The following is a 43,862-nucleotide window of genomic DNA, read 5'->3' as shown; positions in this document are numbered from 1 at the left end:
CAATAGACTATAAAAACGAAATCAAAGATTTTAGAAGTAAGATTATTCTTGTTTATACTTAGAGCGATTATTCACAATCTATGGGTTGCAATGCAATGGAAACAAAATACGAATTATAAACCATGAATTTAAAAGAATTCGTTATCAAAATTAATGAATTAATTCGAATGCACATATATACAAATAAACCAATAGATAATACTCAGTTGTGCATACCTAATGCATATTCGGAGATACTGAAGTTTAGAGGTCTATTGGTTCCCCTATTTTTGGGATTATTACTTCAACGCCTAAACCTTCCGCTAATCTTTTGAATTCGTTAGGGTTTACCTCTATTATTGGGAATGTGTTGTAGTGCATTGGAATAACAACCTCTGGATAGAGTAACTCAATAGCCACCAATGCCTCTTTTATGTCCATTGTGTATCTTCCACCAATAGGCAATAAAGCAACACTTGGCGAATAAATCTCCCCAATCAACTCCATATCACTAAATACTCCAGTATCTCCTGCATGGTAAACCCTATCATTTACAATGAATCCTCCTGCAACGCCACCGCTAATGTTAGGGGCGATATCTGAGGAATGCTCTGCCTTAACCATGGTTAGTTTTGCATTGTTTATAACAATGGTGCCTCCAATGTTCATACCTTCTGCACAAACCCCCAAATCTTGTAGATAAACACTAATCTCATGGTTTGCCACAACAGGAACATTGTATTCTTTTGAAAGTTTTTCTGCATTACCTAAGTGGTCAGCATGCCCATGAGTTACTGCTATTACATCAACCCCCTCCATTATTTCATCAAATGGAATATCACATAGAGGATTTGGAACAAATGGGTCTATAAGGACGTTATCTACTTTAAAGCAGGCATGTCCGTACCATGTTATCATACAACCACCCCAAATTAAATCAACTTTATTTTAATTTATATCCTTATGGTATATATAGTTGTTTGCGAAATTCTTTGCAGTTATCCATACCTTAAATGGAGTTTACAGTATTTAACACAAAAGTATATAAAAATGTGGTTAATTTGCGGTGATGTTATGGAATTTGTAATCTATGCAAAAGGACATGAAAACATAAGAGGTTTGCACAAAACAACATTGGAAATTACAAAAGAAATGCATTTAACTCCAAAGGGAGATTGCATTATTGGGGTTTCAGCAGACAAATCCATGCAAGATTTTCCAGAGGAATTTAAAGAAAAAATAAGGAAGAGTAAAAAGATTATTGTTGAAATTGAAGTTGAAGGCATTAAAGATGTTGTTATTGGGAGGGGGGATGAGAGGTTAATCCTAAACCATCCAACCGATATTGTTATTAGGAAGAGCGATTTCATTTGTCCAAGGACTTTGATGATTAAGGCAGATAAAGGAGCAAAGGATATTAATAGAGAAATAATAGAGAAATTAAAAAATGGGGCTAATTTAACTTTTAGAATAATTGTTGAGTAGTTTATTAGTCGTTTACGTTATAAGTGGCTAAAAACTCCAATGAAATTAAAAGGGTAAATAGGCTTATTTGAAATTTTACGTATGATTTGTTGCTCTTTAAAAAATTTGTTGTGGTTAAATACTTGACATAAATTCCACAAAAAACATATTGCGAAAATCTTAAAAATTATTAATCCCTAAAAATGAAAACTGAATTAAACAAAAAAGGTGAAAGTTATGATTAAAGTGGGAGTTTTAGGAGCAACAGGGATGGTTGGGCAAAGATTTATCCAAATGCTCTCAAACCATCCAATGTTCGAATTGGAGGTTTTAGCAGCATCCCCAAGAAGTGCAGGGAAAAAGTATAAAGATGCAGCATACTGGTATCAAAGTGAGCCAATTCCAGAAGATATTGGAGAGATGGTTGTTGTTCCAACAGACCCAAAACACGAGGCATTTAAGGATGTTGATGTTGTATTCTCAGCATTGCCAGCAGATTTAGCAAGAGAACTTGAACCAGCATTTGCAAAAGAAGGGAAGTTGGTATTCTCAAACGCATCAGCAATGAGAATGGAGAAGGATGTTCCATTAATAGTTCCTGAGGTTAATGAGGAGCACTTTAAGTTGATAGAAATTCAAAGAGAGAATAGAAAATGGGATGGGGCAATTGTAACAAATCCAAACTGTTCAACAATTTGCTTAGTTATAACATTAAAACCAATATTGGATAAATTCGGCATTGAGGCGGTTAATGTAACAACACTACAAGCAGTAAGTGGGGCAGGTTACGATGGAGTTCCATCAATGGCTATAATTGACAACGTAATCCCATACATTAAAAATGAAGAAGAGAAAATGCAAACAGAAAGTTTAAAAATATTGGGAGAGTTTGATGGAAGTGAAGTTAAAAACGCAAACTTCAAAGTAGGGGCATCATGCAACAGAATTTGTGTAATTGATGGACACATTGAGAGCATATTTGTAAAAACAAAAGAACCTGCTGAGCCAGAGGACATAAAAGAAGCAATGGATAAATTTGACCCATTGAAGGATTTGGATTTACCAACCTACGCAAAACCAATTGTTGTTAAAGAAGAACCAGATAGACCTCAACCAAGATTGGATAGAAATGAAGGAAATGGTATGTCCATTGTTGTTGGTAGAATAAGAAAAGACCCAATATTTGATGTTAAATACACTGCATTAGAACACAACACAATAAGAGGAGCAGCAGGAGCAAGTGTTCTAAATGCAGAGTTGTTTGTTAAGAAATATCTTTAAATTTAAATCTTATTTGGAGTATACAATTCCCTCAACAAACTTTTCATAAGTTTTTGTGATTTTAACCTTTACTGTTTTTCCTATAAAATTTGCTCCATTTTTTACAACAACCATTGGTCCCCCATTGACCATATATCCAACAGCATCTTTCTTATTTTTAAAATGCCTTTCTGATACAATAACATCCACTTTTTTACTCAAATATTTCTTTTTAACATATTTATTTATCTCTCTTGCTTTTTCCTTTATTAACATAGATGATTTGTCCATTATGGGATTAAAGTTCTCAAACGCACTCATTGGAAGAGGTTTAAATTTATATACCGTAATTTTATCGATATGGTTTTTTATCTTATCCATAAAGTTTATTGTATTCATTGCAGTTTCCATATTTTGCCCAGGTAGTCCATAGATGAAATAAACTTGGGGTCTTAAGCTGTATTTTCTTGCTATTTTAACAGCCTTTAGAACATCTTCTGGAAGCGATGGTCTCCCCAACAATTTTGAATGAACTTCATCTCCTGTTTCACATCCGATATAAAGTGGTGTGTTTGGAAGGTACTTGGAGATGATTTTTGCCACTTTTTCATCAAATAAATTTGCCTTAACATTTTCCAAACTAACACTTGCATTATATTTGATTTTTAAATCATATAAATTTGATAAAAGTTCTTCTATTGCTTCATAATTTGGATGTGGTTCTTTTGGATTGATTAAAATATCATCTCCCCGAAACTTTAAAAAAGTTTCATCAAAATGATAGGATGCCTCGCTTTGCTCGGCATTCTCTCTTATTAACATGTTTCCTCTTTTATAATCCAAAAAATCAGGAGCACTTAGAACAACCCTTTTAACGCCCCTCTTAAACAAATCCTCAATCTCAAACAAGATATCCTCTAAATCCCTACTCCTTGCATAACCAAATACTGAAGGGACTGAACAAAAACCACAACCTGGATTTATGTTTAATGGGCATCTTGTAGTCCCATTTTCACATAGATTACATTTTTTATTGTCGCATAACAATAGGGCTCTTTTAAAATTACTACACCCCCTCACAACCTCAACATAAACCCTACCTGAAAAATAGTTTGGATAATCCTCTATCTCAGTTGAAGGGGTTATTAGTTTCATATCTTTAATAATTCCCCTCAGTGGATTTATTATTAGTTCTTCTTTATAATAATCATAGTATGTTGTTCCCTCAACATTCTCAGCATTGAAATCCTTTTTTATTAGTTCCCTTATGGTAATCTCTCCCTCTCCAACGATGGAAATATCACCCTCAATCTCTTCCAAGATATAGAGATTATTTGCTATTGGTCCCCCAATAATGATTTTTTGGTCTTCGTTCCTTTTCCTGTTTATTTTATCAACTAAATTTTTAATTCCTTTAAAATCAACCGTCATACCACTGATAAAAAGTAAGTCGTAGTTTTTTATATCTTCCACTTTAAAATATTCCAATGGAGCAATCTTTGCATCAATTCCCTCGTTTTTTAAAATTCCCTTAACAGTTCTTGGACCACATCCTATAACATCTCTTGTCAATAATTTTTTTCCATCAACTGTTGCCAAACAATCTATAATTAAAGCCTTCATAATCAAAACCTTTATCCCATTTCACAAAACTTAAATATTAGTTGTTCTAAAATTTTTTTATTCTTTTCTTCTAATGATGATAAAATTTTAATTTAAATGATATATCTGTGCTTTTTTGTCATTTTAATTTTTTCTATTACAAACGCTCTATATAGTGATAACATGAAAAATATAAAAAATGTTGCAGTAATTTTTCCAAATAAATTTAAAGGCGGTATTTCTTGTCTTGCTATGCATATTCTTTACCATCATTTAAATAAATATAGAGATATTGATTGCAAGATGTTTTTCATTGAAAATTATCAAGAAATTAAGAACTATGATTCAATAATAATTACACTCCAATATGAAAACGATTATTTTAATGTTGTAAAAATAATAAAAGACCTAAAAGCAAAAAATCCAAATGCAATCTTCATTGGCGGAGGACCGTGTGCAATAAGCAATCCATTCCCATTAAGTAAGTTTTTTGATGCATTTGTTGTTGGGGAGATAGAGGGAACTGAGGTAATGTATAACCTAATAACCAGAAATTTCGATTGGATAAAAGAAGGTGTTCACTTCCCAAATAGAGAAGGTAAAATAAAACGCATATATCCAAAAAAATTGACGATAGAGGATTATCCAATAAATCAAATAACTCATGAAAGTGGGGCTTATGGAAAGGCATTTTTATTGGAAATAGGAAGGGGATGTCCAAGGAGATGTAAATTCTGCATGGCGAGGAGCATTTACCACCCTCCAAGGTTTAGAAAACTTGACGATTTGATTTATTTGGTAGATAAAGGTTTGAAATACACAAAAGTTAATAAAGTTGCGTTAATAGCCCCTTCTGTTGGGGATTATAAACATATCCTTGATTTATGCCAATATTTAAATGAGAAGGAAGTCCAAATATCCCCATCCTCATTAAGAGCAGACACTATAACAGATGAACTATTAAGTTTGTTGAAATTAAAAACACTGACAATTGCTCCAGAGGCAGGGAGCGAGAGGTTAAGGGAAGTGATCAAAAAAGACATTACTGAAGAAGATATTTTAAATGCTGTAGAATTGGCAAAAGAACATGGTATAGACAAGATTAAATTATATTTCATGGTTGGGATTGTTGATGAGGGAAAGGAAGATATTGAGGAGATTATAAAACTCACAAAAAGAATAAAAGAAAACATAAGAAAGGTTGAGATTAGCATAAATCCAATGATTCCAAAACCGAGAACGCCTTTTGAAAGAGAAAGTTTTGATTTAACTGCAAAAAATAAGATAAAATACATAGAGAAGAATCTCAAAAAAATTGGCGTAGGTGTTGAAAGTGAAAATTTCAATTCAATGATATGTCAATGCATACTTTGCAGAGGAGGAGAAGAGTTGGGCAACATATTGGAGAATTCAGAAAAACCCATAAGATTAATTAAAAATATAAAAAATCTTGGTTTATTGGATGAATATTTAGGTAGGATTGAAGGAGAATTGCCCTGGGATAGAATTGAACTTTAACTTATGATTTTCCATTCTTCTCTAAAACAAATCCAAAGAAACTTAAAAACCCAATGCCAATTAAAATAATCACCTGATTTAGATAGTCGCCCTTAAGTAAGTTATATTTATCCACAAATATAAGAAATCCAACTCCAAGAAACAAAAAATAAACAAGAAATCCTCGTAAGTCAATTTCCCCATGTAGTGATACAAATAACTTACCTAAAATCAAAGTCATAAACAAATACTCATTTAAATAACTCAGTAAAAATAAAAGTGCCAAAATTATGTCGGATTTTTTATAAGTAACTTCATCTTTTAAAACATCTCCTAAAACAACGATACTTGGAATAGCAACAAAAAATAAAACCCTCCAACTTTCGTAGATAGAACAAAAATTAACAAAATATCCAATAGACAATAGATAAAGCAAATACAAAATCAAAGATAGATTATATTTTTTCAAAATTTTCAAGATAAGAACAAATATGACAAAAAATCCATAATAAAAGTTCACAAATAAACTACCAACAATAAAGGCAATTATGGATGAGACTCTCATTTTCCCCCCCTCTTAAATGCAAGTTCTACTAAATCGTTGGGACCTAAATCTACAGTGGGGCATAATATATTTAATTTTTTAACAATTACCTCCCTTTCGATAAACCTATCATAAATTTTTGGGATGTTATCTTCATTTAAATACTTCTCTCCTAAGAATAGCAATGGATTTAAAGAGATGATGTAGGTATTAATTCCTCTCTTCTTCATAAACTCTACAAAAACAATAATATCTCCAAACCTTAAACCAACATCAGTTATTAGTATGACCTCCCCCCCTTCAATAAGTTTTGGGATATGGCTTAGAACCCCACTTTTTTCTTTATAAATTCTTAAGTTTGGAATTCCGTCCAATCCCTTCAAAAACTCTTCAAGATACTTTTTTCCGGAATCTAAACTTAAGTTTTCATATACTTTCTTAACCCCCAAATCGTCAAAAATAACTATCTTGTAATTTTTATTTTTTGTATTTAAAAAACCGATTAGGTAATAAACTAAAAGAGATAGGTAGTCAGTTTTTGATTTTCTAAATGCATTACTAACATCAACTAAAACATGGACATTCCCTTCTTTCTCCCTCAAAAAATCCCTGACAATTAAATATCCAAATTTTGCAGTTCTCTTCCAATCAACATGCTTATAATCATCTCCTGGAAAATATTCCCTCAACTCACCAAACTCTAAACTCTCATAACCAATTTTTAATGCAGTTAATATTTCTTTACCAATCTTAATATTTCTACTTCTTTTAATGGAATTTTTTAAACTTTCTATTGATGGATAAACATCTAAAACAACTTTTTCCTCAACTTCAACATCTTTAAAAAATATCCTATTCACATCAAAAACAGTAAATATAAAGTTTTCAATTTCAAATCTTCCCTTCTTTTTTGGAATTAATCTTACTTTATATCTTTTTTCTTCATTTTTATCGATAAATAATTCCTCAACATACCATTTAAAATTATTTCCCCATTCTTTGATTTTTAATTTTAAGGGAATCTTTGAATTATTTTTTATTTTGAATATTAAATCAACACCCTCCCCCTCATTAACCTCAAATTTTTTATTTAATAATTCTATGGTAACATCTGCATTGAAAGAAACCTTTATTGACAAAAGGTAAATTAAGATACCAATCCCAATAAGTGGTGGGATGATATTTATAAACAAGTACCCCTGTGCAAACAGTAGAATTGCAGTAACAACTAACAAATCCTCCCTATCCATCATATCCCTTATCTTTATTTTGGAACCTCTACTTTCCTCAATATATCTTCAACAACATCCTTTTCAGTTATATTATCCAGTTCATACGTCCCTTTAACCTTGATTCTGTGAATTAGAACATACTTGGCAAGAAACTTGACATCATCAGGAATAACATAACTCCTTCCATTTAGATAAGCGAGTGCCTTCGATGCATAGAGTAGATACTCAGAAGCCCTTGGAGATGCTCCAAATTCTAATCTTTCATCGTTTCTCGTTGCTCTTACGATGTTACAAATGTATCTTAAAATTTTATCTCCAATTTTAATATCCTTTACCGATATCATAGCATATTTTAAATCAACTGGAGAAATAATATTACTTGTTTCATGAAACCTTCCCTCATGCTTTCTAAGTAAAATATCAAGTTCTTCATCCTCCTTTGGATAATCAATACGAATTTTAAACATAAATCTATCCTTCTCTGCCTCAGGTAGTTCATAAACCCCTTCAAACTCAATAGGGTTTTTTGTTGCTATAATCATAAACGGTTCTTCAAGTTTAAAGGTCTTTCCTTCAATAGTTACAGCATTTTCTTGCATTGCCTCCAATAGGGCAGATTGGGTTTTTGGTGGAGTTCTGTTTATCTCATCAGCCAAGATAATGTTTGCAAATATAGGGCCTTTTTTGAACTCAAATTCGCCTGTTTTTTGATTAAAATAATAAAAACCAGTGATATCAGAGGGCATCATATCTGGTGTTAATTGTATCCTCGAAAATTTTAATCCAAAGATATTTGCAAAGTTCTTTGCAATAGTGGTTTTTCCAATACCTGGAGTTCCTTCCAATAAAACGTGCCCCCCAGATAGTAAAGCAATAGTTAACAACTTTATAGGGATCTCATTTCCAACTATGCATTTTTTCATTTCATCCATTATTTTGTTTAAAAATTCACAACCATCCATGATACTTCCCCCCAAGTTTGTGAAATTTGTTAATAAGTTAAACTATTATTAACATCCTAACGCAAATCGTTATAATTTTTTCCTTCTTTTATTTTAGAGATTACTCTATTTAATTCATTTATGTCAATATTGTTTTCTTCTGCAATTTTCTCTAAGGATGTTTTTCTTTTAAATTTAATGATTCTTGAAAAGTCTATGTTATTTATTATAAAAATTCCTATCACAATTAAAGAAAATATTATAAATTTTGTGTTGTTGGATAAGTTACTTTGCACATAAACAACACCAATATCATATGGACTAAATTTGGAATGGTGAACTTCGTCAATATAATAAACATACCCATCCAAATTATTTAAAAATACATCCCAAAAATTTTTGTTGTAGGTTTCCATTGCATTTATAAACACATCTGGGTCTGAGATAATCACAACTTTCCCATTGGCATATTTAACTTTTTTCATTAAAATCTTTTTTGATATAGAACTGGTTCTTATCTCCCCATTATTCGATGATATATAAGACGGGATGTTGAATGTTATCTTCCCATCAAAATCCTCAATCCTATACGTCTCAATAAGGGAATAGTTTTTGTAATAAAACAGATCTTCTGCCCTTCTTTTTGAGATTTTTGGGGAGATGTTTAATCCCTCTAAGATATCATTCCCATATCCAAAGTCATCTGCAATAATCACAGTACCTCCATTTTCCAAAAAAGTTTTAATCTTTTCAACATCCTTAGAAGAGTAATGTATATCTGGAGATATGATAAATAAAACCCCATTTTTTATATTATAAGAATCGTAAGGAGATATTAGTGGAACTACTTCCCCCCTATCATGTATCATCTTTGCAAATTTAGAGCATCCGTTCCAATCTGTATTGAATATACTATACGGACAGAAACTCTTTATTACTGGAAGGGTAGAAGGTAGAGAAAGTAACAAAATCCCCAAAATACCAAATGTTACGTATTTTAAGTATTTAGCCATTGATTTCCCCCAAGATTTTTTTGATTAATTGGAGATATTTGTCAACTACATCTTTATCTATTTCAAAGCCCCCATAAACATGCATCTCATGTATCTTTGTTATGAATCTTAAGTCGTTATAGATGTTTAGGTTTTTATTTTTTATTATCTCCAAGAGTTCCCTTGGTGTTAGGTTTTTTGGAAGAGAATAGTGTTTAATCAAACTATCGAATAATATTTTATATGCCTCCCCAATGTCGTTCGGAATGTTTTTTCTATCAACTTCTTCTTTGACTTCAATCTTTGGACTTTCCACATATTCAGTTTCGTCCTCCTTTCTCTTTGTAAATTTGTATGTGTAGATACTAATCAAACCAAGAGCAATTGCAATAACAATATATATTAAAAATCCCCTCTTCTCAACGTTAATCTTTAAGATATTTGATTTAGATCCCTCATAAATATTACTTCCCTGGTAAATAGCATATATCTCATAAGTTCCAGACGAGTTAAATGATAAATTTGTTTTAAATCTTCCATTTGTGTATATTTTTTTGTATGTTTGGTTATTAACAATTACATCAATTCCAACTACATCACTAACTCCAAAAATCTCCCCAATTAGATTTATGGTTTCATGTGGAGATACGTTGCATTTATCGGTATAGATTACAATCTTTGTTGGATATTTGGTAAATTCTATGCTTATGACTTTCTTTGATGGAAGGTGGTAGGTATCCCCGTTATAAAAAATATTTCCATTTATTTTACAACTCTTATTTGAGAAGATATTGTAAGTGAATGAACTGTTATTTAATGGAATTGAATTATTCAGAATATGAACTGTTCCATTGATAGGGTTGCCGTAATAATCAACCACATAACCATTTATTGTGATGTTGTTGTTAACATAACCCTTATAAACATTTTTATCAGTAAAAATATAGGTTGGAATTTTTGATACGTTGGCGTATATTGTATTGGATTTATTGCCATTTTGAGTGGCATATATCTCATAAATTCCCTCTTTATCAAATGAATATCCCATTGAAAAGGCATGGTCTTTTACAAATAAACTATAGGAAATATTATTTATATGTACTACAACCATTCCATTCTCCCCTACCCCATAAATAGAAACATTTTCAAATATTATTGGATTTGGATTTGAAATGTAAATTCTCAATTTATTGGGGGTTTTTTCCAACAATTTACTGATTGATATGTTAAGTGCTGATACATTATACTTAGAAAATTTAAGTTTGTAGAGTTTTATCATCTCCCTAACATTTGAGGTATCAAATTTTAATGTTTCATTGCCTTTCTTTAAGTAAGTTATGTTGTCTATTTCATTCAAAATACATTCCATTGATAATAAAGTTTTATTTATTCCTACAAATGTTGCCTTTGCATCTATTAAACTTTCAGTTGTATTTTCATTTAAGTCATCGTATAACCTTTTATTCAAATTACTCAAATAAACCAGTTCCTTCGAAAACTTATAAAAAGGAGGTATAACATATTCTACTGAACTTGATATGTTGTGGTTTTTATACAATATCGTTTCATTTCTTAACAAATCCAACTCATTAAAAACCAATACTGAATCATCCAAATAACTCTCATTGTCATAAATCATCCTTTCAAAGATGCTTGAAAAAGAGTTAAGTGTATTGGTAAAGTAGTCATATGTGTATTGGTCATCCCTATCTACGTTGTTTGGATTTATCCCCAACGCAAACACATTTCCCACTAAAAGCATTAAAAATACAAACGCCAAAACCCTCAACCTATCACCAAAAGACATTTTTGAGGTGATATTATAAACTTAACATATAAAAACTTATTTGTAGGGGTAGTTTTAATAATATTAGGTCTCCTCTCCTTATACTTGGGCATCATGTATGAGGGGGTTAGTTATATAAATCTTGGACTGGCAGGAATATTTATTGGATTTGTTATCATTGCCTTTATTCCTCCAAAAGTTATTGACTTAGATGTTTATATAAAGACCATTATCTCTTACCAATCATCTTTAAACAATATGGTCAAGGCATTAAATTTGGAAGGAAATCCTGTCTTTATCCCATCCTATGAAGACCTACCAAATGGAGGAATTTTCATTCCAAAATATAAGAATTTTTCAATAAATCTTGGAATGTTTGATGAGGAAACATTCTTAGTAAATGGTGGGGGGATATTGATAACCCCTCCAATTGGATATAGATTTATAGAGGACTTTGAAGATTATTCGGATATAAAATTAAAAGAGACAGATTTGGGGCTTGCAATCTCTGTTGCATCCTCTGTTTTAAAGATCTTTGGGTTGGTTGAAGGTATTGATTTTGAAGAAAAAAATGAATCTATTAAAATAATCGTTGAAAACTTAAAAGTGCAGTACAATGGATACAAAATACCCTGTCCAATAATATCCTCTATAGTGTATCTTGTTTCTTTATCGTTGAATCAGTTAATTTACATTGAAAATATTAAAAAAGAAGAAAATTACATTGAGATAAATTTAAAAAAACTTGGAAGTGTTGATGAACATTTGTGGTGAAATGATGAGGGTTGAGGATTATATAATATCTTTTCTATCAATATGGGCTATTTTAAGTGCTCTACTATCTCCCTCAGTTGATATCTTCCTCACCCTTCTTTTAATTGGTTCTTTGATTTGCCTGGAGGTTGGTGATTTTTTTATAAATAAGAAGTCAAAGGAAATCTTAAAGTCCATTGTATATATTTTGATAATAATCTTTGCGTTTATAGTTGTTAAGAAAGTTTATGAGATATTGGTGAAATGATGAAGAGGCATTGGGATTTGATGTTAATCATATTATTATCTTTACTTTTAATTGCCATAATTTACATTTCTCCAGAGAATTCATTGAGGAAAGTAATTGGAATAGGATTCATTTTATTCTTTCCAGGATATGCATTTATAAACTTCCTATTTCCAAAGAAAAAAGAACTTGATACCTTAGAAAGATTAGCATTAAGTTTTGGTTTATCTATTGCTATAACACCATTAATTGGATTAGTTTTAAATTACACACCATATGGGATTAGATTAACTCCAATATTAATTAGTTTGGGAGCATTTAATATAGTATTCTCAACTCTTGCAATTTATAGGAGAGAAAATGTTAAAGAACCATATATTCCAAAAATAGATATCGAAAAATTAAAGGAAGAACTTGAATGGGATAAAATAAGTAAATTGGATAAAATTTTAACAGTTGTATTGGTTATAGCAATAATCTCCTCATTTGCAACCCTTATCTACATAATCACCCATCCAAAACAATCTGAATACTTCACCGAATTTTATATCCTTGGGAAGAGTGGGAAAGCCTATGACTACCCAACAAAACTTTTTGTTGGTGAAAATGGAACGGTAATTATTGGAATAGTTAATCATGAAGGAAGGGAAGTTAATTACTTCGTTGAGATATGGCTTGTTAATTTAACCTACAATACAACAACAAATCAAACAACAATCCACAATATGTATTTAATGGATAAATTTAATATCTCCCTACTACCAAAACCAATAGTTGTTGAGGGTAATTGGACACCACAATGGGAGAAAAATTACACCTTTACAATAGATAAACCCGGAAAATGGCAACTTTGGTTTTTACTATTCAAAGATAAAGAACCCAAACTACCAAAACCAGCAAATAACGACTATGCAAAAACAAATGCAACTCAAAGGATTTTAGATGCAATAGATGGAAAAATATTAAGTTTAAAATTAAATGTTGATGTTGGGGAAATTTAAGAATTTCTGCAAATTATTTTTACATTTTATATTATAGAACCACAAATATCATGGTGATTTTTATGATAAATGTAAATCTTGGAATCTTTGGGCATATAGACCATGGTAAAACATCACTCGCTAAGCAACTAACTGAAATTGCCTCAACATCAGCACTGGATAAGCCTCCAGAATCAAAGAGAAGAGGAATAACCATAGACATTGGATTCTCATCATTCACATTAGAAAATTATAGAATTACATTAGTTGATGCTCCTGGGCATGCGGATTTAATAAAGGCGGTTGTTGGGGCAGCGGATATTATCGATTTGGCTTTACTTGTTGTTGATGCAAGAGAGGGACCAAAAACCCAAACAGGAGAACATCTTTTAATCTTAGATTTATTTAACATTCCAACCATTGTTGTGATGAATAAGATTGATATTGCATCAGAGGAAGATATAAAAAATACCGAAACGTTTATGAGGGCTATTTTAAACTCCACAAACAATTTAAAAAATGCAAAGATTGTCAAAATTTCTGCAAAAGAAGGTATTGGAATTGATGGGTTAAAGAGAACGCTTAAGGAAACATTAGACAGTATGAAAATTAACAGGGATATTGATAATTACTTTAAAATGCCAATAGACCATGCATTTTCAATAAAAGGTGTAGGGACAGTTGTCACTGGAACTATACACAAAGGAAAAATATCTGTTGGAGATGAGATGAGAATCTTCCCAATAAATGTTGATGTTAAGGTTAAAGGTATTCAGTGTTTTAAAAAGGATGTAAATGAATCTTATGCAGGAGATAGGGCGGGGATAGCGTTGCAGGGTGTTGAACCAAGGCAAATTTTTAGGGGATGTGTTTTAACTTCAAAAGATACAAAATTGGAAGTTGTGGATAAAATCGTTGCAAAGGTGAAAATCTCTGACATCTTCAAATACAACTTAACTCCAAAGATGAAGGTGCATTTAAACGTTGGAATGATGGTTGTTCCAGCAACTGTTGTTCCTTTCCAAAAGATGGACTTTGAAGGAAAAGAAGTTAATATAATATTAAATGAAGTAAAGAAAGGGGATGAATGCTATTGTGCATTTGAGTTGGAAGAGAAGGTTGTTGCTGAAATTGGAGATAGGGTTTTAATAACGCGACTTGATCTTCCTCCAACTACATTAAGGATTTGTGGACATGGAAATGTTGCTGAGTTTAAAGGAATTGAAGAATTGAATATAAAGAAGATAGTCACCAGAGAAGGTAAAGTTGTGGCAAAAAAAGACAAACTATTCGTTGAGGGTTTGGCATCCTCAAAAACCTCTGCGGAGAAACTTATTGGAGAGGTTGTTTATGTTCCTTCAAAGGATATAAGAGGGATTATAAAAGGTACTTTTGGAACTAAGGGACATTTGGTTGTGGAATTTGATGGAAATGTGGAGAAGGGAGATGTGGTTATTTTAAGAAGGTTGAGAAATTGGGGATGAGTTAAATTGTAGTTGCTATATTCGTTCTGCAATTAAACAACAAATCTCACATTAAAATATGTGTTATACGCTCATCTTCACTTACAATTACATATACAAATAATAATCGCAATATATAATTTTATGAGCGTCGAAGTATATAAGTTATTCATACCAAAGGATGAGGAGTGTATTGCAATTATAAGGGAGATTAGATGGAGTGATAGATATACTTGCCCATATTGTGGTTCGAAAGATGTTGTAAAGATACAGATGTAATTCGTGTAAAAGACACTTTAACGACCTAACTGGAACTATATTCGCTAAAAGGCGAATACCTTTAGGAGAGATGTTTTACATAATTAAAAATCTCAAGAATTCATCGATTAATCAAATATCCGAGGAGTTAGGAAGAGATTATAGGACAGTTCATTCGTTTGCAAAAGAAGTTATGAAATCGTCTGAAAAAGACAACATTTTAAAAAAATTACTGGAAACGAATTGGAGATAGATGAATTTTACATTAACTCTGGAGATAAAGGCATTAAAAAGAATAAAAAACGAAGAAGGCAAAATTAAATAATATTTTTTAAATTGGGTGTGAAAAATGGATATGCTAAATCTTGCTAAAAAAATTGTTGATAATATTGATAAAGGTGTTAAACCCTTAATTGGATGGGAAAAGTCTGATGAGGTTATTAAAATTGGGGCAGACGGAACTCCAACAAAACGAATTGATTTAATTGCGGAGAATATTGCTTCAAATACAATAGAAAAATATTGTGGTGCAGTATTAATAAGTGAAGAAATTGGAATTAACGTTATTGGAAAGGACTTGGAATATATTATTATTTTAGACCCGATAGATGGGACGTATAATGCATTAAAAGATATTCCTATTTATTCAACATCTGTGGCAATAGGAAGGATAAATGAAGATTTAAAAAAGGAATTAAATAATATGCAAAAGGAAGAAATAGCAAAATCTATAAAAAACCAAACAATCAATGATTTGGAAGTTGGGGTTGTTAAAAATCTTTACACTGGGGATTTATACTATGCGAAAAAAGGGGAAGGGGCATATTTATTAAAAAATGGGGAAAAGAAGGAGAAAAAAATAATCGTTTCACCTACAAGCAACTTAAAGGATGCATCTATAGGACTTTTTGTCTATGGGTTGTCAAATAACATATTGGATTTTATAAAGGATAAAAAGGTTAGGAGGATTAGGTTATTTGGTTCAATTGCTTTGGAGATGTGCTATGTTGCAAGAGGGGCATTAGATGCATTTATAAATATAAATGAAAACACTCGATTGTGCGATATTGCCGGGGGGTATGTTATAGTTAAAGAGGCTGGGGGGGAAATAACTGATAAGAATGGAAAAGAACTTAATTTAAGATTGGATGTGAATGAAAGAACATCCTTAATTTGCTCAAATAAATTAATCCACAAAAAATTAGTAGGTATCTTTGGAAACAAGTGGGCAATAAAACCAACAAAATTTGCCATAATAACAAGGAGGGACAAAGAAAGGGCTATTGACTTAGGCGTTGAAATTGTAAACTACTTAAATTCTAAAGGAATAAAATGTACCGTAGAACCTCATTTAAAGAAAAAATTGGTAGATATTGATGTTGAAGAAATAAATTCCAAAGATTTCAAATCTTTATCCTCAATTTCACATGTGGTGTCTATTGGTGGGGACGGAACAGTTTTGAGGACGTTAAAGTTGATAGATGGTAATGAAATCCCATTAATAAGTATAAACATGGGTATGGTTGGATTTTTAACAGAGTTTAATGAGGAGGAAGTATTTAAAGTTATAGATGATGTTGTAAAAGGGGAGTATGAAATCGAAAAACGAACAAGATTGAGTGGAAAAATCAAATTTAAGAATGGAAAAGAATCTAAAATATCCGATGCTTTAAATGAAGTAGTTTTAATCACTAAAAATCCTGCAAAGATGTTACATTTTGAAGTTTTTGTAAATGGAAATTTTGTGGAGGATGTTAGAGCAGATGGGATAATAATATCAACCCCAACAGGATCAACTGCCTATTCTTTAAGTGCTGGAGGTCCTATTATAGAGCCGTTGGTGGATGGATTTGTTATCGTTCCAATATGCCCGTTTAAGTTATCATCAAGACCTATTGTTGTTAATGGAAATTCTGAGATTAGGATAAGATTAATTTCATCTGGAAAACCTGCACTGGTTGTAGTGGATGGTGATGTTGAATCTAAGATAGATTTTGGGGATGAGGTTATATTAAAAAAATCCGATTCTTATGCATATTTTGTTAAAGGAGGTAACTTCTACAATAAATTAAAAAAACTATATCGTTAAATAGTATGGTTATTTGAATAAGTTATAAAAATCCACAAATGGGCACAATTGGTTTTGTTTCTTTTTGTTTGCTAAAAATATGAAAAATTATTTTTACTTATATGTAATCTAAACAGAAAAATTTATATAAGATTAATGTAAATAATTAATTTGAATTGTAAGTAGATAATATTAGTATGTTGCTTTTTATTAATGAGCACTTTGTAGGATTTTTAATTTTGGATCTTTAGCGAGATTCTGTTTTGTTCTGACTATTTTATTCAAAAGCCGGAATACAATTTTAACCTAAAATAGTATCGTTTCGTAATTTCCTTAGTAATTGTAACAATCTTTGAGGTTTTGGTTTATAATTTAGCACTATAGAGCAAAAATAGGAAATTTTTTTATTTTCCGATATTCTTAAGAAATAATGGATTTTGATGATTTAGGAGAGAATATGTTGAGTTTGTATAGTTAGAAAGAATATTGTAGTTTTTTACATTTTAGATCATTTTGAGAGTTGACAGGAGGTGGGAATTTATGGCAAATTTATATAGAGAAACATTAAATGAACTTTGGGACACAAATAAAGAAGTTTATGAGATATTGAGAAATAGCGATAGTGTAGAAACTGCAAGGGAGAAACTATACAACTACCTAATTGACCTTGAAAAAAGAATATACTATGGGGATATAGATGTACATCCATTGGAAAGAATAAATATGAAAGAATGCATAAGGGTATTTAAAAACATATTGGCTCCAAAAAATGAAGAGTTGAGTGGTTTTAGTGCTTTGAGATTGTTGTGGTTACTTGCAAATGAAAGGTTTTCAGAAATTGATGTTGAGGTAAGTGTGGGTTTCATAGAGGAATTCAAGCATTTATTTAAAGGAATAATTGGCAACTCTGGAATATACGATGGTAAAGAAGAACCAATATTCTTAAAGTTGAAAGGTAGGGAGGCGGCAATTGTAAGGTCAGATGAACTTGATAAACTTGCAGAGTATGCAAAGAAGTTTATGGATAGATATCCATCTGGGTTGTTGGAGGGGGTAAAGAAAAGGAGGGAAGAAAATAAAAAGAGAATATTGGAATACTTTGGAGGGGATGAAGAAGATTGGAATGATTGGAAGTGGCATCTCAAACATATTATAAAAGATAGCAAAACTCTTAGTGATTTAATAGATTTAACTGAGGAAGAGATAAAAGCCATAGACCTTGCAGTAAAAAATCATATACCATTTGGAATAACCCCATACTATGTCTCATTGATGGACAAAGATGCAAGTAGGGAATACGATCATGCTGTTAGGGCTCAAGTAATTCCTCCATTGGATTATGTTGAGAAGATGATAAAGGCAAGGAGCAATAGGGAGAAATTGGACTTTATGGGGGAAAATGATACTTCACCAATTGACTTGATAACAAGAAGGTATCCGATGATTGCAATAATAAAACCATACAATACATGTGCTCAAATTTGTGTCTATTGTCAAAGAAATTGGGAAATAAAAGAGGTTCTTTCGAAAGATGCTCTTGCTCCAAAGAATAAACTTGAAGAGGCAATAGATTGGTTTAGAAAACATGAATCAATAAAAGAGGTTCTTATAACTGGTGGAGATCCATTTATCCTTAATGATAAATTTTTGGATAAAATATTGTCAGAATTTGCAGAGATGAAGCATATTGATAGGATAAGGTTTGGAACAAGAATACCTGTTGTATTACCACAGAGGATAACTGACAACCTTGCAGATATCATTGAACAATATCACGAGGCGGGTAGGAGGGAAGTTGTTATCTCAACACACGTTGAGCATGTTTATGAGGTAACTGAGGATTTAGCAAATGCTATCCAAAAAATAAGGAAGAGAGGAATTTGTGTATATAACCAAGAGGTATTCACAATAGAAAATAGTAGGAGATTTGAAACCGTTGCATTGAGGAAGTTGTTGAGACTCATTGGAATAGAGCCATACTATACCTTCAACACAAAAGGAAAAGAAGAAACAAGAAGATACAGAGTTCCAATAGCAAGGTTGTTGCAGGAGCAAAAAGAAGAGGCAAGATTGGTTCCTGGTGTAGAGAGGATAGATAAACCAATATTCAATGTGCCAAGGTTAGGAAAGGTTAATTTAAATGCATGGCAAGATCATGAGGTAATAATGATAACACCAGATGGTAGGAGGGTTTATGAGTTCCACCCATGGGAAAAGAACATATCACTCGCAAATACCTACATCTATACAGACGTACCAATTTATGACTACCTAAAAGAGTTGGAGAGAAGGGGAGAAAACTTGGAGGATTATAAAACAATATGGTATTACTTCTAATTTAAACTGCATGTCCTTTCAAGTTGTTGAGTAGATTACCTACAAACTATTTAAAATAAACCTTCGTTAGTTTTAAATATTTTATATTTAATAGGTTTTCAACAATATTTTCTATAAATTTAGACGAATTTTAATATCGTTTTTAAGGAGAGATGTTTATGCTTTATGTTGTTGGTATAGGTCCTGGAGGAGAAGGATATTTTACAAAAAAGGCGGAAGAGATTTTAAAGAATATCGATTTAATAGTTTGCTATAAAGGATATAAAAAATTTGTAGAGAGGTTTAACAAGCCAATATACACAACCGGAATGAAGAAAGAAATTGATAGGGTAGATTATGCACTAAAAGAAAGTAAAGATAAAGATGTTGCTTTAGTTTCAAGTGGTGATGCCACAATTTACGGTTTGGCGTCTCTTGCCTATGAGTTAAATGAAAAGAAAAATTATAATATTAAAATAGAGGTAATTCCTGGCATAACCTCTGCAAGTTCATGTTCTGCAATCTTAGGATCTCCACTCAATCATGACTTTGTTGTTTTGAGTTTGAGTGATTTGTTAACCCCATTGGATATTATTTTAAAGAGGGTTAAATGTGCTTTGGATGGGGATTTTGTAATTACAATCTACAACCCAATGAGTAAATCAAGAAAAGAACCATTTTTAAAAGCCATGGAAATTGTTAAGGAACATGCGGAAAAGAACAACATAAACTATGTTGTTGGAATTGTTAAAAATGCGAGTAGGGAGAATGAGGAATATAAAATAACAACAATCAACGAACTGATTGATAATTTAGAAAAATATGTGGAATTTATCGATATGAACACAACTTTAATAATTGGAAATTCAAACACAAAAGTAATAGATGGAAAGATGGTAACCCCAAGGGGATATTTAAATAAGTATAAAGTGGAATAAATTATAATGTAATTGCAATTTGGTGAAAAAATGGAACTACAGGAAATTAGGAAGGAACTCAATGATTATTTCTTAGAAAGAAGGGAAGAAATAGATATTGCCTTAACTGCATTAATTGCGAATGAACACTGTATATTCTTAGGAAATCCTGGAGTTGCTAAATCCCAACTGATTAGAGCGATAGCATCCCACATAAATGCAAATTACTTTGAAAAACTTATAACGAGATTCTCTACAGAGGATGAACTCTTTGGACCTTTAAGTATTAAAGAACTCAAAGAAAATGATAGATTCGTTAGAAAAACAGAGAACTATCTACCAAATGCTGAAATTGCATTCTTAGATGAGATTTTTAAAGCAAATAGCAGCATATTAAACGCTTTACTATCAATAATGAATGAGAGAATTTACCACAACGGAGATGTTATCCAAAGAGTGCCTTTGATAAGTTTGTTTGGTGCATCCAATGAACTGCCAGAGGAGAATGAGTTGTTGGCATTTTATGATAGGTTTTTGTTTAGGAAAAAGGTAGATAGGATAAAATCTATGCTAAACCTTGAAAAATTAATTGATTTGGATGAGGACTACAAACCAAAAACAACGATGGATATAGAAGAGATAAAAAAGTTGAGAGAAAAGATAGAGAAGGTTGATATATCCAACATAAAGAAATATCTAATAGACATTAAAATGACATTGGAAAATGAGGGTATATATATTTCTGATAGGAGATTTAGGAAGTCTGTTAAAGCAGTTAAAGCATTTGCTTTTTTAAACGGAAAGGATAAGGCAGATGAAAATGATTTAGATATTTTAAGGCATATATATTGGGATGAGCCGGATGAGTTTTATAAGGTATCGATAACCATCTTCAAAATCTCAAATCACTTCTCTGGCTTTGCTATGGAGCAGAGGGAAATTTTAAATAGCCTGATGAATGAGTTGAAGAAGATAGACAAAGATAGGATACCACTTGGAGGTATTGAATACAGAAAGGTTCTTGAAATTTTTGGGAAGATAAACAGCATAGCCATGACCTTAAAGGATGTTAAGAGAAAAGCGGAAGAGAGCGGAAAACCATCTGAATTTGTTGATGAAGTTTTAAGAGAAGCAGAGGGCTTAAAGAAATACGTTGGGGAGTTATTGAAAAACCAATAAACTTTTTTAAATTATTATCCTATCTTCACCAGAGTATATGTTGAATCTACTTCCCCTTGCAAATCCAATTAATGTTATGTTGTTTTTTCTTGCTAATTTAACACCTTTGTCTGTTGGAGGAGATTTCGTTATTACAATTGGAATCTTTGCATTTACGATTTTTTTTACCATTGCGTAAGGTTGCCTTCCACTTGATGCCAATATGCAATTCCCTAAGTTTATGTTGTTTAAGATGGCATAACCAACAACTTTATCCACTGCATTGTGCCTTCCTATATCTTCACTAAATGCCATAACTCCTCCAGATGTGTTGAAAAGTGCTGCCCAATGAACTCCGCCAGTTAATTTCCAAACTTCTGATAGGGTATGCATAGTTTTTATTATTTTTAGTATTGTATCTACGTTTATTTTAATTTGTATATCTTTTTCAATATTATTTTTAATTTCCCTACTTTCCACATAAATTTTATTTTCATCCAAATGAACATTGATAACACTGTTTTTAGAAATGTAACCTTCACATATTGCATGACCAATGCCCAACTCTTCTATCTGGTTTGGAGATGTTACCAATTCTTCTACAAATTTATTGTTAATATAAAGTTCATAGACCTCCTCAACACATAAATAATCCTCAATTAAAGTAAGTTGTCCTTCCCATTTGTATGCATTTACTTTAGTTATCATAATATCCCTCAAAATATAATAAAAAGTAAAAATTACCCCTTAACTTTTAAATCGATTTCCTCCTTTAACTCCCATGTCCTACAGAATGAACAAACTTCTCCAGATGATGGCATTCCACAGATCTTGCACTCCATTAATGGAATATCTTCAATTTCTTTTTCAAACAAATGCCTATTTTTCAAATATCCTATAACGAATCTGTATTTTGTCCCTGGACGAGTTTCTTCTATTTTGTTAAGCATTTCCTTATATTCTAAGGTTATTGCTTTTTTTGCAAATGGGCATTTTTCAGAGAAAACTTCAAGACCTACAACTTCTGCATAGGATGAAATCTCTTCCTCAGTCAATTCATACAAAGGCTTTACTTTCTTTGGCAGTTTTCCTTTTTGTGGTAAAATTGGACCCTGTCTTGCCAAATACCCAGTACTCCAATTCATAACGTTGTTGAGTATAAAACTTGCTTCATCATCCAAGTTATGCCCTGTAACAATAACGTTGAATCCATTATCGCATGCAAACTTACTAACTATGTATCTTTTGGCAGTTCCACAAATTGAGCATTTTGGCTTTCTACTTTTAACTTCTGGGATACCTTTTCCTGTAAGTTCTTTTAAATCAACTATATGACATCTTACCCCAATATATGAGGTTTGTTTTTTAACGCATTCCAATGACTTCTTTGAGAATTCTCCAATACCTAAATTAATGTGGAGACATTCAACGTTATAACCCAATTTTTTTAATACATAAGTTACAACAGCACCATCTTTTCCACCAGAAATGGCAATTAGCACTTTATCTTCCGGTTTAATCATCTCGTATTTTTTGATGGTTTTTTTAACTCTTTTCTCAAAATATTCTATGAAATGCTCCTTACACAGAGCCATTTTTGGATATTTTATCGTTATATATACCTCTCCTTTGCATATTTTGCATTTCATAATACCTCAACTCTCAAATTTTTGGATTGGTTAATTTTGATTTCAATTTTATGTAACACTGTTAAGTATTTGTTGTATATGGTCCTTATTTTTAATTTTATTTATTCCGAATGTATTCAAATGTATATTTTTAAACACGTTTGAATACATTAGAACGCCTCCTGAGATACCTATCTGCAATAAAGATAAATAATTATCTTAAATTTCAATTTAGTTTTAAATGATGTTTTATATTTTTTTCCAAGGTATTCCTCTTTCTTCAAAAAATTTAATGTATCTTCTCTTGTCATCTCCTCTCAAACCCTTCCAATCAAAGGCAATGTAATCAAACTTCTGCTTGTTGATCATCTGTTCAAGGACTCTATTGGATATTGACGCATATTTTGGAACTATATAACCAACATAACAATTATTTAAAGCCAAATTTGTAAATCTTGGTGCGTAATGTCCCCCACCGAATCCAATAATCCTATCCTCTACATCTTTGATGTTTTTAATTTGGTTAATTGTATCTATTACACCTTTTGCAATAATCTCTCCTGCCTCTTTTATAACCCATTCTTTCTCAGAACTTCCAATTTCCACAAATACTGCTGGAGCGTTTAAATCTGAAGGTCCATGATGAACAACTTCAAAAGAAACATCAAAAATGTCTATCTTTTCTTTATACTGGTTGTTGTGTTTGAATATATTTCTTAGTAATAGGGTATTTAAAATAGGATCGCATGGGCAGATTTCCTCTTTATTTCCACCAAAACTGTTATCTTCTGTTAAATTTCCTGGCGTATGAACTGTTAATGTTGGCTTTCCACTTTCACTTCTGTGCTTCGATAAAAAAATATATGCATCTGCCTTTGGTAAATCCTTCTGTGTAATTTGAATCAACTCCTCATCAACCTCAAAAACATCAAATCCATAATCTTCAATGCAATCTTTTATATTTTGGCTTGCTAAATCTTTTTTTGAAGATATCAACAAATACTCCAAAAATAACCCCTCCTTTTAATTAAAATTAATATTTTTCATATAAGTCCAATAATATCAAAGTAATTCTTCTGTCTAACAAATATTATTGGGATGTTTAAGTCAATAAGTTTGTTTTTTAATTCTTTATCATTTGTGCATACAACTATGTTTTTATTTTCCTTTGCAAAGTTTATAATTATCTCATCCGTGTAGTGACCTTTGTTGTAATCAACGATATCATATTTTTTAATCATCTCTAATGCCAAAGATACTGATAGTTTTTCTTTACCTTTTAATTCCTTTTGGAGTTTTTGTAATTCATCATAAACACATTTTAGTACAACTATCTTATACTTTGCGTTTAATGCTCTTTCTAATTCATAGTCGAAATTTATCTTATGCTTAAATGCATATATTAAAAAATTTGTGTCTGGAACCACCAAATACATAAAACAACACCCAACCGATTTAGGTTCAGTAAAATTTTACAAAAGGGTTTTTTGTTATTTGGGTTTTATTTATGGGAAACGAAAATATAAAATAGAACTTTATTTATATAGTCGTTTGTGAATTCTATATTGTTTATTTGGGTATAATAAATATTTCTAAAAGAACATAACTTATATGGTTAAAATTTTCAATAGAGCACAATTTACCTTTTAATTTTATGAAGGTACGTGCTCATATAACGCAAGTCCATTTGCAATAAAATGATTAGGAAGGTGGAAGATTATGGTTTCAAAAGAAGATGTAATAAATGCATTAAAAAGAGTTGCCGATCCTCACATGGGGATTAGTATTGTTGATATGGGATTGATAAGTGATGTTGAAGTTGATGATGAGGGGAATGTTAGTTTTACATTAACCCCAACAAATCCTGCATGTATGAGTGTTTTAGGGATGGCAATGCATGCAAAGGAAGTAGTTAAAGGTATTGAAGGCGTAAAGAGTGTAAAGGTTGAAGTTAAAGGACACATGATGGAAAAAGATCTAAATGAGATACTGAGCAAAGAATAATTTTTTATCCATTTTTTTCATTTTGTTAATTTTTTAAAAATTTATAATTTAAGGTGGAATGATGTTTCAAAAACCAAGAGGAACAAGGGACTTTACACCAGAAGAGATGAGGAAGAGGAGAATCATTGAGAACAAAATGAGGAAGGTTATAGAGAGTTACAACTATAAAGAAATTTTAACCCCAACTTTTGAATCCTTTGATTTAATTGCAAAGAAAACAGGAGAAGAGATTAGGAAGCAACTTTTTGTATTTAAAGACCATGGAAACAGGGAAATGGCATTAAGACCAGAACTCACCTCCCCAGTAGCGAGATTTTATATAAATGAGTTGAAGATGTTGCCAAAACCTCTTAAAATTTATTATTTTGCAAACTGTTTTAGATATGAGAGACCACAGGCAGGAAGATATAGGGAATTTTGGCAGATGGGATGTGAGTTGATTGGGAGTAAAAGTCCATTGGCAGATGCAGAAGTATTAAACCTTGCAATTGAGGGACTTAAAAGCATAAATATGGATTTTGAAGTTCATATTGGGCATTTAGGAGTTTTAAGGGGAGTGTTTGATGAAATGGGATTGGACGTTGAAACACAAAACAAAATAAGGCATTTGATTGATAAGGAAGATATAGATGGTCTTGAGAAGTTTTTAAATGAAGAGATTGGTGAAGAGAAGAAGGACGTCATCTTTAAAGTTTTGGAGTATAGGGGAGGAAGAGAAATATTGGAAAAAGTTAAAGAAGACTTAAAAGATTATCCAAAGGCAATTGAAGCAGTGGAGAATCTCGAGGAGATATTGGATTTTGTAAGGCATGATTATGTTATAAACTTGGGAATTGCGAGAGGCCTTGATTACTACACTGGAATGGTATTTGAGATTTATGGAAGAAGAGAGGGGGCAAGGCAGGTTTGCGGTGGAGGAAGATATGACAATTTAATAGAAACATTTGGAGGAGAGGCAACACCAGCGGTTGGATTTGCCTATGGTTTTGATAGGATTATGCTTAACATAGAAGACTTTGAGGTTGAAGAAGAGGCAATATTAATAACTCCAGTGAAGAAGGATAAGGAATTAATAAAGGTGTGCTTAGATATAGCGGATACATTAAGAAAAAACAACAAAATCGTTGAAGTTGAATTGATGGGGAGAAGGTTAAATAAGGCATTAGATTATGCAAACACAAAAGGTATTAAAAAGGTTATTATTGTTGGTAGTAAGGAGTTGAATGAAGGAAAAGTTACTTTAAAAGATATGGTTAGTGGAGAGCAAAAATTAGTCGATATCAATAAAATAAGCGGGTATCTATAAGATTTAATTTTATTTTTTTGAAAAATGTTTATAAAACTACAGTGTGATTACAATATTCCTTCTTTATTAGTTCCTTACTACACTCTTTAGCCACTTTAAAATGATAGTCCATATTTGTATCTCAAATATTCTATGCAGTTTGATACTATCGCCATAAATCTAACAAATCCAATATTGCTCTTTTCAGACGTTAGATAGTTTCCTTCGATTTCTAAAATCGATTTGTCTCTTCGATGTTTTTCTTCTATCTTCGGTCTCTTCATATACTCGCTTATAATATCCTCTGCCTTCTTTTTATAGCTTGTAGATACTAAATACTTGGGTTTTCGCTTACGAAGTAAGCGAGCAACGAAATGCGAAGCATTTCGTCTAATCTCTGATTTTCCATAAACACTGCAACGATTTTAACTTTACCAACATCGGAGATATTCACGATTTTAGCAGATAATCTAAACTCTATTCCATTAACAGTCCTTAATTTAAGCTTATCTTCGCTAAAATCCTTCCTAAACAATTCTTCTACCTTAACCTTCTTACCGAAATACTCGACTATAATGTTTTTCCTAAGTTTACCAATATATTCCATCCCTAATTCTTTAGATTTCTTCATAATTTTCTTTGTCGTTACAAAAGTGTCTCCTACGACCGTCCCGATATCTATGTGAAATAGAAATCTAATAATTTCGATAAATATATCTGTTGATTTTTTGCTAAGTGGTTTTATTGTAGTATAAATCGAAATAATTTTTATTATTATGATTCTAACCTGTGCGAACTTGGATAATCCCTCTGAACAGTTAAATCTTAAACTATTTATAGAATTAGTGAGTATATTATTAAGTGCTGTTAGCATGGAGGTTTCACCGTTTTTTAATAAGTTATTTAAGTGCTATCTATTTCTATTTTTTGGTTTTAATTTTAATAGTGTTAAATCACACTATCAGTTATAAAAAATAAAAGAGAATAATTTATTCTATTTTTACTAATGGCTTTATTTCTTCAGGGATGTTTCCAAATCCAATTACTGGGTTGATAACTGGCTGTCCATTGTTTTCAAATACTTCTGGATGCTCTAAGATAAGTTTAACAAACTCAATTGCTTCTTTTTTGTTAGGTGCATTTTTTGGGATGGTTAAACCATAGACAATTGGTTTTGCAACCAGAGTTTTATTTTTGCTAAGTAGTTCCAACCTAACTTTTTTGTAGGTATCTGCATACTCATAGTAACCAAGGTTTATCTCTTTTGGGAGTTCAACGTATTTTAAGTTGTGCTGGTTTGCGACACTTTTGTATATGAAGAGATAATCGTAGGCACCTGCTTCTAAAGGAGCCAATAAATCTGTTTCTTTACTTCTTAAGACAATTTTGTTTGTATTTACATTTATATCCTTAGGAACTAATATTGTGTAGGTGTCATTTTCCTTCTCAACTTTAATGTTTGAGTTCTTTAAGACCAAATTATCATATATTTCTGGATTTTTATAGTAAATCTCTGCCAACTGCATGACCATCTGACTCCTATAACCACATGGGTCATCGTTAGGATTTGAGAAACCAAATTTAACCCCAGGTTTATTCAATATTTCATACCAATTTTCTGAATTTATTTCGTCATTATATTTGCTTTTGTCTGTGTATGCTAAAACAAGTTCATTCCTTGCTATCATTATATACCAATCTGCATAATTTGGCATCATCATTTGTGGAATCAATGAGTAATCTGCTGATGCTAAGATATCTGCTTTTTTACCCAAGTCTGTAATTTTTCTGACACACATTACACTTCCTGCGGGTTCTCTCTGCACGTCGATATTTGGATGTTCCTTCTCAAACATCTTCTCATATTCAGAAAATGGCACGGATAAACTTCCAGCATGGAATATTTTTAAGACTTTGTTTTCTACTTTACTTGTTTGTGGGGTGGTTGATTGAGTAGGTTTTTCACTGGCATTAGATGTCTGATTTACACAACCACATAATGCAATACCTATCATTCCAATCAATCCTATCAAGAGCCATTTTGATTTAATCAAAATACCACCTCCATGCTACACTGTTAAATTAAATTGAATACTATATTTAAATTTTATGTTAATGTAAATTGATTAACTCAAAAATTAACCTACTGCTAATAATAGACGACCATAGTAGATATATTTTACATGTTAAGTTGTATGAAGAAGCGACATCAGACGTTGTAATTTCTACTTTAAAAAGTATGGGAAACCTAAAAAGATATTAACCGATAATGGAACTCAATTCGTTCCTGCGAGAGGAGGGGTATCTAAATTCCAGAAGTTTCTACTGGAAAATCGGATTTTGCATATAAGAACCTCTGTTAGACATCCCAAACAATAGGAAAAGTTAAAAGGATAAATAGAAAGGTGGAGTATCGATTATATATGTTCAATAGTTTAGAAGAGTTCGTAGATTGGTATAATCGAGTAAAACCACATCGTTCTCTTAATTTTAAGACGCCTTATGAAGTTTATTATGGTGTAGAGTGTGATAAGGAGGTGATTAGCGTATGAAAAATTATGGCGAAATAATTTCAAGATACAACAGTTAATTAAAAAATTTAATAGATGATATTAAAGAATCTAATTACAATTTTTCTAAAACACTAACTCCGCCTCCAACTTTTGTTAAATAAACCCTTCCCCAAACATCTTCAAATAACTCCTTAACTTCCAAAATATATTCCTTTTTTGGAATTGCAATTATAGCAGGTCCTGCACCACTGATGGTTATACCATAAACCTTATCTTTAACTTTTTCCTTAACTTCTTCATATTTCGGGATTAATTTTGCTCTACGAGGTTCAACAACCTTATCCATCATCATATACTTCCCAAACAATTCAATATCATTTTTGAATAAACTATAAACCATGCCGCATGCCTTACCAACGTTATTTATCATCTCTCCCATCTCAATTTTTTTAGGTAAGATTTCCCTCGCTTCTTTTGTGCTTATTTGGATGTCTGGCAAGGCAATTAAAACTTCCATTTCAACAGGAACATGTAATATTTCCAATGGGTTGTAGTTTGTTACCATTGTGAATCCACCAAATATTGCTGGAGCAACGTTATCAGCATGTGGAGAACCAGCAGCAACACCCTCTCCCAATGCAGCATATTCAACCAACTTTAATTTTGAGGGTTTTAAATTAAATAATTCACTTATAGCAACGGCAACACCAGCAGAAGATGCTGAACTACTTCCTAAACCACTACCTGGTTTTATTCCCTTTGTTATGTGAATTTTTATACCTTCTTTTATGTTAAAATCTTTCATCATTGCCTTTGCTACAACACCAGCGGTATTTTTATCAGGTTCTGTTGGAATTTCTCCACTTTTTTCCCCATCAACCTCAATTTTTATGCCATCCTCGATTTTCTCAACGCTAATTATATCATAAGGCTCTTCCAAACACAAACCAAATACATCAAATCCAGGCCCTAAGTTAGCGGATGTTGCTGGGGAACGGACGGTTACTTTCCTCATTTTATCACCATATAATTTTTTATTCATTTCTTATACATCAAACTATAAAAAACAATTTTATAAATTGTTCTTAACTTTAAAACGTAAACTTTATATAGTATCATATATTCAATTTGTTCAGAAAATTTTGAACATTTTGAACTTAACCTTAAGGTGAGAAAATGCCAACAATCATTGAAGATTCAAAATAAGAAGAAAATGGAATAATGGTGTAATTATGGAGGAGGTAAAAAAGGCAGTTATAGAGTTATTCTCAGAAATTGCTAAGATTCATGGTTTAAGTAAATCTGTTGGAGAGGTTTATGCAATCCTTTATTTATCCGATGAGCCGTTATGCATAGCAGATATAATGGAACAATTGGGAATTAGCAAAGGAAATGTAAGTATGGCATTAAATAAACTTGAAAAATTGGGTTTTGTAAAGAAGGTGTGGATTAAAGGGGAGAGAAAAAATTACTATGAAGCAATGGATGGATTTTCATTATATAAGGACATAGTAAACAAGAAACATACAATGATAACCAATACCTACGAGAAATTAAAAGAAATGGAACAGGAATCTGAAGGAGAAGAAAAAGAATTCATAAAAAGGAAATTAAAAGGTATTGAAAAGATGAAGAAAGTTTCAGAGAAGGTTTTGGAACTTCTCAACAGATTAGAATGTTAGTTTCAAAAATGTCTTGCCAGGGCATAGATATGGTGGTATAAATGCTTGAAGAGATACTAAAAAAGATAGCAAACTTTTCAGAAGAAAAGCCCTTTCTAATGATTTTAATTATACTCATCATTACGATCTTTGCTGGATTATCTGCAACAAATATAAAATCTCAAACAGCATTTGAGAAGATGCTTCCTCAAGATAACCCAATAATTAAAACGCTATACGAGGTTAGGGACAACTTTGGAGGAACGGACATCATAACCATCTGTATAAAACTAAAGCCGTCTGATAGTTCTGATAAAGTTGTTGATATAAGAGATCCAAGGGTTTTAAAGGCGATAAAGTATCTTGAAGATGATTTAAAAGGAATTGATGGGATAACTGGAGTTAGTTCCCCTGTTGATGTTATAATAACTGCAAACGGAGGAGTTGTGCCCAATGACATTGATACTGTAAAGAGAATTTACAACTCTCTTTCAGATGAGCAAAAGGCGAAGATGTTTAATGATGACTTCTCAATGGTTGTTGTTAATGCCTATACTGATGCAGGTGGGGATCAGAAGAAGTTGATGAGAGTTTTGGATGATGTAAATGAGAGAATTGATGAAACACCATTCCCTCCTGGAGTTGAGGTTATTTGCACAGGAACTCCACCAATGAGGAAGTTGATGGATGAGTTAATGAAAGAAAGCCAATCTTTCACAACAATGGTAGGTTTAATTGGTGTTTTGGTGGTATTGTTCTTATACTTCAAAAAGCCAATATCTTCAGTAATGCCTTTAATGCCTGTCTTAATAGCAGTTATTTGGACTGGAGGAGCAATGGGGCTCTTAGGAGTTCCCTTGGACATGGCAACAGCAGGAATGGGTTCATTATTACTTGGTATGGGAATTGATTATGGAATCCACTTAATGCATAGATATGAAGAGGAAAGAAAAAAGAAAAGACCGGTAAAAGAGGCAATAGAAACAGCAGTTGTCCAAACAGGAACTGCAGTCATGGCTACAACAGCAACAACAGTTGTTGGTTTCCTTGCTTTAGTTTTAGCCCCGCTACCAATGATGGCAAACCTTGGAAAGGTTTGTGCTTTGGGGATCTTTTTCTGTATGGTTGCAGTTCTGACTTTATTGCCAGCAATGATAATCATTGAAGAGAGGTATGTTATGCCACTAATTAAGAAAATAAAAGGCAAAGAATCACATTAAAAACCTAATTTAGACAACTGCAGGAAGGAGTGATATTAAGAAAATAAAAGGTGGTAATGATGCTGATTAAAATAGAAAAGATATTAAGATTTAAAAAATTGTTTGTAATTCCATTGGTATTCTCCATACTACTTAGTGTAAATGCCCTTCAAATAGATAGCCCTCAATATCAGCCATTAAAAATACATCCAGGGGATGATGTTGATGTTTGGTTTAAAATAACAAACGATAACTACGATAATGAAATTAGGGACATAACTGTTAAAATAACTCCTCATTACCCATTTGAGTTAAGACAGGTTAATCCAGAGATAGGAAAAGCAACAATTTCCCATTTAAACACAGGAGAGAGTGATACCGTTTACTTTAAACTCCACGTTGATGAGAACGCCCCTTCAAGGGATTATAGAATCGATGTTACGGTTAGTTATGATGAGGTTAAGGATGATAATGGAGAGAAAACCATTACCCATCATGAATTTACCAAGGTGTATTATTTGCCAGTTTATGGGATTGCAAACTTTGAGATAGGTGCAAATAATTTAACTTTAACCCCTGCAAAAACTCAAACAATCCCAATAACCATAATAAATAAAGGAACAGGAACTGCAAAGGAAGTATCTTTAAATCTTGGAAACAACAACTTCATCTCACCAGTGGATAAAACAAAGTTCTACTTGGGAGGATTGGAACCAAATGAAAAAAGAACTTTGTATATAAAACTTCATACATCAGATAATGCCTTAGAGAACTCTTACATAATCCCCTCAACAATAACATGGATAGATGAAGATGGAACCCAGAGAACAGAAAATATAAACCTTGGATTTGTTGTGAGAGGAGATATTTTACTTGGCATAAGTAACGTTGTGACAGAACCGAAGGAAATAAAGCCTGGTGATACATACTGCAAGATAGATGTGACGGTAACAAACAACGGTCATGGTGAGGCAAAAGATGTCGGACTTAATTTAATTGCCAAATATCCATTTAAAGACAGTTGGAGCAGTTGCAATATAAAGAACATTGGAACCTTGCATGGTGGGGAGTCAAAAACAGTAACCTTCTACATAGATGTTGATAAATATGCAAAATCTGGGCATTATGAAGTGCCAATAAATATAACCTATTTGGATATATTCAACAAAGAACACTCTACAACAAAGACAATAACCATATACATAAAGCCAAAGCCAATATTTGAAATACTCACAAAAGAGGTTAAAGTAGAGGCAGGGAAAGAAAATAAGGTTTATATAACCGTTAAAAACATTGGTAATGAAAAGGCAGAAAATGTCAAGATTTCTGCAATAAGAAACTCTGGGCAGCCATTTGACTATCCGCAGAAAAGTGATACGATAGGGACTTTATATCCTGGAGAAAATGGAACTGGAGTTATTGTTATTGATGTAGATAATGATGCAAATCCAAAAGAATACATAATAACACTTGAAATTAGGTGTGCAGGAGATAGGGATGAGGGAGATGACAACGTTTACATTTCCCAAAAGCCTTTAAAAGTGGTTGTCGAGAATTCCACTGGAGGAAACTTTGGAACTTATGTTGGGTTAATAGCAATTGTAATTGCTTTAATGGCAATAGGGTACTATCATTTGAAAAAGAAACAGCAATAACTTATCATTATCATTTTTTCCAAATTTTTATTTATTTTTTTATTTTTAATATTTTTAGGTGATGTTATGGGGTTAGAAAGGAGTATGTTTGTTATTTGGATTACTGCCTTTACAACTATGCTTGGTGTTGGTTTTATCGCCCCTATTATGGCGATATATGCCCAAACTTTAGGGGCGACAAATTTTGAGATTGGTTTAATATTTGGTTCATTTGCACTTGCAAGAACAATAGCTCAAATTCCTGTTGGGGTTTTGTCTGATGTATATGGGAAGAAATTTTTTATTGTGAGTGGAACGCTTTTTTATGGGGTTTTTACATTAATGTATAATTTTGTTGATACGGTTTTGGGTCTTTTAATTGTTAGAATTTTCACAGGAATTTTTTCCTCTTTTGTAACACCAGTAGCAGGTTCTTATGTGGCATCTATAGCCCCAAGGGCAAGATTGGGAGAGTATATGGGATTCTTTAATTCTGCAATTACATTGGGTTTTGGAATAGGGCCGTTTATAGGTGGAACTCTTGCTGATATTTATGGGATTAAAACACCATTCTATTTTTGTGGATTTTTGGGAATTTTGGCGGCAATTATAAGTTATACGAAGTTGGAAGATATTGCTTTTAATAGAGACATAAAAAATATTAAAAAAAACAAAATTAAGTTATTTTCATTTGAATTCTTAAAAAATAGAAATTTTTTATCTTCTTTTGTTATCAACATATCTAATGTAATGGTAAATGCGGGAATAATTGCTTATTTAGCATTATATGCAACCAGTTATGATATTTCTATAGGTAGTGTTGGTTTTATGATTGCAATAACCAATCTTTTAATGGCATTTCTACAAAGGAGTTTTGGAAGACTCTACGATAGATTTGGGAATGTAATGATAATATTTGGAATTTTTATAATATCATTTGGAATATATATGTTATCAATGTCATCCTCAATTCTAAGTATATTAACCTCATTAACAATTGTGGCAATTGGAAGTTCAATATCAACCACATCCACAACATCCCTTGCAATTAAAGACATTCCAACACATAGAAAAGGAGAAGCCATGGGGCTTTTTACAACGAGTATGAATATAGGGATGTTCATAGGTTCAATATTCTTTGGATTTTTATCTGATATTTTAGGAATATCAAACATGTTCAAAGTTTCAGCCATATTTTCAATTATAATAGGTGTTATAAGTTATTTGAGAATAAAAAATAATTAAAAATAATTAACAATTGGATGTCTCTTCGTCAATCCACTTCAAAAATTCCTCTGAGCCATTAATTATTGGTATTGCAATAATGCAGGGGTTTGTGTAACTGTGGAGTTTTTTAACCTCTTCAATAATCTTTTTTACCAATTTTTCCTTTGTTTTCAATATTATTGCTACTTCACCATCATTTTCAATTCTTCCCTTCCACCAATACATGGATTCTATTGGGAAGATGTTTGCACATGCTACTAATCTATTCTCTAAAAGATGAGATACTATATTTTTTGCCTCTTCGCGATTGCTTGCGGTGATATAAACTAAAGCATACATTTTTAACACCTTTTGCATGATTAATTTTTTAAGTGTGATAAATCATGTATGCTATATTTTTCAATTAATTTTAATAATTCCTTTTTAAATTTATCATTCCTGAATAGTTCTTCAAGAATTTCTTTTCTTTTTTTCTGATTATCGATTTTTTCTTTTAAGTTTTCCCTTACGTAACTTTGGATGATTAAATCTTCCTCATGAGATAACAAATAGTTTTCAACCAACTTTCTTATCTCCCTTGCTATTAGAGGGCTTTTTCCTTTTGTATATACTGCAAATAAAACACCACCAACCTCAGTGCATGCGGGAATAATCAAATTTGCCTCATCCTCAAATGTGGCGGAGTTTACAAACTTTCCCAGTCTCTTTGCAATTTTTACGATCCTATCATTGTTTTTTTTGTCAATTGCAGCAACTATTATATCGTATTTTTTGATGATTTTTTCCAAATCCTCATCAGATATTTCATTTACATCACATTTTATAAAATTAATTTTTTTTTCGAATCCTCCAGTATCAAATGTTTTTGAATAGATATCCACATCTGCATCTGCTTTCAATAACTTCTTTGCCCTCCTCTTCCCAACTTCTCCAAATCCAAAAATGGCAACTTTAAAACCTTCCAAATTAACAAATATGGGTATCATGATTTCCCTTTGGCATTTTTTGTATATATAAATATTAAACTCAAATATATGGATATACTTTAATAAAAAGAAAAGCAAAATTTTTAAAGAAATAGCAAATTTATCCATATAAATGTAGAGGTTCTTTTCTATCTCCAAATATTCTTTTTAATGAAGAATCTAAGTCCTCCTTACCAATAAAGTTTTTATCTTCCAATATTGCTTTATGTAATGCAGGTTTTAAGAATTTTTCCTTTATATCCCTACCACTCATACCTTTGGTTTTTTCAACATACTTTCTTAAATCTACTTTAATTGGTATTGGCATCTTCTTTGCATAGAGTTCCATAATTTTTAATCTTTCCTTATCATTTGGTAATTTGAATTCAATCTCTTCCTCAAACCTGCTTCTAATTGCAGAGTCAAGCATATTTGGGTTGTTTGTTGCAGCAATAGTTACAACCCCTTCATTGTCCTTAATTCCATCGAGTTCAGTTAATAGAGCATTAACTACCTCAGAGACATCCCCTCTTAATGATTGATATTGCCTACTCAATGCTATAGCATCAAGTTCATCAATAAACACAATACATGGGGCATTTTCTGATGCCTCCTCATAGAGTTCTCTAATCTGCTTTGAACCATCACCAACATGCTCCCCTATTAACTCTGGTGCTTTTATTAGGAAGAGGGGAACATCAGTTTCTGTTGCTAAAGTCCTTGCTAATAACGTCTTCCCTGTTCCTGGAGGGCCGTAGAAGAGGATGTTCTTTGGAGCCCAGTCTCCAAATAACTCTGGGTTTTCAAGATATTTCATAATAATTTTACATTTTCTCTTTGCCTCTTCCTGACCGACAATATCACTAAATCTCGCTTTTTTAAAGTCCTTCTTAACAACCTTTGGGGTCTCTAATTTGAATAGGGTATCTTTTGTTACAATTCCTCCCTCTCTTGGGTATGTTGAAACAACTTTAAATGCGTAATCAGGGATGATTGTGTTATCGAATAAATAATCTCCTTCTTTAACAATCTCGCCAGCCCACTGGTCCCTCGCATAAAAATTGAATAATTTTGGGTCATCAGTAGTGACTCTAACGTTCTCGCTACTTACTTTTATAGGAAATCCCACAGGCTCTAATACAACATATTTGAGAGCCATAGTTTCATCAGGTAATGGGAGTGATTTTGATAATAATGGTTTGATTCTAATGGTGTTTACATTGATGTTGCTCATTGGCACACCCCTAAATAGTTATTATAATTTAAATACATTAATCTGGTATTAGTGTACTGATATTTAAAGGTATCTCAGAATGCTATAATAACCAAACCATAAAGCATTTGAGGATAAACCTGCCCTTCTCATACAAAAAAACCATCGAACGATTAACTATCACCTATTTCCAGTTCTAATGATTTAGGTGTAAGATTACCCCTAATTAATTCAATGAACTTAAAATTTTATGGGATTGCAAATATCCTTATTAAAACTTTCCAATTAAATAATTTAAGTAAATCTTTAATACCAATTAAGACATATCTGACTATTTATCCACTTCAGAAATTGGAGGGGGATTTTGGAACATTAAGTTTAAAATTAGAGATTGTATTAAATAATTAATTGCTGAAAAAATTAATCTGTATAAGTTACTGAAACAGGTGTAGATTATGGATCCGTTTTCCGGTCTGTTTTGGCTATTTTTCATATTCATGCTAATATATCCACAAATGATGTTTAAGTTTAGATTGTTGCAGAGATACAAATGTATAAAGGAATTGGAAGCAGAGAGAAAAACAAGGGTTATTGTTTTAATTCACAGGCAGGAGCAACTGGCTTTATTTGGAATTCCGATATATAGATTTATAAGTATTGAGGACTCGGAGGAGGTTTTGAGGGCAATAAGGATGACACCAGACAATATGCCAATAGACATTATCCTCCACACACCAGGAGGTTTGGTTTTAGCAGCAGAACAGATAGCAATGGCTTTAAAGGAACATAAAGCAAAAACCACGGCAATAATTCCGCACTATGCAATGAGTGGGGGAAGTTTGATAGCACTTGCAGCAGATGAGATAATAATGGACAAAAATGCAGTTATGGGTCCAGTGGATCCTCAAATTGGTCAATATCCAGCAGCATCTATATTAAAAACCTTAGAAATGAAACATGTTGATGAGTTGGATGACGAAACCCTAATTTTAGCGGATATTTCTAAAAAAGCAATCAACCAAGTTGAGGAATTTGTGTTTGAGTTATTAAGAGATAAGGTGGATGAAGAAAAGGCAAAGGAACTGGCAAAAACGTTATCACATGGTGTTTGGACACATGACTATCCATTGACTGTTAAAAAATTGAAGGAATTGGGAATAGAAGTTAACACCAACGTTCCAAAGAAGGTCTATGAGTTGTTTGACTTATATCAACAACCAATAAATCAGAGACCTTCAGTTCAATACATTCCAGTTCCATATCATCCAAAGCGTTAGGGGAAAATATGGGTAGAGCAAATGAAATAAAAAGGGTCAAATTAGGAGATAAAGAATATAAAATAATATTGGCAGATAATTTTTTAAAACGGGCGTTTGGTTTAATGATGAGGGATATTGGGGATGATGAAGGTATGCTTTTCCTATACAACAACAGAAAACTCCACATACACACGTTTTTTATGAGATATCCGATAGATGTAATATTTTTCAAAGATGGTGAAGTTGTTGAGGTAGTAAAGAACCTAAAGCCATGGAAAACTTACAAATGTAAAAATTATTCAAATGCAATGTTGGAAATAAAAAGTGGAAATATCGATATTGAAGGATTACTTGGAAAAAAAGTAAAATTGGACTGATTATTTTTCGCAAATGATGTGATCAACAAAAACAGGTGTATTTTTTCCTTTAATCTTCATTTCTCCATTTTCTATAACAACAACATCTCCCTCTTCAACATCCCCCCTAATTTCAATATCATTGAATATATTTGGATTTGGGCAAATTTTGTCTATTGCAATGTATTTGTCATATAAAACAAGTTTTCCATTTTTTACTACTCCAACTTCTCCATTCTTTACAATCTTGTTCACAATGGTCATGACTTTACTAAAATCAATCATCTTTTTTCTCAATGTTTCTCTATATTCAAATAACTCATCTAAATCCTTCTTTACCACCTCTTCCAAATTTTTACACTCTTTTGTTGTATATACAACGATGTATTCCTTACTTACTGATGGGGTATCATACTTTTTGAAGATATTTTCAATAATGTCTTTAATCTCCTCCAAACTCATCATAGTTAATCTATGTCCAATCTTTTTAAATTCATCCTCAGCAATTTTTTTTACATATTTATTTCCAAAAACCACAACTCCAGAACCTGTTTTTATTAATTTGTTTTTTATTTCATCATTGAATACATCAACAATCATGCACTTTCCTTTGGTTAGGTAAACCCTTCTCCTCTTTGAATCGATTCCTATGGTTTTTACTTCTCCAACTAAAACATCGTTTCCTATTTTCCTAACCTTCTTCTTACCATCTTCAATATGCAACTTAATACCAAGTTCTTCTGCCTTTTTTAATAATTCTTCATCATTTTTAATTTCTCCATTGTATAATAACTTTTCAAGCATTTTTCTTTTTTCTACATCGCCTCTGAACATAATACGTCTTTTATCTCCGCCCAATACGGCTCCATTTTTCCCATAGTACCCTATTATTACACTCATGCTATCACCACTTAGTATTATATTATATGCAAGGATTTATATATCAGTTAATAATATATATTATCAATTATTAATAATGAAGAATTGTAAAAACTACAAAGGGGTAACAATATGGTGGACATGGATAGAATAAGTATATCCCTTCCAACGAAATTACTCAGTGAATTTGATGAGATTATTGCAGAAAGGGGTTATGCAAGCAGGAGTGAAGCAATAAGGGATGCTATAAGGGATTATATAATAAAGCATAAGTGGATACATAGTTTAGAAGGGGAAAGGGCTGGAACGATTAATGTTATTTACGACCACCACATGTCAGATGTTACAGAAAAATTAACAGAGATTCAGCACGACTATGCAGATATTATTGTGGCAACCCTTCATGTGCATTTAGACCACGACCATTGCATGGAGGTTATATTGGTTAGAGGAGATGCAAAGGAAATAAAAGAATTAACTGATAAACTAACTGCTCAAAAAGGTGTTAAACAGGTTAAATTAACTGTTATGGTACCGGGGGGTAAAGTACCACAATAATCAATATATAACATCAAATCCAATTCTTTTAATTTTTTTCTTCCTCTTTTCAATTAATTTTTCCATGTTATTTAAATCACCGATAAAGTTGATGGTATGCTTTGTTTTTTCATAGAACTTTGGTTCTTCTATATTACATTTGTTAATGTATCTTGAAAAACTCTTATTTAAAAATAAACTGTATCCGTCTTCAACTAACTCAATTGCATGGAGTGGGTTTTTTACAACTGTTGTTATTTTAAAAGGAATTCCTTCATTTTTTAGAATCTTCCATACAATCCTTTGGGCAGAGTATCTAATCCCAACCAAATTTTTGAAGTCAAACTCATCCTTATAAACCATAACAAAGTAATCATAAGCAATGGGGTAAACATCCCCGTCTTTCTCCATCCCCAACCCGCCTTCGCTTCTTAAAAATCTACCATCCATAACCCTAAAACTCCAATATGGGTCATCAACACCAATAATTTTTGTCAATCCCATATTGTATAACTTCAAAACATTATCAAATGAAGAAACAATAACATCATCAAATAAAAGTTTCCCTATCTCACCACTAACAAACCCACAGGCAATAAATTCATTATCTTTTAGTCGGTTTTGTATTGAGTTAAAATGGTCTATAATTTTTATACCCTCCTCTGTTAACATTGTCCCAGAGGGGGATGAATAAATTAATTTAGTGTTTAACTTGTTCTCAAGCCTCTTTATCTGTATGTTTATTGATGATGGCGGGATTTTCAATATCCTTGCTGCTTTATTTTGGGATTTTGTTTTTAAAATTGCCTTTAAAATATTTATTTGATTGGAAGTTATGGTTTTCCCTTTATAATTTATATTTATTGTTGGTTTGAAATCCTCCAACATAAGAATACCCCTAAGAAAATTTTAAAAATCTTAAAAGAATATAATCAATCCATTATAAAAATTTTGGTGAATTCTATGGATAAAAAACCGAATGTTATAGATTTATTTTGCGGATGCGGAGGATTTTCTATAGGGTTTAAAAAGTATTTTAATATATTGGCAGGAATTGAGAACTTCAAACCCTCTGCAAAAACATACATGCACAATATAAATGCAAAGATCTGGGTAGATGATATTAAGAGAATTCCGCCAATGGCGTTTGATGAATTTATAAATAAAGAGAGGGTCGATGTAATTATCGGTTCTCCACCATGTGAACCATTCACAAAGGCAAATATAAAAATTAAAGATAATCCATTGGATAGACTATATAAGGATAAAATAGGGCAACTCGTCCTTTATTATATAAACTATGTTGATTACTTTACAAAAAAGAACGATGATTTAATTTTTGTTATGGAGAATGTTCCACAAATAAAAGAAATTAAAGATGAATTAAAAAAATTGTTTGGAGATATTGGGCATAAGGTTTATTTCAACATATTAAGAGCAGAGGATTATGGAAATCCATCAAAAAGAGCAAGGATGTTTATATCCAACATAAAATTAAAACCAAAAAAACAAGAGAAGAAAGTTGTCGTTGATGCTATTGGTGGTATAGATGAAAACACACCAAATCATGAGATACAAAAACTATCTCCAAAAAAATTGGCATTAATTTCAAAACTAAAATGGGGGGAAAGTTTATATAAATTCGAGGGGAAAAATAAAGTCATGGAAAACTGGTTCCGCCTTCACCCCTACAAATTAGCACCAACAGTTAAGGGGAAGGGGAGGTTTGTTCATCCCTACGAAGATAGGCTATTAACTGTTAGAGAACATGCAAGGTTAATGGGGTTTGACGATGATTTTGTATTCTTTGGTGGGAGAAATACGCAGTATAACATGATCGGTGAAAGCGTTCCTCCCACATTATCAGAGGCTATTGCAGAGGTTGTTAAAAATATTATTATAAAGTAATTAAAAATTTAATAAAGGTAGAAACAATGTGTGGGATAATTGGATATATTGGGAATAAAAAGGCATCAGAAGTTTTATTAAGAGGGCTTTTAAGGTTAGAATATAGGGGCTACGATAGTTGTGGAATTGGTGTTGTGGATAATAATGAATTAATCATTAAAAAGAATGTTGGTAAAGTTGAGGAAGTTGCCAAAAAAGAGAGATTCTTGGATGTTTGTGGTTGTGTCTCAATAGGGCACTCAAGATGGGCAACACATGGAAACGTAAGTACACAAAATGCTCATCCACATACAGATTGCAAAGGGGAAATTGCAGTTGTTCATAATGGTATTATAAGCAACTATAAAGAATTAAAAGAGGAATTAATTAAAAAAGGACACAAATTTAAATCAGAAACTGATACAGAAGTAGTTCCGCATTTAATTGAAGAGGAATTAAAAAAATATAAAAATCCTTCAGAAGATGATTACATAAATGCAGTTAAAAATGCCATAAAAAAACTAAATGGAACCTATGCATTGGCAATAATTAACAAAAACTTCCCGAATGTATTAATTGGAGCAAGGAATGAAAGCCCTCTCATGGTTGGTGTTGGGAAGGATGGATACTTCTTAGGGAGTGATATTTCCGCTTTTTTGGAATTTACAAACAAGGCGATACCATTAGAAGATGGGGATTTTGTGGTTATTAAAAAGGATGATGAATTTTTATTAATAATTGAAAACAATGGCAAAAAAATAGACAGGGATGTTATGGAGATAGAGTGGAGTATAGAAAGTGCTGAGAAGGGAGGTTATCCTCACTTCATGCTAAAAGAGATTATGGAAGAACCAGAAATATTAAAAGTTTCTGCAAAAATTTCAGGAGAAGAGATAGAAAAACTTGCAAAATTAATGACTGAATGCGATAGGGTTTATATCGTTGCAATGGGGACATCTCTACATGCAGCAATGGTATCTGAATATTGGTTTGCTGAGTTGGGGAAGGTTGTTATTCCAATAGATGCATCAGAGTTTTTGATTAAGGGGGTTGTTGATGAAAAAACCTTGGTTATTGCAATAACTCAGAGTGGAGAAACTTATGATACAATAAAAGCAATAAGGTATGCAAAGAGTAAAAATGCAAAGACAGCAACGATTGTAAATGTTTTGGGAAGCACTGCAACAAGAGAGGCAGATATAACAATTATGATGGGGGCAGGGATAGAGATAGCAGTATGTGCAACAAAAACATACGTGGCACAGTTGATGGTTTTATACAGGTTGTTTATTGAATATGGGGAAGTTATTGGCAAAGATATGAGTAAATATAAAGAGGAGATTAAAAACATCCCCAACTACATAAAAGAAGTTTTAAATGAGAGAAAAAATATAAAAAAGATTGCAGAGAACTTAAAGGTTCATAATTATTTATTCATCTCTAAGGGGATAAATCTACCAAATGCCTTAGAAGGGGCATTGAAATTTAAAGAAATTACATACTTACATGCAGAAGGAATGAGTAGCGGATTCTTAAAGCATGGAACTATTTCATTGATTGATGAAAATATGGATACAATTGCATTAGTTCCGCCATCAAACTCCAAACTTTTAAATTCAGTTTTATCCAATATAGAGGAAATTAAAGCAAGGAATGGAAAGGTTGTTGCAATCTCTCCAATAGATGTTGATGTTGATGAAATTATAAAAGTCCCGGATGTTATGGAGGAGGTTAGTCCATTTGTTTATGCCCCAGCATGCCAATTACTTGCTTATTATAAGGCAGTTGAGTTAAAGAGAGATGTTGATAAGCCAAGAGGATTGGCTAAGAGTGTTACTGTTGAATAAATTAAACAACAATTACTTCATCAGCAAGTTCCTTTGCCTTTTTTAAATAAATATCTGATTCCATATATGGAAATAAATCTACAAAGCATATATCTCCTTTAACATCCAAATCCAAAAAATTAGCATAGGACTTTCGCAAGCATATTCGAATATAATGATATAGCATTTATGATAAGATATTTCTACCACAACATTTTACTATTTTTCGAATAAAAATTGTTTATGGTGAGAATATTCTCAAAAAAGCGAATGCAATTGTTTATATGCTCTTTCTTCTATTGTCAGAGTTTAATTCGTGTATTAGAACTATC

44 protein-coding genes and 2 pseudogenes are annotated in these 43,862 nt (G+C 32.0%); 26 read left to right on the top strand and 20 right to left on the bottom strand.

From position 1 onward, the window contains the following. The first annotated feature begins 9 nt into the window (after nt 1-9). A pseudogene (locus METFODRAFT_RS11755) lies at nt 10-314 on the top strand (hypothetical protein). Here the strand turns inward: METFODRAFT_RS11755 and METFODRAFT_RS02305 are convergent. Further along, a complete protein-coding gene (locus tag METFODRAFT_RS02305) occupies nt 244-897 on the bottom strand; it encodes a metal-dependent hydrolase (protein ID WP_007043918.1) in 654 nt (217 codons plus the stop codon). The pseudogene METFODRAFT_RS11755 and the gene METFODRAFT_RS02305 sit on opposite strands and share 71 nt — an antisense overlap. 156 nt (nt 898-1,053) lie before the next feature. On the opposite strand from METFODRAFT_RS02305, the gene METFODRAFT_RS02300 reads away from it, so the two are divergent. Further along, nucleotides 1,054-1,464, top strand: coding sequence for a DUF371 domain-containing protein (locus METFODRAFT_RS02300; protein ID WP_048115372.1), 411 nt, complete (start codon nt 1,054-1,056; stop codon nt 1,462-1,464). 216 nt (nt 1,465-1,680) lie between these two features. Next, nucleotides 1,681-2,724, top strand: a complete 1,044-nt coding sequence (gene asd / locus METFODRAFT_RS02295) for an aspartate-semialdehyde dehydrogenase (RefSeq protein ID WP_007043916.1) — start codon at nt 1,681-1,683, stop codon at nt 2,722-2,724. A gap of 9 nt (nt 2,725-2,733) precedes the next feature. On the opposite strand, the gene METFODRAFT_RS02290 is transcribed toward asd, so the two are convergent. After that, the gene (locus tag METFODRAFT_RS02290; RefSeq protein WP_007043915.1) at nt 2,734-4,326 is read right to left on the bottom strand and encodes a B12-binding domain-containing radical SAM protein; all 1,593 of its coding nucleotides are present in this window, start codon (nt 4,324-4,326) and stop codon (nt 2,734-2,736) included. A gap of 162 nt (nt 4,327-4,488) precedes the next feature. Here METFODRAFT_RS02290 and METFODRAFT_RS02285 point away from each other — a divergent pair, with 162 nt between their 5' ends. Beyond that, nucleotides 4,489-5,823, top strand: a complete 1,335-nt coding sequence (locus METFODRAFT_RS02285; RefSeq protein ID WP_048115369.1) for a B12-binding domain-containing radical SAM protein — start codon at nt 4,489-4,491, stop codon at nt 5,821-5,823. 1 nt (nt 5,824) lies between these two features. Here the strand turns inward: METFODRAFT_RS02285 and METFODRAFT_RS02280 are convergent, their stop codons facing one another. From METFODRAFT_RS02280 to METFODRAFT_RS02260, 5 genes are read right to left on the bottom strand one after another with little or no spacing between them, the layout of a single operon-like run. Further along, nucleotides 5,825-6,367 carry a hypothetical protein gene (locus tag METFODRAFT_RS02280; protein WP_007043913.1) on the bottom strand — a complete coding sequence of 181 codons (543 nt, stop codon included), beginning with the start codon at nt 6,365-6,367 and terminating at the stop codon, nt 5,825-5,827. After that, nucleotides 6,364-7,596, bottom strand: a complete 1,233-nt coding sequence (locus tag METFODRAFT_RS02275) for a DUF58 domain-containing protein (RefSeq protein WP_007043912.1) — start codon at nt 7,594-7,596, stop codon at nt 6,364-6,366. The genes METFODRAFT_RS02280 and METFODRAFT_RS02275 overlap by 4 nt, the downstream gene beginning before the upstream one ends. A 14-nt stretch (nt 7,597-7,610) precedes the next feature. Further along, nucleotides 7,611-8,540, bottom strand: coding sequence for an AAA family ATPase (locus METFODRAFT_RS02270; RefSeq protein WP_007043911.1), 930 nt, complete (start codon nt 8,538-8,540; stop codon nt 7,611-7,613). Between the two features lie 56 nt (nt 8,541-8,596). Beyond that, nucleotides 8,597-9,532, bottom strand: a complete 936-nt coding sequence (locus METFODRAFT_RS02265; RefSeq protein WP_007043910.1) for a DUF4350 domain-containing protein — start codon at nt 9,530-9,532, stop codon at nt 8,597-8,599. Beyond that, complete coding sequence (locus METFODRAFT_RS02260; RefSeq protein WP_048115366.1) at nt 9,525-11,300, bottom strand: Ig-like domain-containing protein; 1,776 nt, start codon at nt 11,298-11,300, stop codon at nt 9,525-9,527. The genes METFODRAFT_RS02265 and METFODRAFT_RS02260 overlap by 8 nt, the downstream gene beginning before the upstream one ends. A 111-nt stretch (nt 11,301-11,411) precedes the next feature. On the opposite strand from METFODRAFT_RS02260, the gene METFODRAFT_RS02255 reads away from it, so the two are divergent. From METFODRAFT_RS02255 to METFODRAFT_RS02215, 10 genes are all read left to right on the top strand, one after another. Then, nucleotides 11,412-12,071 (top strand): hypothetical protein, encoded by a 660-nt coding sequence (locus METFODRAFT_RS02255; protein ID WP_007043908.1) that lies wholly within the window; start codon nt 11,412-11,414, stop codon nt 12,069-12,071. A 4-nt stretch (nt 12,072-12,075) separates the two neighbouring features. Then, nucleotides 12,076-12,318 carry a hypothetical protein gene (locus tag METFODRAFT_RS02250; protein WP_048115363.1) on the top strand — a complete coding sequence of 81 codons (243 nt, stop codon included), beginning with the start codon at nt 12,076-12,078 and terminating at the stop codon, nt 12,316-12,318. After that, entirely contained in the window at nt 12,318-13,298 is a 981-nt protein-coding gene (locus METFODRAFT_RS02245; RefSeq protein ID WP_048115360.1) for a DUF1616 domain-containing protein, read from the top strand. The genes METFODRAFT_RS02250 and METFODRAFT_RS02245 overlap by 1 nt, the downstream gene beginning before the upstream one ends. A 62-nt stretch (nt 13,299-13,360) precedes the next feature. Beyond that, nucleotides 13,361-14,761: a selenocysteine-specific translation elongation factor gene (gene selB, locus METFODRAFT_RS02240; RefSeq protein ID WP_048115357.1), complete on the top strand. Its 1,401-nt coding sequence runs from the start codon at nt 13,361-13,363 to the stop codon at nt 14,759-14,761. Between the two features lie 123 nt (nt 14,762-14,884). Next, entirely contained in the window at nt 14,885-15,019 is a 135-nt protein-coding gene (locus tag METFODRAFT_RS10555; RefSeq protein WP_007043599.1) for a transposase, read from the top strand. A gap of 70 nt (nt 15,020-15,089) precedes the next feature. Beyond that, entirely contained in the window at nt 15,090-15,251 is a 162-nt protein-coding gene (locus METFODRAFT_RS10855) for a hypothetical protein (RefSeq protein ID WP_159089910.1), read from the top strand. Between the two features lie 96 nt (nt 15,252-15,347). Beyond that, on the top strand, nt 15,348-17,087 hold the full coding sequence (locus METFODRAFT_RS02230) for a bifunctional NADP phosphatase/NAD kinase (RefSeq protein WP_007043904.1): 1,740 nt from the start codon (nt 15,348-15,350) through the stop codon (nt 17,085-17,087). A 519-nt stretch (nt 17,088-17,606) separates the two neighbouring features. Continuing rightward, a complete protein-coding gene (locus METFODRAFT_RS02225) occupies nt 17,607-19,403 on the top strand; it encodes a KamA family radical SAM protein (RefSeq protein ID WP_007043903.1) in 1,797 nt (598 codons plus the stop codon). 158 nt (nt 19,404-19,561) lie between these two features. Then, nucleotides 19,562-20,320, top strand: coding sequence for a precorrin-3B C(17)-methyltransferase (cobJ, locus tag METFODRAFT_RS02220; protein WP_007043902.1), 759 nt, complete (start codon nt 19,562-19,564; stop codon nt 20,318-20,320). Between the two features lie 30 nt (nt 20,321-20,350). Beyond that, nucleotides 20,351-21,478 carry an AAA family ATPase gene (locus METFODRAFT_RS02215; protein WP_007043901.1) on the top strand — a complete coding sequence of 376 codons (1,128 nt, stop codon included), beginning with the start codon at nt 20,351-20,353 and terminating at the stop codon, nt 21,476-21,478. 6 nt (nt 21,479-21,484) lie between these two features. Here METFODRAFT_RS02215 and fdhD read toward each other — a convergent pair whose 3' ends face one another. The 4 genes from fdhD to METFODRAFT_RS02195 form a co-directional block, all read right to left on the bottom strand. Beyond that, the gene (fdhD, locus tag METFODRAFT_RS02210; protein WP_007043900.1) at nt 21,485-22,165 is read right to left on the bottom strand and encodes a formate dehydrogenase accessory sulfurtransferase FdhD; all 681 of its coding nucleotides are present in this window, start codon (nt 22,163-22,165) and stop codon (nt 21,485-21,487) included. Between the two features lie 32 nt (nt 22,166-22,197). Continuing rightward, on the bottom strand, nt 22,198-23,106 hold the full coding sequence (ttuA, locus tag METFODRAFT_RS02205) for a tRNA-5-methyluridine(54) 2-sulfurtransferase (protein ID WP_007043899.1): 909 nt from the start codon (nt 23,104-23,106) through the stop codon (nt 22,198-22,200). A gap of 228 nt (nt 23,107-23,334) precedes the next feature. Then, nucleotides 23,335-24,093 (bottom strand): D-aminoacyl-tRNA deacylase, encoded by a 759-nt coding sequence (locus tag METFODRAFT_RS02200; RefSeq protein ID WP_007043898.1) that lies wholly within the window; start codon nt 24,091-24,093, stop codon nt 23,335-23,337. A gap of 35 nt (nt 24,094-24,128) precedes the next feature. Next, a complete protein-coding gene (locus METFODRAFT_RS02195) occupies nt 24,129-24,521 on the bottom strand; it encodes a PIN domain-containing protein (protein ID WP_007043897.1) in 393 nt (130 codons plus the stop codon). Nucleotides 24,522-24,804: 283 nt separating this feature from the next. Between METFODRAFT_RS02195 and METFODRAFT_RS02190 the strand changes: the two genes are divergently transcribed. Continuing rightward, nucleotides 24,805-25,089 carry a metal-sulfur cluster assembly factor gene (locus METFODRAFT_RS02190; protein WP_007043896.1) on the top strand — a complete coding sequence of 95 codons (285 nt, stop codon included), beginning with the start codon at nt 24,805-24,807 and terminating at the stop codon, nt 25,087-25,089. 61 nt (nt 25,090-25,150) lie between these two features. Next, nucleotides 25,151-26,395 carry a histidine--tRNA ligase gene (gene hisS / locus METFODRAFT_RS02185; protein WP_007043895.1) on the top strand — a complete coding sequence of 415 codons (1,245 nt, stop codon included), beginning with the start codon at nt 25,151-25,153 and terminating at the stop codon, nt 26,393-26,395. Nucleotides 26,396-26,490: 95 nt separating this feature from the next. Here the strand turns inward: hisS and METFODRAFT_RS11290 are convergent, their stop codons facing one another. From METFODRAFT_RS11290 to wtpA, 3 genes are all read right to left on the bottom strand, one after another. Continuing rightward, nucleotides 26,491-26,673: a hypothetical protein gene (locus METFODRAFT_RS11290; protein WP_245528880.1), complete on the bottom strand. Its 183-nt coding sequence runs from the start codon at nt 26,671-26,673 to the stop codon at nt 26,491-26,493. A 32-nt stretch (nt 26,674-26,705) separates the two neighbouring features. Further along, nucleotides 26,706-27,248 carry a hypothetical protein gene (locus METFODRAFT_RS11285; RefSeq protein WP_007043893.1) on the bottom strand — a complete coding sequence of 181 codons (543 nt, stop codon included), beginning with the start codon at nt 27,246-27,248 and terminating at the stop codon, nt 26,706-26,708. A 115-nt stretch (nt 27,249-27,363) separates the two neighbouring features. After that, nucleotides 27,364-28,428: a tungstate ABC transporter substrate-binding protein WtpA gene (gene wtpA / locus METFODRAFT_RS02175; RefSeq protein ID WP_007043892.1), complete on the bottom strand. Its 1,065-nt coding sequence runs from the start codon at nt 28,426-28,428 to the stop codon at nt 27,364-27,366. Between the two features lie 80 nt (nt 28,429-28,508). Between wtpA and METFODRAFT_RS11920 the strand changes: the two are divergent. Beyond that, nucleotides 28,509-28,926: pseudogene (locus METFODRAFT_RS11920) on the top strand (DDE-type integrase/transposase/recombinase); the annotation flags it as partial. A 73-nt stretch (nt 28,927-28,999) separates the two neighbouring features. Here the strand turns inward: METFODRAFT_RS11920 and METFODRAFT_RS02165 are convergent. Then, on the bottom strand, nt 29,000-29,902 hold the full coding sequence (locus METFODRAFT_RS02165; RefSeq protein ID WP_048115354.1) for a homoserine kinase: 903 nt from the start codon (nt 29,900-29,902) through the stop codon (nt 29,000-29,002). A 217-nt stretch (nt 29,903-30,119) separates the two neighbouring features. Between METFODRAFT_RS02165 and METFODRAFT_RS02160 the strand changes: the two genes are divergently transcribed. The 4 genes from METFODRAFT_RS02160 to METFODRAFT_RS02145 all read left to right on the top strand — a co-directional run bounded on the left by METFODRAFT_RS02160 (nt 30,120) and on the right by METFODRAFT_RS02145 (nt 34,626). After that, nucleotides 30,120-30,569: a GbsR/MarR family transcriptional regulator gene (locus METFODRAFT_RS02160; protein ID WP_007043890.1), complete on the top strand. Its 450-nt coding sequence runs from the start codon at nt 30,120-30,122 to the stop codon at nt 30,567-30,569. A gap of 41 nt (nt 30,570-30,610) precedes the next feature. Continuing rightward, the gene (locus METFODRAFT_RS02155; RefSeq protein WP_007043889.1) at nt 30,611-31,768 is read left to right on the top strand and encodes an MMPL family transporter; all 1,158 of its coding nucleotides are present in this window, start codon (nt 30,611-30,613) and stop codon (nt 31,766-31,768) included. A 59-nt stretch (nt 31,769-31,827) separates the two neighbouring features. Beyond that, nucleotides 31,828-33,402, top strand: coding sequence for a COG1361 S-layer family protein (locus METFODRAFT_RS02150; RefSeq protein ID WP_007043888.1), 1,575 nt, complete (start codon nt 31,828-31,830; stop codon nt 33,400-33,402). Nucleotides 33,403-33,468: 66 nt separating this feature from the next. Beyond that, nucleotides 33,469-34,626, top strand: a complete 1,158-nt coding sequence (locus METFODRAFT_RS02145; RefSeq protein WP_007043887.1) for an MFS transporter — start codon at nt 33,469-33,471, stop codon at nt 34,624-34,626. Nucleotides 34,627-34,632: 6 nt separating this feature from the next. On the opposite strand, the gene cutA is transcribed toward METFODRAFT_RS02145, so the two are convergent. The 3 genes from cutA to METFODRAFT_RS02130 all read right to left on the bottom strand — a co-directional run bounded on the left by cutA (nt 34,633) and on the right by METFODRAFT_RS02130 (nt 36,807). Beyond that, nucleotides 34,633-34,947, bottom strand: a complete 315-nt coding sequence (gene cutA / locus METFODRAFT_RS02140) for a divalent-cation tolerance protein CutA (protein ID WP_007043886.1) — start codon at nt 34,945-34,947, stop codon at nt 34,633-34,635. A 20-nt stretch (nt 34,948-34,967) separates the two neighbouring features. Then, nucleotides 34,968-35,594, bottom strand: coding sequence for a precorrin-2 dehydrogenase/sirohydrochlorin ferrochelatase family protein (locus METFODRAFT_RS02135; RefSeq protein WP_007043885.1), 627 nt, complete (start codon nt 35,592-35,594; stop codon nt 34,968-34,970). Between the two features lie 100 nt (nt 35,595-35,694). Beyond that, a complete protein-coding gene (locus METFODRAFT_RS02130) occupies nt 35,695-36,807 on the bottom strand; it encodes an AAA family ATPase (protein WP_007043884.1) in 1,113 nt (370 codons plus the stop codon). A gap of 434 nt (nt 36,808-37,241) precedes the next feature. On the opposite strand from METFODRAFT_RS02130, the gene METFODRAFT_RS02125 reads away from it, so the two are divergent. Both METFODRAFT_RS02125 and METFODRAFT_RS02120 read left to right on the top strand, forming a co-directional pair. Next, complete coding sequence (locus METFODRAFT_RS02125) at nt 37,242-38,063, top strand: SDH family Clp fold serine proteinase (protein ID WP_007043883.1); 822 nt, start codon at nt 37,242-37,244, stop codon at nt 38,061-38,063. Nucleotides 38,064-38,071: 8 nt separating this feature from the next. Then, a complete protein-coding gene (locus METFODRAFT_RS02120; protein WP_007043882.1) occupies nt 38,072-38,422 on the top strand; it encodes a DUF192 domain-containing protein in 351 nt (116 codons plus the stop codon). On the opposite strand, the gene METFODRAFT_RS02115 is transcribed toward METFODRAFT_RS02120, so the two are convergent. Then, complete coding sequence (locus tag METFODRAFT_RS02115; protein ID WP_007043881.1) at nt 38,423-39,301, bottom strand: DUF2121 family protein; 879 nt, start codon at nt 39,299-39,301, stop codon at nt 38,423-38,425. Between the two features lie 111 nt (nt 39,302-39,412). Between METFODRAFT_RS02115 and nikR the strand changes: the two genes are divergently transcribed. Then, nucleotides 39,413-39,838 carry a nickel-responsive transcriptional regulator NikR gene (gene nikR / locus METFODRAFT_RS02110; protein WP_007043880.1) on the top strand — a complete coding sequence of 142 codons (426 nt, stop codon included), beginning with the start codon at nt 39,413-39,415 and terminating at the stop codon, nt 39,836-39,838. On the opposite strand, the gene METFODRAFT_RS02105 is transcribed toward nikR, so the two are convergent. Beyond that, nucleotides 39,839-40,705 (bottom strand): helix-turn-helix domain-containing protein, encoded by an 867-nt coding sequence (locus METFODRAFT_RS02105; RefSeq protein ID WP_007043879.1) that lies wholly within the window; start codon nt 40,703-40,705, stop codon nt 39,839-39,841. A 75-nt stretch (nt 40,706-40,780) separates the two neighbouring features. Here METFODRAFT_RS02105 and METFODRAFT_RS02100 point away from each other — a divergent pair, with 75 nt between their 5' ends. Further along, nucleotides 40,781-41,725 (top strand): DNA cytosine methyltransferase, encoded by a 945-nt coding sequence (locus METFODRAFT_RS02100; RefSeq protein WP_007043878.1) that lies wholly within the window; start codon nt 40,781-40,783, stop codon nt 41,723-41,725. 26 nt (nt 41,726-41,751) lie between these two features. Beyond that, nucleotides 41,752-43,551, top strand: coding sequence for a glutamine--fructose-6-phosphate transaminase (isomerizing) (gene glmS / locus METFODRAFT_RS02095; RefSeq protein WP_007043877.1), 1,800 nt, complete (start codon nt 41,752-41,754; stop codon nt 43,549-43,551). Nucleotides 43,552-43,862: the final 311 nt, after the last annotated feature.

The sequence above is a fragment of the Methanotorris formicicus Mc-S-70 genome, from assembly GCF_000243455.1.
In the GTDB taxonomy this organism is placed as follows: Archaea; AGJL01; Methanococci; order Methanococcales; family Methanococcaceae; genus Methanotorris; species Methanotorris formicicus.
This window is presented reverse-complemented; position numbering and strand designations above follow the sequence as displayed.

Coding starts and splice junctions, on each gene's coding strand:
- METFODRAFT_RS02305 (WP_007043918.1), bottom strand. CDS start 897: ATGATAACATGGTACGGACATGCCTGCTTTAAAGTAGATAACGTCCTT.
- METFODRAFT_RS02300 (WP_048115372.1), top strand. CDS start 1,054: ATGGAATTTGTAATCTATGCAAAAGGACATGAAAACATAAGAGGTTTG.
- asd (WP_007043916.1), top strand. CDS start 1,681: ATGATTAAAGTGGGAGTTTTAGGAGCAACAGGGATGGTTGGGCAAAGA.
- METFODRAFT_RS02290 (WP_007043915.1), bottom strand. CDS start 4,326: ATGAAGGCTTTAATTATAGATTGTTTGGCAACAGTTGATGGAAAAAAA.
- METFODRAFT_RS02285 (WP_048115369.1), top strand. CDS start 4,489: ATGAAAAATATAAAAAATGTTGCAGTAATTTTTCCAAATAAATTTAAA.
- METFODRAFT_RS02280 (WP_007043913.1), bottom strand. CDS start 6,367: ATGAGAGTCTCATCCATAATTGCCTTTATTGTTGGTAGTTTATTTGTG.
- METFODRAFT_RS02275 (WP_007043912.1), bottom strand. CDS start 7,596: ATGGATAGGGAGGATTTGTTAGTTGTTACTGCAATTCTACTGTTTGCA.
- METFODRAFT_RS02270 (WP_007043911.1), bottom strand. CDS start 8,540: ATGGATGGTTGTGAATTTTTAAACAAAATAATGGATGAAATGAAAAAA.
- METFODRAFT_RS02265 (WP_007043910.1), bottom strand. CDS start 9,532: ATGGCTAAATACTTAAAATACGTAACATTTGGTATTTTGGGGATTTTG.
- METFODRAFT_RS02255 (WP_007043908.1), top strand. CDS start 11,412: ATGTATGAGGGGGTTAGTTATATAAATCTTGGACTGGCAGGAATATTT.
- METFODRAFT_RS02250 (WP_048115363.1), top strand. CDS start 12,076: ATGAGGGTTGAGGATTATATAATATCTTTTCTATCAATATGGGCTATT.
- METFODRAFT_RS02245 (WP_048115360.1), top strand. CDS start 12,318: ATGAAGAGGCATTGGGATTTGATGTTAATCATATTATTATCTTTACTT.
- selB (WP_048115357.1), top strand. CDS start 13,361: ATGATAAATGTAAATCTTGGAATCTTTGGGCATATAGACCATGGTAAA.
- METFODRAFT_RS10555 (WP_007043599.1), top strand. CDS start 14,885: ATGAGCGTCGAAGTATATAAGTTATTCATACCAAAGGATGAGGAGTGT.
- METFODRAFT_RS10855 (WP_159089910.1), top strand. CDS start 15,090: ATGTTTTACATAATTAAAAATCTCAAGAATTCATCGATTAATCAAATA.
- METFODRAFT_RS02230 (WP_007043904.1), top strand. CDS start 15,348: ATGGATATGCTAAATCTTGCTAAAAAAATTGTTGATAATATTGATAAA.
- METFODRAFT_RS02225 (WP_007043903.1), top strand. CDS start 17,607: ATGGCAAATTTATATAGAGAAACATTAAATGAACTTTGGGACACAAAT.
- cobJ (WP_007043902.1), top strand. CDS start 19,562: ATGCTTTATGTTGTTGGTATAGGTCCTGGAGGAGAAGGATATTTTACA.
- METFODRAFT_RS02215 (WP_007043901.1), top strand. CDS start 20,351: ATGGAACTACAGGAAATTAGGAAGGAACTCAATGATTATTTCTTAGAA.
- fdhD (WP_007043900.1), bottom strand. CDS start 22,165: ATGATAACTAAAGTAAATGCATACAAATGGGAAGGACAACTTACTTTA.
- ttuA (WP_007043899.1), bottom strand. CDS start 23,106: ATGAAATGCAAAATATGCAAAGGAGAGGTATATATAACGATAAAATAT.
- METFODRAFT_RS02195 (WP_007043897.1), bottom strand. CDS start 24,521: ATGTATTTGGTGGTTCCAGACACAAATTTTTTAATATATGCATTTAAG.
- METFODRAFT_RS02190 (WP_007043896.1), top strand. CDS start 24,805: ATGGTTTCAAAAGAAGATGTAATAAATGCATTAAAAAGAGTTGCCGAT.
- hisS (WP_007043895.1), top strand. CDS start 25,151: ATGTTTCAAAAACCAAGAGGAACAAGGGACTTTACACCAGAAGAGATG.
- METFODRAFT_RS11285 (WP_007043893.1), bottom strand. CDS start 27,248: ATGCTAACAGCACTTAATAATATACTCACTAATTCTATAAATAGTTTA.
- METFODRAFT_RS02165 (WP_048115354.1), bottom strand. CDS start 29,902: ATGAGGAAAGTAACCGTCCGTTCCCCAGCAACATCCGCTAACTTAGGG.
- METFODRAFT_RS02160 (WP_007043890.1), top strand. CDS start 30,120: ATGGAGGAGGTAAAAAAGGCAGTTATAGAGTTATTCTCAGAAATTGCT.
- METFODRAFT_RS02155 (WP_007043889.1), top strand. CDS start 30,611: ATGCTTGAAGAGATACTAAAAAAGATAGCAAACTTTTCAGAAGAAAAG.
- METFODRAFT_RS02150 (WP_007043888.1), top strand. CDS start 31,828: ATGCTGATTAAAATAGAAAAGATATTAAGATTTAAAAAATTGTTTGTA.
- METFODRAFT_RS02145 (WP_007043887.1), top strand. CDS start 33,469: ATGGGGTTAGAAAGGAGTATGTTTGTTATTTGGATTACTGCCTTTACA.
- cutA (WP_007043886.1), bottom strand. CDS start 34,947: ATGTATGCTTTAGTTTATATCACCGCAAGCAATCGCGAAGAGGCAAAA.
- METFODRAFT_RS02135 (WP_007043885.1), bottom strand. CDS start 35,594: ATGATACCCATATTTGTTAATTTGGAAGGTTTTAAAGTTGCCATTTTT.
- METFODRAFT_RS02130 (WP_007043884.1), bottom strand. CDS start 36,807: ATGAGCAACATCAATGTAAACACCATTAGAATCAAACCATTATTATCA.
- METFODRAFT_RS02125 (WP_007043883.1), top strand. CDS start 37,242: ATGGATCCGTTTTCCGGTCTGTTTTGGCTATTTTTCATATTCATGCTA.
- METFODRAFT_RS02120 (WP_007043882.1), top strand. CDS start 38,072: ATGGGTAGAGCAAATGAAATAAAAAGGGTCAAATTAGGAGATAAAGAA.
- METFODRAFT_RS02115 (WP_007043881.1), bottom strand. CDS start 39,301: ATGAGTGTAATAATAGGGTACTATGGGAAAAATGGAGCCGTATTGGGC.
- nikR (WP_007043880.1), top strand. CDS start 39,413: ATGGTGGACATGGATAGAATAAGTATATCCCTTCCAACGAAATTACTC.
- METFODRAFT_RS02105 (WP_007043879.1), bottom strand. CDS start 40,705: ATGTTGGAGGATTTCAAACCAACAATAAATATAAATTATAAAGGGAAA.
- METFODRAFT_RS02100 (WP_007043878.1), top strand. CDS start 40,781: ATGGATAAAAAACCGAATGTTATAGATTTATTTTGCGGATGCGGAGGA.
- glmS (WP_007043877.1), top strand. CDS start 41,752: ATGTGTGGGATAATTGGATATATTGGGAATAAAAAGGCATCAGAAGTT.